Origin of the sequence: Kitasatospora sp. NPDC004799 (assembly GCF_040609095.1) — a bacterium.
Lineage (GTDB): Bacteria > Actinomycetota > Actinomycetes > Streptomycetales > Streptomycetaceae > Kitasatospora.
Genome location: NZ_JBEXJK010000004.1, coordinates 1 through 56,452, shown reverse-complemented (window position 1 = coordinate 56,452; position 56,452 = coordinate 1). Strand labels below are relative to the sequence as shown.

At 72.9% G+C, this 56,452-nt stretch carries 49 protein-coding genes (1 of these 49 cut by a window edge); 27 read left to right on the top strand and 22 right to left on the bottom strand.

The annotated features are described in order from the left end of the window. Together ABZW03_RS01295 and ABZW03_RS01290 are read right to left on the bottom strand one after the other, a co-directional pair. Positions 1 to 259, bottom strand: partial view of a MerR family transcriptional regulator gene (locus ABZW03_RS01295; RefSeq protein WP_355250298.1) — the 5' portion only. Its footprint begins 134 nt before the window's first position; 259 of the gene's 393 nt are visible here — the first part of the coding sequence; the start codon lies at positions 257 to 259; its stop codon lies off the left edge, out of view. 16 nt (positions 260 to 275) lie between these two features. Continuing rightward, a complete protein-coding gene (locus ABZW03_RS01290) occupies positions 276 to 1,295 on the bottom strand; it encodes an NADP-dependent oxidoreductase (RefSeq protein ID WP_355250295.1) in 1,020 nt (339 codons plus the stop codon). A 239-nt stretch (positions 1,296 to 1,534) separates the two neighbouring features. Between ABZW03_RS01290 and ABZW03_RS01285 the strand changes: the two genes are divergently transcribed. Beyond that, complete coding sequence (locus ABZW03_RS01285) at positions 1,535 to 2,275, top strand: PIG-L deacetylase family protein (protein ID WP_355250292.1); 741 nt, start codon at positions 1,535 to 1,537, stop codon at positions 2,273 to 2,275. A 24-nt stretch (positions 2,276 to 2,299) separates the two neighbouring features. On the opposite strand, the gene ABZW03_RS01280 is transcribed toward ABZW03_RS01285, so the two are convergent. The 3 genes from ABZW03_RS01280 to ABZW03_RS01270 form a co-directional block, all read right to left on the bottom strand. Next, the gene (locus tag ABZW03_RS01280) at positions 2,300 to 2,962 is read right to left on the bottom strand and encodes a DedA family protein (RefSeq protein ID WP_355250289.1); all 663 of its coding nucleotides are present in this window, start codon (positions 2,960 to 2,962) and stop codon (positions 2,300 to 2,302) included. A gap of 51 nt (positions 2,963 to 3,013) precedes the next feature. Beyond that, positions 3,014 to 3,208 (bottom strand): DUF1918 domain-containing protein, encoded by a 195-nt coding sequence (locus tag ABZW03_RS01275; protein ID WP_355250286.1) that lies wholly within the window; start codon positions 3,206 to 3,208, stop codon positions 3,014 to 3,016. Between the two features lie 127 nt (positions 3,209 to 3,335). Next, positions 3,336 to 4,001, bottom strand: a complete 666-nt coding sequence (locus ABZW03_RS01270; RefSeq protein ID WP_355250283.1) for a TetR/AcrR family transcriptional regulator — start codon at positions 3,999 to 4,001, stop codon at positions 3,336 to 3,338. Between the two features lie 276 nt (positions 4,002 to 4,277). Between ABZW03_RS01270 and ABZW03_RS01265 the strand changes: the two genes are divergently transcribed. Together ABZW03_RS01265 and ABZW03_RS01260 are read left to right on the top strand one after the other, a co-directional pair. After that, the gene (locus ABZW03_RS01265; protein WP_355250280.1) at positions 4,278 to 4,841 is read left to right on the top strand and encodes a DUF6309 family protein; all 564 of its coding nucleotides are present in this window, start codon (positions 4,278 to 4,280) and stop codon (positions 4,839 to 4,841) included. Next, a complete protein-coding gene (locus tag ABZW03_RS01260; RefSeq protein WP_355250277.1) occupies positions 4,829 to 5,692 on the top strand; it encodes a TauD/TfdA family dioxygenase in 864 nt (287 codons plus the stop codon). The genes ABZW03_RS01265 and ABZW03_RS01260 overlap by 13 nt, the downstream gene beginning before the upstream one ends. Positions 5,693 to 5,804: 112 nt before the next feature. On the opposite strand, the gene ABZW03_RS01255 is transcribed toward ABZW03_RS01260, so the two are convergent. Then, positions 5,805 to 6,503 carry a Tat pathway signal sequence domain protein gene (locus ABZW03_RS01255; protein WP_355250275.1) on the bottom strand — a complete coding sequence of 233 codons (699 nt, stop codon included), beginning with the start codon at positions 6,501 to 6,503 and terminating at the stop codon, positions 5,805 to 5,807. A gap of 253 nt (positions 6,504 to 6,756) precedes the next feature. Here ABZW03_RS01255 and ABZW03_RS01250 point away from each other — a divergent pair, with 253 nt between their 5' ends. From ABZW03_RS01250 to ABZW03_RS01235, 4 genes are all read left to right on the top strand, one after another. Further along, on the top strand, positions 6,757 to 8,223 hold the full coding sequence (locus tag ABZW03_RS01250) for a hypothetical protein (protein ID WP_355250272.1): 1,467 nt from the start codon (positions 6,757 to 6,759) through the stop codon (positions 8,221 to 8,223). Positions 8,224 to 8,267: 44 nt separating this feature from the next. Beyond that, a complete protein-coding gene (locus ABZW03_RS01245; protein WP_355250269.1) occupies positions 8,268 to 9,110 on the top strand; it encodes a maleylpyruvate isomerase family mycothiol-dependent enzyme in 843 nt (280 codons plus the stop codon). Between the two features lie 219 nt (positions 9,111 to 9,329). Beyond that, complete coding sequence (locus ABZW03_RS01240; protein ID WP_355250266.1) at positions 9,330 to 9,602, top strand: hypothetical protein; 273 nt, start codon at positions 9,330 to 9,332, stop codon at positions 9,600 to 9,602. Between the two features lie 10 nt (positions 9,603 to 9,612). Then, complete coding sequence (locus ABZW03_RS01235; RefSeq protein WP_355250263.1) at positions 9,613 to 10,482, top strand: NAD-dependent protein deacetylase; 870 nt, start codon at positions 9,613 to 9,615, stop codon at positions 10,480 to 10,482. 77 nt (positions 10,483 to 10,559) lie between these two features. On the opposite strand, the gene ABZW03_RS01230 is transcribed toward ABZW03_RS01235, so the two are convergent. Continuing rightward, positions 10,560 to 11,216: a hypothetical protein gene (locus tag ABZW03_RS01230; protein ID WP_355250260.1), complete on the bottom strand. Its 657-nt coding sequence runs from the start codon at positions 11,214 to 11,216 to the stop codon at positions 10,560 to 10,562. Positions 11,217 to 11,968: 752 nt separating this feature from the next. Here ABZW03_RS01230 and ABZW03_RS01225 point away from each other — a divergent pair. Both ABZW03_RS01225 and ABZW03_RS01220 read left to right on the top strand, forming a co-directional pair. Beyond that, a complete protein-coding gene (locus ABZW03_RS01225) occupies positions 11,969 to 13,279 on the top strand; it encodes an MFS transporter (protein ID WP_355250257.1) in 1,311 nt (436 codons plus the stop codon). A 61-nt stretch (positions 13,280 to 13,340) separates the two neighbouring features. After that, positions 13,341 to 13,751: a PPOX class F420-dependent oxidoreductase gene (locus ABZW03_RS01220; RefSeq protein ID WP_355250254.1), complete on the top strand. Its 411-nt coding sequence runs from the start codon at positions 13,341 to 13,343 to the stop codon at positions 13,749 to 13,751. An 83-nt stretch (positions 13,752 to 13,834) separates the two neighbouring features. Here ABZW03_RS01220 and ABZW03_RS01215 read toward each other — a convergent pair whose 3' ends face one another. The 4 genes from ABZW03_RS01215 to ABZW03_RS01200 all read right to left on the bottom strand — a co-directional run bounded on the left by ABZW03_RS01215 (position 13,835) and on the right by ABZW03_RS01200 (position 17,508). Continuing rightward, positions 13,835 to 14,473, bottom strand: coding sequence for a response regulator transcription factor (locus ABZW03_RS01215; protein WP_355250251.1), 639 nt, complete (start codon positions 14,471 to 14,473; stop codon positions 13,835 to 13,837). Continuing rightward, positions 14,470 to 15,717: a sensor histidine kinase gene (locus ABZW03_RS01210; RefSeq protein WP_355250248.1), complete on the bottom strand. Its 1,248-nt coding sequence runs from the start codon at positions 15,715 to 15,717 to the stop codon at positions 14,470 to 14,472. The genes ABZW03_RS01215 and ABZW03_RS01210 overlap by 4 nt, the downstream gene beginning before the upstream one ends. A gap of 66 nt (positions 15,718 to 15,783) precedes the next feature. Further along, complete coding sequence (locus ABZW03_RS01205; RefSeq protein WP_355250245.1) at positions 15,784 to 16,512, bottom strand: ABC transporter permease; 729 nt, start codon at positions 16,510 to 16,512, stop codon at positions 15,784 to 15,786. An 81-nt stretch (positions 16,513 to 16,593) separates the two neighbouring features. Then, on the bottom strand, positions 16,594 to 17,508 hold the full coding sequence (locus tag ABZW03_RS01200) for an ABC transporter ATP-binding protein (RefSeq protein ID WP_355250242.1): 915 nt from the start codon (positions 17,506 to 17,508) through the stop codon (positions 16,594 to 16,596). A gap of 242 nt (positions 17,509 to 17,750) precedes the next feature. Here ABZW03_RS01200 and ABZW03_RS01195 point away from each other — a divergent pair, with 242 nt between their 5' ends. Next, a complete protein-coding gene (locus ABZW03_RS01195; protein ID WP_355250239.1) occupies positions 17,751 to 18,188 on the top strand; it encodes a glutaredoxin domain-containing protein in 438 nt (145 codons plus the stop codon). Positions 18,189 to 18,327: 139 nt separating this feature from the next. Here ABZW03_RS01195 and ABZW03_RS01190 read toward each other — a convergent pair whose 3' ends face one another. Then, entirely contained in the window at positions 18,328 to 18,687 is a 360-nt protein-coding gene (locus tag ABZW03_RS01190; protein WP_355250236.1) for a hypothetical protein, read from the bottom strand. A gap of 46 nt (positions 18,688 to 18,733) precedes the next feature. On the opposite strand from ABZW03_RS01190, the gene ABZW03_RS01185 reads away from it, so the two are divergent. Continuing rightward, entirely contained in the window at positions 18,734 to 19,492 is a 759-nt protein-coding gene (locus ABZW03_RS01185; protein WP_355250233.1) for a hypothetical protein, read from the top strand. Here the strand turns inward: ABZW03_RS01185 and ABZW03_RS01180 are convergent. Continuing rightward, the gene (locus tag ABZW03_RS01180; protein WP_355250230.1) at positions 19,440 to 19,955 is read right to left on the bottom strand and encodes a SigE family RNA polymerase sigma factor; all 516 of its coding nucleotides are present in this window, start codon (positions 19,953 to 19,955) and stop codon (positions 19,440 to 19,442) included. The genes ABZW03_RS01185 and ABZW03_RS01180 overlap by 53 nt on opposite strands. Positions 19,956 to 20,406: 451 nt before the next feature. Here ABZW03_RS01180 and ABZW03_RS01175 point away from each other — a divergent pair, with 451 nt between their 5' ends. Then, entirely contained in the window at positions 20,407 to 21,957 is a 1,551-nt protein-coding gene (locus tag ABZW03_RS01175; protein ID WP_355250227.1) for a sialidase family protein, read from the top strand. A 210-nt stretch (positions 21,958 to 22,167) separates the two neighbouring features. Continuing rightward, positions 22,168 to 22,677 carry a DUF4863 family protein gene (locus ABZW03_RS01170; protein ID WP_355250224.1) on the top strand — a complete coding sequence of 170 codons (510 nt, stop codon included), beginning with the start codon at positions 22,168 to 22,170 and terminating at the stop codon, positions 22,675 to 22,677. Positions 22,678 to 22,694: 17 nt separating this feature from the next. Here the strand turns inward: ABZW03_RS01170 and ABZW03_RS01165 are convergent, their stop codons facing one another. Beyond that, positions 22,695 to 23,378 carry a TetR/AcrR family transcriptional regulator gene (locus ABZW03_RS01165; protein WP_355250221.1) on the bottom strand — a complete coding sequence of 228 codons (684 nt, stop codon included), beginning with the start codon at positions 23,376 to 23,378 and terminating at the stop codon, positions 22,695 to 22,697. 222 nt (positions 23,379 to 23,600) lie between these two features. After that, a complete protein-coding gene (locus ABZW03_RS01160; RefSeq protein WP_355250218.1) occupies positions 23,601 to 25,067 on the bottom strand; it encodes an aldehyde dehydrogenase family protein in 1,467 nt (488 codons plus the stop codon). Positions 25,068 to 25,126: 59 nt separating this feature from the next. Here ABZW03_RS01160 and ABZW03_RS01155 point away from each other — a divergent pair, with 59 nt between their 5' ends. Next, the gene (locus ABZW03_RS01155) at positions 25,127 to 25,771 is read left to right on the top strand and encodes a TetR/AcrR family transcriptional regulator (protein WP_355250215.1); all 645 of its coding nucleotides are present in this window, start codon (positions 25,127 to 25,129) and stop codon (positions 25,769 to 25,771) included. Positions 25,772 to 25,836: 65 nt separating this feature from the next. Here the strand turns inward: ABZW03_RS01155 and ABZW03_RS01150 are convergent, their stop codons facing one another. Then, entirely contained in the window at positions 25,837 to 26,169 is a 333-nt protein-coding gene (locus ABZW03_RS01150; protein WP_355250212.1) for an NHLP-related RiPP peptide, read from the bottom strand. A gap of 104 nt (positions 26,170 to 26,273) precedes the next feature. Between ABZW03_RS01150 and ABZW03_RS01145 the strand changes: the two genes are divergently transcribed. Continuing rightward, positions 26,274 to 27,464 carry a putative peptide maturation dehydrogenase gene (locus ABZW03_RS01145; RefSeq protein WP_355250209.1) on the top strand — a complete coding sequence of 397 codons (1,191 nt, stop codon included), beginning with the start codon at positions 26,274 to 26,276 and terminating at the stop codon, positions 27,462 to 27,464. 229 nt (positions 27,465 to 27,693) lie between these two features. Here the strand turns inward: ABZW03_RS01145 and ABZW03_RS01140 are convergent, their stop codons facing one another. Continuing rightward, entirely contained in the window at positions 27,694 to 28,707 is a 1,014-nt protein-coding gene (locus ABZW03_RS01140) for a helix-turn-helix domain-containing protein (protein WP_355250207.1), read from the bottom strand. A 144-nt stretch (positions 28,708 to 28,851) separates the two neighbouring features. On the opposite strand from ABZW03_RS01140, the gene ABZW03_RS01135 reads away from it, so the two are divergent. After that, entirely contained in the window at positions 28,852 to 29,745 is an 894-nt protein-coding gene (locus ABZW03_RS01135) for an NAD(P)-binding domain-containing protein (RefSeq protein WP_355250205.1), read from the top strand. Between the two features lie 214 nt (positions 29,746 to 29,959). Continuing rightward, complete coding sequence (locus tag ABZW03_RS01130; protein ID WP_355250203.1) at positions 29,960 to 31,303, top strand: GH1 family beta-glucosidase; 1,344 nt, start codon at positions 29,960 to 29,962, stop codon at positions 31,301 to 31,303. Between the two features lie 204 nt (positions 31,304 to 31,507). Here the strand turns inward: ABZW03_RS01130 and ABZW03_RS01125 are convergent, their stop codons facing one another. Continuing rightward, the gene (locus ABZW03_RS01125; protein WP_355250201.1) at positions 31,508 to 37,003 is read right to left on the bottom strand and encodes a DUF4011 domain-containing protein; all 5,496 of its coding nucleotides are present in this window, start codon (positions 37,001 to 37,003) and stop codon (positions 31,508 to 31,510) included. A gap of 885 nt (positions 37,004 to 37,888) precedes the next feature. Here ABZW03_RS01125 and ABZW03_RS01120 point away from each other — a divergent pair. The 9 genes from ABZW03_RS01120 (at position 37,889) to ABZW03_RS01080 (ending at position 51,151) form a co-directional block, all read left to right on the top strand. Next, positions 37,889 to 38,746: a hypothetical protein gene (locus ABZW03_RS01120; protein WP_355250198.1), complete on the top strand. Its 858-nt coding sequence runs from the start codon at positions 37,889 to 37,891 to the stop codon at positions 38,744 to 38,746. A gap of 50 nt (positions 38,747 to 38,796) precedes the next feature. Continuing rightward, a complete protein-coding gene (locus ABZW03_RS01115) occupies positions 38,797 to 39,915 on the top strand; it encodes a hypothetical protein (protein ID WP_355250195.1) in 1,119 nt (372 codons plus the stop codon). Continuing rightward, positions 39,912 to 41,411, top strand: coding sequence for a hypothetical protein (locus ABZW03_RS01110; RefSeq protein WP_355250192.1), 1,500 nt, complete (start codon positions 39,912 to 39,914; stop codon positions 41,409 to 41,411). Before ABZW03_RS01115 ends, ABZW03_RS01110 begins: the two co-directional genes overlap by 4 nt. 11 nt (positions 41,412 to 41,422) lie before the next feature. Further along, positions 41,423 to 42,793 carry an AAA family ATPase gene (locus ABZW03_RS01105; RefSeq protein WP_355250312.1) on the top strand — a complete coding sequence of 457 codons (1,371 nt, stop codon included), beginning with the start codon at positions 41,423 to 41,425 and terminating at the stop codon, positions 42,791 to 42,793. Between the two features lie 91 nt (positions 42,794 to 42,884). Then, positions 42,885 to 44,387 carry a TIGR02677 family protein gene (locus ABZW03_RS01100; RefSeq protein ID WP_355250189.1) on the top strand — a complete coding sequence of 501 codons (1,503 nt, stop codon included), beginning with the start codon at positions 42,885 to 42,887 and terminating at the stop codon, positions 44,385 to 44,387. Then, the gene (locus ABZW03_RS01095; RefSeq protein ID WP_355250186.1) at positions 44,384 to 45,598 is read left to right on the top strand and encodes a TIGR02678 family protein; all 1,215 of its coding nucleotides are present in this window, start codon (positions 44,384 to 44,386) and stop codon (positions 45,596 to 45,598) included. The genes ABZW03_RS01100 and ABZW03_RS01095 overlap by 4 nt, the downstream gene beginning before the upstream one ends. A gap of 44 nt (positions 45,599 to 45,642) precedes the next feature. Further along, positions 45,643 to 49,779 (top strand): TIGR02680 family protein, encoded by a 4,137-nt coding sequence (locus tag ABZW03_RS01090; protein WP_355250183.1) that lies wholly within the window; start codon positions 45,643 to 45,645, stop codon positions 49,777 to 49,779. Continuing rightward, on the top strand, positions 49,776 to 51,002 hold the full coding sequence (locus ABZW03_RS01085; protein ID WP_355250181.1) for a TIGR02679 family protein: 1,227 nt from the start codon (positions 49,776 to 49,778) through the stop codon (positions 51,000 to 51,002). The genes ABZW03_RS01090 and ABZW03_RS01085 overlap by 4 nt, the downstream gene beginning before the upstream one ends. A 47-nt stretch (positions 51,003 to 51,049) precedes the next feature. Further along, positions 51,050 to 51,151, top strand: coding sequence for a hypothetical protein (locus ABZW03_RS01080; RefSeq protein WP_355250309.1), 102 nt, complete (start codon positions 51,050 to 51,052; stop codon positions 51,149 to 51,151). A 136-nt stretch (positions 51,152 to 51,287) separates the two neighbouring features. On the opposite strand, the gene ABZW03_RS01075 is transcribed toward ABZW03_RS01080, so the two are convergent. Continuing rightward, positions 51,288 to 51,896, bottom strand: coding sequence for an XRE family transcriptional regulator (locus ABZW03_RS01075; protein WP_355250178.1), 609 nt, complete (start codon positions 51,894 to 51,896; stop codon positions 51,288 to 51,290). 114 nt (positions 51,897 to 52,010) lie between these two features. Here ABZW03_RS01075 and ABZW03_RS01070 point away from each other — a divergent pair, with 114 nt between their 5' ends. Further along, positions 52,011 to 52,829 (top strand): MBL fold metallo-hydrolase, encoded by an 819-nt coding sequence (locus ABZW03_RS01070; protein ID WP_355250175.1) that lies wholly within the window; start codon positions 52,011 to 52,013, stop codon positions 52,827 to 52,829. A 34-nt stretch (positions 52,830 to 52,863) separates the two neighbouring features. On the opposite strand, the gene ABZW03_RS01065 is transcribed toward ABZW03_RS01070, so the two are convergent. From ABZW03_RS01065 to ABZW03_RS01055, 3 genes are all read right to left on the bottom strand, one after another. Beyond that, entirely contained in the window at positions 52,864 to 53,931 is a 1,068-nt protein-coding gene (locus ABZW03_RS01065) for a polyprenyl synthetase family protein (protein WP_355250307.1), read from the bottom strand. A gap of 164 nt (positions 53,932 to 54,095) precedes the next feature. Then, entirely contained in the window at positions 54,096 to 54,800 is a 705-nt protein-coding gene (locus tag ABZW03_RS01060; RefSeq protein WP_355250173.1) for an alpha/beta hydrolase, read from the bottom strand. 223 nt (positions 54,801 to 55,023) lie between these two features. Next, positions 55,024 to 56,214, bottom strand: coding sequence for a CapA family protein (locus ABZW03_RS01055; RefSeq protein ID WP_355250170.1), 1,191 nt, complete (start codon positions 56,212 to 56,214; stop codon positions 55,024 to 55,026). Positions 56,215 to 56,452 lie beyond the last annotated feature (238 nt).

Below are 56,452 nucleotides of genomic sequence, written 5' to 3'. Positions count from 1 at the left end.
GCCCGGGGGACTCGGAGCAGCGGTGCGGCGGCTCCTCGCCGAGCAGGTCGAGGCGGTGCGCCCGGCTGGCCAGGTCGTCCACCGTCAGCCCCACGGCCAGGAGTTGGCGGATCACCCGGACCCGGGCGACCTCGGCCGGGCCGTACTCGCGCTGACCGGAGGCGGAGCGGGCCGGCGGGTGCAGGAGCCCGCGCTGCTCGTAGAAGCGCAGCGCCCTGGGTGTGGTGCCCGCCGCCGCTGCCGCGTCCCCGATCCGCATGCCCGCTCCCTGGTCGTCAGAGTTCCACGATGGTGGTCCCGAAGGTGTCCCCGGTGAACAGTTCCGTCAACGCCGCGGGGGCCCGGTCGATGCCCGGAACCGACGTCAGCGGAAGGGTGATCTCGCCGGCGCGCAGCCAGCCGGCCAGGCGCTCGCGCCACTCGGCCTCCAGGTCCGGGTGGTCGAACCCGGAGAAGCCGCGCAGGGTCAGGCCGTGGGTGATCACCCGGAAGCCGTCGATCACGGCCGGGGCGTCGCCGCCCGGGCGCTCCGGATCGAGCTGGCCGGCCAGCGCGCCGACCAGGGCGAACCGGGCACCGCGCCGGGCCGTGTCCACGGCGGCGGTCAGCTGCTCGCCGCCGACCAGGTCCAGCACGACGTCCAGCCCGTCCGGCGCGGCCTCGGCCAGCTGCTCGGCGAACGGCCGCCCACCGGGCACCAGCACGGTGTCGTAGCCGAGTTCGGCGGTCAGCCGCTTCGCCTTGGCGGGCGAGCGGGTGGTGCCGATCACCCGGGAGGCGCCGAGCAGCCGGGCGACCTGCCCGGCCACCGTGCCGACCGAGGCCGACGCGCCCGTCACCAGCACCACGTCGCCCGGGCGCAGCCCGGCGGTGCGGGTCAGGGCGCCGTAGGCGGAGGAGGCGGAGGAGACCAGCACGACCGGATCGGGGAAGTCCGCCGGGACGGCGGTGAACCGGGCGGCCTCGGCGACCGCGTGGTCCCGCCAGCCGGCGAGGTGGGTGACCAGGTCGCCGGGGCGCAGCGGCCCGTCCGCGGGGGCGGCCAGCACCTCGCCGAGGGCCGGCCCGAACATCGCGTCCCCCGGCCGGATGTGCGGCAACTGCGGGCCGGAGGCGCCACCGCCGATCAGGGTGCGCAGCGCGGCGAAGACCAGGAAGGCCCGGTTGCGGACGAGCACCTCCCCGGGGCCGGGCGCCGGCAGCGGCTCCTCGGCCACGGTGAAGTCACCGGGGGTGGGCAGCCCGGACGGTGCGGCGGTCAGCCGGACGACGCGGGCGGTGGTGGGCAGGGCCATGGCGGCGCTCCTCGGAGAAGAGGGGGAGGGCGGCGGCCGGTGCCGCCGCGCGGTGCCCGGACGCTAACCCCTGACCCGTGCGTCAGGGGCAAGCGGCTCTGGTGCGAGGGTGTCTGACGGGGCGTGCGGGAAGCGGGTCTTCTAGAGTCACGCGTGGTACGGATGTGCGAGTGCGGTGCGTCCGTACGACCATGAGCCGCAGTGAGCGCAGTGATCCGCAGTGAGAGGAAACGAGCAGGATGACCGAGCAGGCCCCCGAGCCCTTCGAGCCCGTCGACGAGGACTGGCAGACCGCGCTGGCGATCGTCGCCCACCCCGACGACATGGAGTACGGCGGGGCCGCGGCCGTCGCCCGCTGGACCTCGCAGGGCAAGAAGGTCGTCTACGTGATGGTCACCAGCGGCGAGGCCGGCATCGACTCGCTCGACCCGGCCGAGTGCGGGCCGCTGCGCGAGGCCGAGCAGCTCGCCTCGGCACGCGTGGTCGGCGTCGACACCGTGGAGTTCCTCGGCCACCCGGACGGCGTGGTGGAGTACGGGCTGCCGCTGCGCCGGGACATCGCCAGAGCGGTGCGCCGGCACCGGCCGGACATCGTGATCACCAGCAACTTCCGGGAGACCTACGGCGGGGTGTTCCTCAACCAGGCCGACCACATCGCGGTCGGCCGGGCCACCCTGGACGGGGTCAGGGACGCCGGGAACCGCTGGGTGTTCCGCGAGCTGCTGGCCGAGGGCCACGAGCCGTGGAACGGCGTGCGGCAGATCTGGGCGGCGGCCTCGCCGGAGGCGAAGCACGCGGTGGACACCACCGAGCACTTCGACCGGGGCGTCGCCTCGCTGGAGGAGCACAGGGCGTACCTGGCGGGGTTGGGCGGGGCGATGGCGGAGCCGCGGGAGTTCCTGGAGGGCTTCGGCCGGGGCGCGGGCAGCCGGCTGGGGACGCGCTTCGCGGTGCCGTTCGAGGTGTTCCCGCTGAGCTGATCCGCTTCGGGCTGCCCCCTTGGGCTACTCGGGCCCGGCGCCGCCGTCCTCGCCCGCGCGGCGCCGGCGCCGGTACCGCAGCACCTGCCGGAGCAGGAGGGCGGCGACCAGCAGGCCCAGCCCGACCGCGAACCAGACCTGGTAGCGCAGCGCCGTGCGGTAGACGGTCCCGATGTTGGCGCCGGCGAGGTAGCCGAAGGTGCCCCAGACCGCCGTCCACAGCACCGCGCCCAGCAGGTTGTACGGCAGGAACCGGCGCCAGGGCATCCCGGTCGTCCCGGCGATGATCCCGTTGTACTGCCGCAGCCCGTCCACGAAGCGGGCGACCGTGACCACCTTGCCGCCGTGCCGGGCGAAGAAGCCGTCCGCGCGCTCCATCCGGGCCGGGGTGAGCAGCACGTAGCGGCCCCAGCGGTGGACGAAGGCGCGCCCGCCGGTGCGGCCGATCAGGTAGCCCAGCGCGTTGCCGAGCGCGGCGGCGCCGGCCGCGATCAGCAGCACGGCGGCGAAGTCCAGGTGCCCGGCACCGGCGTACACCGAGGCCAGCACCAGGACGGTCTGCCCGGGCACCGGGATGCCGCAGTTGTCCAGCAGCACGAGCAGCGCCACCGCGAGGTACCCGTAGTGGTCCAGCAGTGGCGCGAGCCCGGCGAGTGCCCCGGGCAGCGGGGGTGTGGGGGCGGACACCGCTCCTCACCACCTCGCGCGGGGGGGTGCGCGGGGCGGTGGGGGTGTGGGTCAGCGCTCCACCTGGCGCCTGTCGATGTTGCAGTCTGGGCCGGGGTAGACCAGACCCTCGTGGCCGTCCTCGAAGCGGACCACGTACGGCGGTTCGCCGTCGATGCCGCGCACCTCGATGATCTCGCCCTTCTGGTCCACCATGCCCACCGACCTGCTGTGGATGTGGAGCTGGTCACCTACCGCTGCGTGCATGGTCTGCTCCTCGGGTCGTGCGTGCCGGCCGCTGCCACGACCGTTCCGCTATCCACTGTGCTGCGGGCGCGGCGGGCTCGCAACGCCTCGGGCGGGCGGGCCGCCCGGGCTCCGCGGGGGCCGGGGGTCAGCGGGCGGAGGGCTGTTGCGCGAGGTAGCCGCGGACCAACCGCTTGCACTCGGCGATCAGGGCAGGGTCGCCGTCCGGGGCCTCCCGGAAGGCGAGTTTGAGCACCGCGTCGGCGGCCTCCAGGGCCACCCGCAGGGTCACGATGGCGGTCGGGCCGCCGGCCCGGAACAGTTCGCCGCCGAGCGCCTGGAGCCGCAGCGCGACGGCGGTGTTGTTGTCCACGCCGGCGTCCAGCAGGTGCCGGTCGTCCCGGACGCCGGTGGGGACGGCCGGGCCGGCCAGCCCGAAGTCCAGCTGGCCGAAGCCCGGCACCGCGCGCTTCATCGCCACGAACTCCTCCACCGCGAGGTCGGTGAAGACGGCGGGGTCGAGCGGTGCGGCGGCGGCCAGCCGGGCGTCCAGGCGCTGGAGGTAGTGGTCGAGGTTGCGGGTGGCGAGCGCGGCCAGCAGGTCCTCCTTGCCGGCGAAGAACTGGTAGAGGGTGCCGATCGGCACCCGGGCGCGCTGGGCGACCTCCTTGGTGGTGAGCGCGGTCGCCCCGACCTCGTCCAGCAGCCCGGCGCAGGCGTCCAGGATGCGGCCGTACCGCTCCAGGCTGCGCTGCTGGACCGGGCGGCGCCTGACCGGTCCGGCCGACTGCTGACTCCTGGCTCCCGCGTTCATGACCTCACTGTGCCGCATCCGCAGTTGCGGCGGCGAATCCCCGGGGCGCTCGCGGCCCGGCGTTCCCCCGTGGGGCGGGAGTCGCGCGGAGGCCGGAGCTGAACGGCACGGTGGCGGGAAGGCGTCCACGGGTCGGCATCGGCCTTGTCGTGGACGCGAGGACGGGTTCATACTCCTGGGGCGTACTACCTTGCGTGATCGTCGCGTGCCTCTTCGTGGTGATCGCGGTCCAGCCGGGGCGCCCGGACCCACCGGAACCGTCTGAGGAGCACTGCCGTGGAGATCGTCACCGCCGTCGGCCACCCCGAGGTGCGCGAGGCCTACCTGCGGGACCACCCGCTGGGGCGGACCCACGAGGCGAACAGCAACGGGTACGCCGTGGAGAACCTCGGGCGGGCCGGGCGGATCCCCGGCGGCTGGTGGCGGGTCCGGCTCTCCCGGGCGGACGTGCTGGGCGTCGTGCTGCCCTGGCACCTCAGCGAGGGCGGGGAGCTCGAACTGGTACCGCGCTCCGGCTCGACGGTGGCCGAGGCGGCGGACCGGATCCGGGCCGGCGGGGCGGCCTGGGGCGCCGCCAACCCGGTCTGCGCGGCGAAGCTGCGGCTGCTGCGGTGGGCCCCGTTCACGCCGCTGTTCCTCAGTACCGCCCCGGTCGACCATCCCGACTACGAGGAGCTGAAGGAGCGGTCGGGGCTGATCCACCTCGACGGCCTGCACCGCATGCTGGCCTGGGAGTTGGCCGGACGGCTGCCCGAGCGGGCGCTGCTGGACGGCTACCTGGTGGGTGACCCGGGGGCGGTCGGCGGGCCGACAGGGAGGAGAGGGCCATGGGTGCGGTGACCGAGATCGGCTGGAGCAGCCTGGAGTTGGACGCCCGGCGGGAGCTCTGGTCGCTCCCGCTGGGGGAGCGGGACCGGCGGCTGCTACGGGCCGACGCCCGGGCCGGGCGGTGGGAATCCGGCGTGGAAGTGCGGGACCGGCTGGGGGAGTTCGCCCGGAACGCCGTCGACTCGGTCGGCGTCACCCAGGTGCGCGGCCTGGTGGACCCGGCCCGCCCGGAGCGGGAGGCCACGGAGGTGCTCTCGTTCCTGCTGCGGGACTTCGGCCGGATCGTCCCGCAGAACGGGCGCGGCGACCTCGTCGCGGTGCTGCGCGACCAGGGCGGCGACGGCGGCACCGAACTCGGCCTCCACTGCGACACCTGCGACCTGCTCGTCCTGCTCTGCCTCCGGCCCGCCTTCGACGGCGGCGGACTGACCAGGCTGGCGAGCGCCCGGCACGTGCACGACCTGATCCAGCGGGAGCGGCCGGACGCGCTGGCCACGCTCCGCGAGGACTGGACCTTCGACCGCAGCGGACGGCCCGGCCCGCAGGTGGTCGTCACCCCGATCCTGTACGACCGCAAGGACGGGACGGTCGGCTGCTACTACCAGACCCGTACCGTCCGCTCGTCCCCCGACCGTGGCGGACCGGAGTTGACGGACCGTCAGTGGGAGGCGCTCGGGGTGCTGGACGAGGTGCTTTACCGCCCGGAGACCGCCTTCGGGCTGTCGATGGCCGCCGGTGACCTGCTGATCGTCCGCAACAGCCGGGTGCTGCACGGGCGTTCGCCGTTCGTCGACGAGCCCGGGCCGTACGCCCGGCGGATGCTGCGGGTCTGGGTGAACGAGGGGGAGGAGTGGGCGCGGTGAGGACGCCGGGCGGTGGGTGCGGCGGCGCTGCCGCACCCACCCCGGTGGTGCCACGGGGGCGGTCGGCCGACTCGGCGATTCAGCGATTCAGCGACTCGGCGACTTGGTCGACTCAGTTGACGAAGACCGCCGGGCTGCCCGCCTGGCTGGTGTCGGCGAGCGGTCCGAACGTCGCGGAGAAGTAGCCGTCGGCCGGGCAGAGCGACGAGCCGCCGCTCTTGGCGAAGTGCTCGGTGCGGAAGGCCAGGCTGTGGGCGGCGTTGTCGGCGCTGCCCGTGAACGCGCCGCTCAGCTGGTAGGAACAGGTGAGGGTGCCGAACCAGCTGTCCAGCACGGCGGTGGCCTGGATCGTCCCGGCGGAGCCGCCGGTGAGGGCGACCGGCAGGCCGGGCGCGTCGGAGACGGTGAGGCCGTACGGCAGGTTGCCGACCGTCAGGCTGCGCACCGAGGTGACCCCGGTGACGTTGGCGGTGCACGAGCCGAAGGTCAGCCCGGTCAGGGAGGCGGTCGCGCTGCCCGGCGCCGCCGGGTTGCTCAGCACCGAGGCCGAGAGCTTCGACGTCGCGCAGGTGACGCCGGTGGTGCTGGTCGCGGTCGAGTAGAAGGTCGCCTTGGTGCCTGCGGCGAGCGGCGCGGCGAGCGCGTCGCCCACGGCGACGGCGGCACCGCCCGCGCTCCCGGCGGTGAGCACCGGGCCGGCGGCGAGCGGTGCGGGCGACGCGGAGGCGGGGGCGGCGGCGAAGGCGAGCGCGCCGGCCGCGCAGACGGCGGCGACGGTGGTGGTGGCGGAGGGGCGGCGGCTGAAGCGCATGGGGAAAACCTCTTCCTCGGTGAGGGGGCGAGAAGGCGTCCTCTCGCGGGCTCCCGGGCGGTGGGGACCGGGGAGCGCGCGGCGTTTCCGGGTCCACAGGGTCCAGCCGTGACCGTGCGTCGTCAAGGCGCTGGGCGGAACTTGCTGACTTTTCGTCAACAAGCCGAGCGACGCGACCGGCCGTCGGGGTCTTCCCTTCGTCCGCCCGGAACTGCAGGGTGGGGGACGCGGACTGTCGGACGGGGTGGGTGGATTGGGCGATCAGCACGAGACGCACAACAGGATCAGCCAGAGCACCATCCACGGCAACGTGTTCATGGGCGGCGTGCTCTCGCTGATGGGGGGCCGGAGGCCGCGACCGCGCCTGCTGGTCGCCGTGCTGTGCGCCCTGGCGCTGCTGGGCGCCGGTACGACGTACTGGGCGCTGACCGCGACGGACGGCGGCAAGGGGCCGGAGCTCGGCGCCCGCTACGACCCCGAGCACGGTGACGCCGCCACGACCGCGGTCGTCCCCCGGGTGGTGAAGCCGACCGAGCTGCCCGCCGTCACCGGCTGCGGCGCCGCGCGGACCTGGTCGCACGCGCAGGGCGGGACGGACGTGGGCGCGTCGCCGCTCTCGGTCTCGATGGTCGGCAACGGCCACACCGTGGCGATCGAGCAGGTGCGGGCGACCGTCGTGGGCGAGCCCCGCGACCCGCTGCCCGGCACGGTCGTGAACTGCACCGGGCAGGGCGAGGGCAAGAAGATCGACATGGGCGTCGACCTGGACTCCCCGAACCCGGTCGCGCTGATCGGGGCCGCCGGGCCGGTCTCGTTCGCGCCGTACTTCACCGACAAGTACCTCTACCTGGAGGCGGGGAAGCCCGAGGTCGTCAGCCTCACCGTGCTCGCCGCCCGGCACAGCTACGACTACGTGCTCACCGTCGAGGGCACGCTCGACGGCAAGCACCACACCTGGACGCTGAAGGACGGCGACCGCCCGTTCCGGATCTCCGGGGTGCGGACCGAACGGGGCACCGAGCTGTCGACCTACGGCAGGGGCTGGGAGACCGACTACGGGACGGGCTCCGGCGAGCGCATCCGGTGCAACCCCTGCTACGACCAGGACCAGGAGGAGATCCCGGGCACCGCGGTCGCGGTCGCCCCGGCCGGCTACACCTTCGCCTCCGCGTCGGGGGCCGAACAGACCTGGCCGCCGGCCCCGCCGAAGGACCGGCCGGCCGTGCCGACGCCGCCGCCGGCGGTCGACGAGCACGACGCGGAGTCCGTGGCGACCGGCTGGGCGGTCACCTCGGGCAGCTTCGACACCGCTCGGGGAGACACCGCTCCGGCGGCCGTCCTGGGCCGGGTCCGCCGGTATCTGACGCCCCAACTGGCAGCCGCCGGGGGTGGGTTGAACGCCTGCGCGGTGGACGCCCCGGCCTGGCCCGCCGAGGTGACGGCGCGCCGGGGCTGGTCGGTGGTCATGCGGACGACGGCGCGGCCGGTGGAGGGCGAGGGCCACCGCGATTCGGGCTACCTCACCGGTGAGGTGGTCGAGTTGGAGGTCCCGGTCGACTGCGTCTACGTCGCGGAGGGCGGCTGGTACCAGTGGCCCCGGCCGTTCACCGCGCGCCTGCGGCTCCAGCGCCAGGCGGACGGCGGCTACCTGATCGCGGACATCGGCAAGGTGACGTACAACATCCCGGCGCTCAACGACCCCACGCTGCAGCATCCTTGAGGGGCGGGGCGGCCGGGTGGTTCGCCGTCTGCGAGAATCCCGGGATGGCTGAGCAGAGTGACTCCGGTGGTCTCCCGGGCGACCGCGGGCCGGAGGCGGGGGTCCGCGCCGGTGGCCTCCGCCCGGGGGTGCCGCCCGTGACGCCGCCCGCGGATCTCGGCGAGGGCGAGGTGGCCGTGCTGCTCGCCGAGGTGCGCGCCTCCGCCGGTCGGGTCCTCGCCGCCGTCGGCGCCCTGACCGACCGGCAGGCCCGCGAACCGTCCACGCTGCCCGGCTGGAGCCGCGCCCACGTCCTCACCCACCTCGCCCGCAGCGCCGACGCGTACCGCCGGCTGCTGACCGTGGCCCGCACCGGCGCCGCGCCGGAGCCGCGCCCGGACGCCGCCGCGCTGGACCGCGCGCTGCACGAGGGCGCCGGACGGGGAGCCGCGGAGCTGGTCGCGGACCTGCGCGGCAGCCTGGACGGGATGGCCGCGGCGGCCGGGGCGATGCCCGCCGAGCGGTGGTCCGTCCTGGTGTCCGCCCTCGCGGGCTGGCGGCACCCGGCGTGGTTCACCCTGCACCGGGCGTGGCGGGAGCTCGAAACCCACCACGTCGACCTCGGGCTCGGCCGCTCGACCGCCGACTGGCCCGCCGGGTACGTCGCCTGGGCGCTCGACGCGACGGCGGCCACGCTGGCCGCCCGCGGATTCCCGGTCGCCCGGCTGAGGGCCACCGACCTCGGCCGCGAGTGGCCCGTGGCCCCGGCCGGCCCCACCGTCAGCGGCTCCGGCCACGCCCTGCTCGCCTGGCTGTCGGGCCGCGGCCCGGCAGCGGGCCTGCGGGCGGACGGGCCGCTGCCCGCGCCGCCGGGGTGGCCGCTGCCGCCGGTGCCGGGCTGGGGTTGAGCCGGTCGGGCCGCGGCGTGCGGGGAAACCGGCTCCGGAGCGATCCCCGACCCCCGACCGTGAACCGACCCCCGACCGCGCACCGACCCCCGACCGCGCACCGACGCCCGGGCCTGCTCGTCGTGAGCGGGGGCGGAGGCGGCCTACCGGGACCGACTGTGGCGGCCCGGACCGGCCCCGCTCGCCCACCTCGCAGAGCTGCGCATCGTGCGCTGCACCGTGGACCCCGAGGTCGCCCGGGCGCGGATCGTCCGCCGGGCCGCCGAGGTGCCCGGCCGGGCCGTCCACGTGGACGGCGAGCCGCTGCGCCGCATCGCGCGCGGCGAGCGGCCGATCGAGTCCTGGAGGCCGATCGCGCTGGACGCCCCGTGCCTGGCGGTGGACACCACCCGGGGCTGGAACCCGACTCTGGGGCGGATCACGGCCTTCGCTGCCGGGGCCGCCGAGGAGCCCACCGGCCGGGCGGCGGAGCACGGGCCGCCGTCGGTCTAACCTCGACGGTATGGACGCGTTCGAACACCCCGGCGGGCAGGCCGCCGTTCCGCCGGGGGAGGGGCTGGAGGCCCTGGTGCGGCTGCTCGACCGGCGCGGTGTCGTGGTGCTCAGCGGCGCGGGCCTGTCCACCGAGTCCGGCATCCCCGACTACCGCGGTGCCACCGGCCGGCGCCGCAGCGGCACCCCGATGACGTACCAGGAGTTCACCGGCAGCGCCGACGCCCGGCGCCGCTACTGGGCCCGCAGCCACACCGGCTGGCCCGCGATCGCCGGTGCCCGGCCCAACGCCGGGCACCACGCGGTGGAACGGCTGCACCGGGCCGGGCACGTCGCGGCGGTGATCACCCAGAACGTGGACGGCCTGCACCACGCGGCGGGCACCCGGGAGGCCGTCGAACTGCACGGCGGGCTCCGCCGGGTGGTCTGCCTCGGCTGCCGCCGCACCAGCACCCGGGCCGAGCTGGACCGGCGGCTGGAGGAACTCAACCGGGGCTTCCGCCGAACCGATGCGGAGCTGCGCCCCGACGGCGACGCGCAGCTGCCGCAGCCGCTGGTGGACGGCTTCCGGGTCGCCGACTGCCCGCAGTGCGGTGGAGTGCTCAAGCCCGACGTGGTCTTCTTCGGCGAGAACGTCCCCGTGAACCGGGTCGAGCACTGCTACGAACTGGTCGACGCGGCAAGCTCGTTGGTGGTCCTCGGCTCCTCCCTGGCGGTGCTGTCCGGGCTGCGCTTCGTCCGCCGCGCCGCCCGGGCACGGCTGCCGGTCGCCATCGTCAACCAGGGGCCGACGCGCGGCGACGAGCTCGCCGCGCTCCGGCTCGACCTGCCGCTGGGACCGGCCATGACGGAGGTCGCCCGACAGCTCGGCGCGGTGTGAGCGGCCCCGCCTGAGCGGTGCGGCCCGAGCGGCGCAGTGAGCGGCACGGCCCGAGCGGCACAGCTTGAGCGGTGCGGTCAGCCGGTCTGCTGGGCCGGTCGGCCCGGTACCCACAGGGGTGCCCGGCCGCCGCGTGGCATGGAGCGTGCGGCGTCCTGTTCCAGCCAGCCGGCCACCCGTTGCGGATCGCCCTCGCACAGCTCGACCAGTGCGGCGGCGGCGATCCGGGTGCAGCAGAGCACCAGCGCCAGGGTGTCCTGGCGGCAGTGCCGCTCCCGCACGTACGCCTCGCCGCGCTCCTCGATCCGGCGGGCGTGGCTCGGCCCGTCCTCGGCGGTCAGCGCCTGGACCCCGTGCCACACCATGGTCAGCGCGCAGGGCTCGGCGGGATGCGAGGCGCCCTCCCGCTGGGCCTGCTCGCGGGCCTCCGCCGAGCGCTGCCCCAGCCACTCCAGCGCCGTCGGCCCGTCCTCCCCGCAGGAGCGCAACACCAGCTCCGCGGCCCGGGCCACCACGGCCCGCAGCACCGCCGGCGTGGGCGCCCGCAGCCCGGACGCGGGCCCGTCGCCGAACGCCAGCCAGGCGTCGGCGAACGAGGCGGCCCGCAGCCCACCCACCCAGGCGGGCGCCCCGCCCTCCGTGCTCAACCGGTCCTGCGCCCCCAGCCGCACCAGCCCCACGGCCGTCAGGCTCGCCGCGTCCCCGTCCAGCTCCCGCAGCCATTCACTCCGCACAGCACACACCCCCGTCAGCGGTTCATCCCCGTGAGGCCTCATCCCACCACACCAGGACGGGAACGAACTAGACAGGGTCACGTCACAATCTGGAAGCGGGCCCTCCGGACAGCTCCCGGAGGCTTCCGGCGGGAGCGCCGAGGTGGCCGAAGGGAGCGTCCGGCGGATGGCCCGGCGGGATTCGCCAGGTGCCCGAGGCGCCGCCTCGTACGGCCGTGGCAGGCCCGGCCGGGGTGACCGGTCGTGCGCGGGGTCCCGGCGACGGCCTCCGGAGGCGTGGCGGGAGCCGGCCAGGGCGGGAGCCGACACGCCCGGCGGTGGAGCGGCCCGTGGGGCGGCGGTGGCGGGTTTGGTGGCCGGGGTGTGGGCGGCTGGTGTTTTGGGCAGGGACGCGTCAGGACCCGGGCGACTGTGCGGACGCCCGGTGCGTCGGAGGCGGGGCCCGGTCGCGGCCCGCCGTCAGTGTGCCGTGAGCCCGTCGACCAGTGCGAGGACGTCCTCCACCGGTCCCGCGGGGTCGACCACCGAACAGCGGACCCCACGCACGGTGCGGGTGGCGTCCAGCGCGCGTGTGGGCGGGCGCAGTGCGGCGGCAGCCAGGTGGAGCTCCGCGTCGGAGAGCAGCGGTGAAGGGGATACGGGCGTGCTCGGCGAACACGGCGAGCCCGACCGGGCGTTGAGTGCTGCCGGTTGCGACAGAAGGGGTGGGGCCGAGGGTGGATGCGACCGCGCGAGACGTGACCACGCGAGACGTGACCGCGCGAGACGTGACCGCGCGCGAGGTGATACCGCGACAGCCGACCGCGCGAACGGCGACCGTGGAGGGCCGCGGGACCGGGCACGGGCCACGGAGCCGCACCTCGGCGGGCGTCTTCTGGCGCTACTGGGCCGGGTCGCTGGTCAGCCGGCTCGGGGACCAGGTGACCGCCGTCGCCCTCCCGCTGATCGCCGTGCTCACCCTGCACGCGACCGCCTGGCAGGTCGGCCTGGTCACCGGCGCCGGGTACCTGGCCTGGCTGCTGGTCGGACTGCCGGCCGGCGTCCTGGTCCACCGGTTCCCGCTGCGCGGCACCCAGGTGGTGATGGACCTGGTGCGCGGGCTGGCCGTGGCCTCGGTGCCGGTGGCGGCCGCCCTGGGGGTGCTCGGCCTGCCGCAGCTGGTGGCGGTCGCCCTGCTGGTCGGGCTGGCGGGCGTGGTCTTCGACGTCGGCAACTCCACCCTCCTGCCCTCGATCGTCCCCAGGGAGGAGCTGACCGCCCGCAACAGCCTGCTCTCCGGCACCAGCGCCGCGACCGAGCTGGCCGGTCCCTCGCTCGGCGGGGTGCTGGTCCAACTCGTCGGCGGCGCCGCCGCGATGGTGCTGGACGCGGTCAGCTACCTGGTCTCGGCGGCCCTGCTGCGCAGCCTGCCGCGCGCGGAGCGGCCCGTAGGCCGGCCGGCCGGCGCGGGGATGCGGGCGCAGATCCGCGAGGGCTGGCACTTCGTCACCCGGCACCCGGTGATCGGGCCGTGCGCCGCCGACGCCACCGCGGTCCACTTCGTCGTCGGCGGGCTGATGACGCTCACCCCGGTGTTCCTGGTCGACGCCCTCGGCGCGCCGGCCGCCGCCGTCGGCGCCCTGATGGCCACCGGCGGCCTCGGCAGCCTGATCGGCGCCGCCCTCACGCCCCGGGTGGTCTCCCGGGTGGGCAGTGCCGGAGCCCTGCGGTGGGCGGCGCTGGTCGCCGCGCTGTTCACCTTCCTGCTCCCGGCGGCCGGCTCCGGCTGGGCGGTGCTGGTCTTCGCCGTCGGCAACGCTGGCTTCTCGGCGGGCGTCGTGGTCACCAGCATCGTCAGCCGCACCCACCGCCAGGCCCACACCCCGGCGGAGCTGCTGCCCAGGGTGATGGCCACCGTCCGGTTCGTCTCCTGGGGCGCCATCCCGGTCGGCGCGCTGCTGGCGGGCGCCGCCTCCACCGCCTGGGGGCCGCGGACGGCCCTGCTCCTGCTGGCGGTGTGCAGCCTGGCCGGCCCGGCGATCCTGGCGGCGAGTCCGATCCGCCGCCGGCGCGACCTCGCCTGATCCGCGGCGTCACACGGCCGACCGGCTGCGCCGCGGCGGATCGGCCGTTAGGGTCTGCCGGATGACAGCCACTCTGAACGACTCCGTCCGCGCGCTGCTCGACGCGCCCGTCCCCGCCGTCCTCGCCACCCTCAACCCGGACGGGAGCCCGCAGACCTCGGTGGTCTGGGTCGGGCGCGACGGTGACGACCTGCTGGTCTCCACCGCCGCCGGGCGCCGCAAGGAGCGCAACCTGCACCGCGACCCGCGCGCCAGCCTCACCGTCTACGACCCGGCCGACCCGCTGCGCTACGTGGAGGTCCGGGGCCTGGCCACCGTCTCCGAGGACACCGGGCGCGCCCTCGCGGTCGCCCTCGCCGAGCAGTACGAGGGGCCCGGCGCCGGCCAGGAGTACCTCGAACTCCCGCCGGAGGTGCGGCGCGTGGTCGTCCGGATCAGCCCGACCAGGGTGGTCGGCACCGCGACGGCCTGACCGGCTCGACGGTCCTGACCCGGCCCGGCCGTCCCGGTCGGCCCGGTCGGCTCGGTGCGGCCCGGTCGGCGGCGCGCTCCGGCTCAGGTCACCAGACCGCGCCGGAACGCCTCGCCGACCGCGCCCGCCCGGTCGCGCACCCCGAGCTTGTCGTAGATCCGCAGCAGGTGCGTCTTGACGCTGGCCTCGGTGATGTAGAGCCGGCCGGCGACCTCCTTGTTGGAGGAACCGTGGGCGACCAGCCGCATCACCTCCAGCTCACGCGCGCTCAGCACGCCCGGGCCGGGCCGCCGTACCCGCTCCATCAGCCGCTTGGTGATGGCGGGGGAGAGCATCGCCTCGCCCCGCGCCGCCACCCGGGCCGCGCGCAGCAGGTCCTCGGTGGGCGCGTCCTTCAGCAGGTAGCCGGTGGCGCCCGCCTCGATCGCGGGCAGCACGTCGTTGTCGGTGTCGAAGGTGGTGAGCACCAGCACCCGGACCCCGGGCGCCGTCTCGCCGAGCCGGCGGATCGCGGTGACGCCGTCCATCACCGGCATGCGCAGGTCCATCAGCACCAGGTCGGGCCGCGCGCCGGCGACCAGGTCGAGCGCCTCGGCGCCGTTTCCGGCCTCGCCGACCACCTCGAACTCGGGGCTGCCGGCGAACGCGCCGCGCAGGCCGTCCCGGACGATCGGGTGGTCGTCCACGATCAGCAGCCGTACGGGGAAGGGCGGTTCGCTCATCCGGCGGCGCCCCGGCGGATCGCGGGCACGCTCGCGTTGACCGCGGTGCCCGCCCCCGGCGCGCTCTCCACGGTCAGCGTCCCGAGCACCCGGTGGAGCCGCCGCCGCAGGCCGTCCAGCCCGTAGCCGCTCGCGCCGTCGGCGGGCGGCGGCCCGTCGAGGTCGGCCACGGCGAAGCCCGCCCCGTCGTCGTGCACGTCCAGCATGACCGTGTCCTCCAGGTAGGAAATGGTCAGCCTGACCCTACTGGCAGCGGCGTGCTTGGCGATGTTCGCGAGCGTCTCCTGGGCCACCCGGAACAGGGCGATCTCGGTCTCCGTCAGCAGCGGCACCGGATCGCCGGTGGTCTCCACCGAGGTCGGGACGCCCTCGCGGGCCGACCAGCGCTGGGCGAGGTCCTGGACGGCGGTCGGCAGCTGGGCCTCCTCCAACTCGACCGGCCGCAGCGCCGCGACCGAACGCCGGGCCGCGGTGAGGCTCTCCCGGGCCAGCACCCGGGCCTGTTCGAGGTGCCACTCGCGCCGCTCGGGCCGCGGCCGCGCGCGGTCGGCGGCCTGGAGCTGGGTGACGATGCCGGCCAGCCCCTGGGCGATGGTGTCGTGGATCTCCCGGGCCATCCGCTGCCGCTCGTCCTGGATGCCCGCCTCCCGGGCCTGGACCAGGAGTTGGGCGTGCAGGCCGTTGTTCTCCGCGATCACCGCCTTCAACTCGGCCACCAGCCGCCGCCGTTCCTCGCTGCGCTCGTTGAAGCGGTACGACAGGTTCCCGAACAGGCCGATCAGACAGGTCTGGAGGCAGACCGAGACGGCCGCCACCGCTATCCGCGCCGAGCTGTCCGGCACCCCGCCGGGGATCAGGTTGATCAGCAGCGAGGTGGCGCCGACGTCGACGAAGGCCCACAGCGGCGGGAGCAGGTCGTAGGCCTGCACGAACCCGATCACGGCGAACACGAAGAAGATCGGGTGCTGGGTCATCAGCAGTGCGGCCAGCACCTGTTGGCCCGCCACGTAGGCCAGCATCGGGCCGGTGCGGCCCCTCCACCGCGGCGACCGCAGGGTGTACATCGCCAGCGTCCACGCGGCGGTCGCCGCGACCAGCGGGAGGACGGTGACGGGTGCGGTGGACGCGCCCTCCTGCGGCCGCACGAGGCAGAGCACGGTGGCCACGCCGAGCAGGGCGAGGGGGAGGGGCACGAGGAAGCGGCGGAGGTCGATCGGTTCGGCGCTCTTCAGGATGCTGCTCATCGGCTTCCCTCCACTGGTCACGGACCCCCCAACCTATGCGCCGCTCTGCTCCCGGGTCCGAACGCCCTACTCCCAGCGGAAGAGCCGCGCCGCCGCGACACCGCAGACCACCGTGTAGCCGAGGAGGACCAGCAGCGCCGCCGCGCCCGGCGGACGGCCCTGGGCCACGTCGCCGAACGCCTGGACGGAGGCGCCGAGCGGGGTGAAGTCGCCGATCCGGTTGACGGCGGCGGGCATCGCGTCACGCGGCACGTAGAGGCCCGCGAAGAACATCAGCGGGAAGAACAGCATGCTGCCGGCGCCGGTGGCGGCCCTGGTGGTCCTGAGCACCGAGGCGAGGAGCAGCCCGATGGACAGCACCGCGGTGGCGGAGAGCAGGAAGGTCGGTACGAAACCGGCCGGGTTGCCCGGCAGCCCGACGTTCCACAGCAGACGGGCGGTGGCGAGCACCAGGACGGTGGTGGTGGCCGCCACGGTGGTCTGGACGACCAGTTGGGCGACCAGCACCCGGGCCGGGCCGACCGGCGTGGTCGACAGCCGGCGCAGCACGCCCTTCTCCCGGTAGCCCACCAGGTAGGTCGGGGTGATGAACAGGCCGGTCATCGCGAAGGCCAGCACCACCGTGACGGGCGTGTAGGAGTCGATGACGCGCCGGCCGAGTCCGGGCTCGACCGCGCGGGAGGACGGGATGCTGCCGATGATCACCACCAGGGCGACCGGGAACAGCAGCGTCCAGAAGTACGCGGCCGGGTCCCGCAGGAAGAGCTTGAACTCCACGGCCGTGAGCCGGCTCATCGCCCGCACGGGGTCTCCTTCCAAGGGGGATGGGGGTCTGCTTCGAGGCCGGGACGGTTACGGGGACGACTACGGGGACGGCTACGAGGGCTGGTCGAAGCGGCGGCCGGTCAGCGCGAGGAACGCGTCCTCCAGGCTCGCCGGCTCGGCGCGCAGGTCGGCGGCGACGATCCGGCTGCGGGCCAGCGCGGAGGCGACGGCGTACACCAGGTTGCCGGTGCCGGTGACCTCCACCTGCGGGCCGCGCCGCTCGACCGAGGTGACCTCGGGCAGCGCGGTCAGCACGCGGTCGTCGAGCGGGGAGGTCGGCCGGAACCGCACCCGCTGCTCGGCGCCCACCCCGGCCACCAGACCGGCCGGGGTGTCCAGTGCGACGATCCTGCCGCCGTCGACCAGGGCCAGCCGGTCGCAGAGCCGCTCGGCCTCCGCCATGAAGTGGGTGACCAGGACGACGGTGACGCCCCGGGCGCGGATCTGCTCGACCAGCTCCCAGGTGTCGCGCCGGGCGGCCGGGTCCAGGCCGGTGGTCAGCTCGTCCAGCACGGCGACCCTCGGGTTGCCGACCAGCGCCAGCGCGATCGACAGCCGCTGCCTCTGCCCGCCGGAGAGGGCGGCGAACGGGCTGTCCAGCTCGTCCAGCAGGTCCAACTCGGCCAGCAGCTCCCGCCAGTCGGCGGAGTCGTCGTAGAACGAGGCGTACAGCCGCATCGCCTCGGCGACCCGGAGCCTGTCCGGGAGCTCGCTCCGCTGCAGCTGCATGCCCAGGATGCGGCGCAGTTCGGCGGCGTCTCGGCGAGGGTCCAGACCGTACACCGAGATGCTGCCGCCGACCGGCTCGCGCAGCCCGGCGATGCACTCGACCGTCGTGGTCTTCCCCGCCCCGTTGGGGCCGAGGATCCCGAAGATCTCCCCCTCCCGCACGTCGAAGGAGATGTCGTCCACGACGACCTTCCGGCCGTACCGCATCCGCAGGTTCGAAACGACGATCGCCGGCACTGTGCAGGTCTCCGTTCTCCGAGGTCTCCCACCAGTGTTCGGCGCGCGCCGCTCCGCCCGGATCGACCGGGCGATAGCCGTTCGGTGGAACCTCCCGCGACCGAACGGTTGACACCGGGTGATGTACGGGAGCGCTTCGCATACGTCCTGTACGTCCTGTACGTCCTGTACGTCGTGGCCGTTGGGCGACGTTGTGGGCCGGTGCGCGGTCGGCGGCGCGCCTGCGGATAGCCTGGGCCGCCATGACGCGTGTGTGGATGCTGCCGCTGTTGCTGGTGCTCGGGGGTGCGGCCGTCGCGGGCGGGCTCGCCTTCAACGGGAGTCGCGGAGCGGCCGTCCTGTACCTGCTGCTGTTCACGGGGCTGGCGCTCGTGAGCTCGCCCCTGGTCTTCCCGCGGTCGCTGGGGGCGGCGGAGGCGCAGCTCCGCAGCTCGGCCGACGGCCGGCCGGTGGTGTACTGGCGGCCGGGCTGCAAGTACTGCCTGCGGCTGCGCCTGAAGCTCGGCCGCTCGGCCCGGCAGGTGTACTGGGTCGACATCTGGCGCGACCCGGAGGCGGCGGCGGTGGTGCGGGCGGCCAACGACGGCAACGAGACCGTGCCGACGGTCGTGGTGGACGGCCGGGCGTACACCAACCCCGACCCCGCGTGGGTGCGCGGGCAGCTCTCCTCCGCGAGCTGAGCGGGGGAGTGACGCGCCGGTAGGCGGTACCACCGGGCCGACCGGTGGTACCGCCTGTTGTCTGCCGCCTGTTGTCTGCCGTCTGCCGTTTGTCGCCGGTGTGCGGCGGCGGTGCTGTCGGGCGCCAAGTCCCGTGCGGCTAGCGGACCTCGGCCACCAGGGGCCCGTACGTCGCCTTGATCTCCGCCTCGGCGGACTGCCACTGCGGGGTGTCGACCACCACGCCGGCGCCGTCGATCGCGAGCGTCACCGACTCGATCACCACACCCTTGGCCCGCCAGGTCTCGGTGTCCGCGCGGATCCGGGAGGCGAACGCCAGGAGCTGGGCCCGGGAGCCCGCCGCGTCGGCGAACTGCACCTTCACCGCGAGCTGGTCGGCCGCCATGGCGGTGACGTCGGCGTCCAGGGCGCTGCCGGGCACCCGCATCACGAAGAGCGTGTCGGTGGTCGTGTCGCGGCAGGTGCCGAAGTAGTGGTCGGGGTACCGCGCCAGCGCCATGTCCTCAAGGGCCTGACCCGCCCGTGCCAGGCGGAGCCACTCCGGGGTGCCCGACACCTGCGCCGACGGCGAGCCCGAGGACGTGGGCCAGGCGGTGGGGGAGCCCGAGGCGGGAACCGAGGCGGAACCCGGGACCGTGGGCCGGTCCGACGGCGAGCCGGTGGCCGAACCGGTCGCCGAGCCGGTCGCCGAGCCGGTGGCCGAGCCGGACGGTGAGCCGGTCGGTGAGGCGGCGCCGGAGGGCGGTGCACCCGTCGACGGGAAGCCGGACGAGGGTGCCCCCGAGGTCGGCTGGCCGGAGCTCGGTTGGCCCGACGAGGACGGTTGGCCCGACGAGGGCGGTGCCGACGACGGGAAGCCGGTCGACGGCTGCCCCGAGGACGGAGGCCCGCTCGGGAACTGGCTCGGGTGCTGGTGCCACCCCGGCGTCCGCATCGCCGACGGCCCCTTCGTGCAGCTCAGGGTCACGAGCTGCTGCGCCGGGAACGAACCGCTCGGCGACGGACTCGACACGCCGACGCCGACCCCGGCCACCCCCGCACGACCGTTCCCGCCCCCGCCGCCGAGCTGCGTCAGCACCACCGCGCCGACGACCAGGACCGCCGCCGCCGTCACCGCCCGTACGGCCGTCCGTCGCCGCGCCCGCCGTCGCCCGGCCTCGTGCAGCTCGGCCAGCGGCGGACTGCCGGTGACCCCGGCCGCATGCGCGCCGAGCCGGACGACCAGCTCCTCCTCGAACCTGTCTTCAGCGCTCACGGCCCCACCAACTCCCTCGCGTTCTCCATGTCCTGTCGAAGCGCCTTGATCCCGCGCGCCAGATGCGTCTTCGCCGTGGGCACCGAGCACCCCAGCTCCTCCGCCACCTGTGCGACCGGCAGGTCCAGGTAGTAGCGCAGCACCACGGCCGCCCGCTGCCGCCTCGGCAGCCCGGCGAGTGCCGCCGCCAACCGGTCGTCCCGCTCGCCCTCCTGGGCCGCCGGCCCGTCCGGAAGCGCGGAGGTGAGCACCTCGCGCCTGGTCCGCCGCCAGCGCGACACGTGGGTGCGGACCATCGTTCTGCGGACGTACCCCTCGGTCGCCGCGGCGTCCCGGATCGCGGAGCGCCGCGGGTACACCTGCGCCAACGCGTCGTGCAGCAGGTCCCGGGCGTCGTGGACGTTCCCCGTGATCAAGTACGCCCCCCGCAGCAGGGCCTGGTACCGCGCTGCGACGAACTCGTCGAACGGGTCGGATCCGGAGCCCCCCGGGCGGATCGATTCGCGCTTCATACCCCCAGGACGCCCCGGGCCCCGGAAACGGATGACAAGCCACCGACACCACTTCCCGCGCGGCACCACTTCCGCATGGCACCGCTCCCGCGCGGCACCACCCGCACCACCGGGCGGCCGGTTCCGCACCCGCACCCGGCTGCGCCGGTCCGTTCGCGAGTTCTGGTCGCACATCTTGTGCTATGTCATGACCAAGCTCACACTTCCGATTTACGAACACGCGTGTCCTCCCGCGTGAACGTCCATCACCTCCTCATCCGTCGGGCTGCCCCCCTCTGACCGGGGCGGCGCCTCGTTGGCCTCCCGCACAGGACGTCGGTCCGGCCGACTTCCCGTGCGTGGTGGCGCGTTGTCCTGACCCCCGCGCACCGACCGGAGCGGGCCGCCGTGCCCCCGGACCGCGGTCCGCCCGCGTCGTTCGTCCTTCCACCTCCACGCAAAGGAGCTTCGGATGAAGCACCCGCGCACCCCTGCCCCCTGGCGGCGGACGTTCGCCGCCGTCGCGGCGGCCGCCCTCGCCCTGGCCGGCGCCGCCTGGAACACCGGCCCGGCGGCCACCCCTGCCGCTGCCGCCGTCGCAACTCCGGCCTCCCACAAGGCCGTTCCCGCCCAGAGCGTCAACGGCGGCGGGCCGAACCTGGTCCGGGCGAGCGCCGACCCGCTCATCGACGCAGGCAGCCAGCACGCCACCGAGGTGGAGCCCGACACCTTCGCCTACGGCGGCACGATCGTCGCGGCCGCCCAGGTCGGGCGGTTCACCGACGGCGGCGCGGCCGGCCTCGGCTGGAGCACCTCCCGGGACGGCGGCGCCAGTTGGCGGAGCGGCATGCTGCCCGGCCTCACCGCCCAGTACGGAAACGGCAGTTGGGCCCGCGCCTCCGACCCGGTCGTCGCCTACGACGCCAAGCACGCCACCTGGATGGTCGCCGGCCTGGTCATCGACGCGGGGCGCAACCCGATGGGTGTGACCGTCAGCCGCTCCGCCGACGGCCTGGGCTGGCGGGAGCCGGTGCGGGCGGTCGGCTTCGACGGCCAGGCCTTCGACAAGGAGTGGATCGTCTGCGACAACACTCCCACCAGCCCGTACTTCGGCACCTGCTACATCGAGGTGGACATCCCCTCCTCCGACAACCTGATGGTCATGTCCGTCTCCCGGGACGGCGGCACCACCTGGTCCGCCCCGACGGGCCCGTCCGGCGTCAACCTGGGCCTCGGCGGCCAGCCGCTGGTGCGGCCCGACGGAACGGTCGTGGTCCCGTTCTCGACCGACACCACCTCGATCCGCTCCTTCACCTCCACCGACGGAGGCGGCTCCTGGAGCCCCACGGTCCTGGTCGCCGACGTCTTCGCGCACGGTGCCGCGGGCGGCCTGCGCGACGGGCTCGGCCTGCCCTCCGCCGAGATCGACGCCGACGGCAGGGTCTACGTCGCCTGGCAGGACTGCCGCTTCCGCGCCGGCTGCCCGGCCAACGACATCGTCTACGCGACCTCGGTCGACGGCACCACCTGGTCCGCCGTGTCCCGGGTGCCGATCGACCCCACCACCAGTGGCGTCGACCACTTCCTCCCCGGCCTCGGCGTCGACCCCGACACCGCCGGCCCCGGCGCCAAGCTCGGGCTGTACTACTACTTCTACCCGAACACCGACTGCACGGCCGCCACCTGCGAGTTGGCGGTCGGCTTCATCTCCTCCGCCAACGGCGGCGCCACCTGGAGCAGGCCGCAGACCGTCGCCGGTCCGATGCCGCTGACCCGGATCGCCGCCACGTCGGGGGGCCGCATGGTCGGCGACTACCTCTCCACCTCCGTCCTCAACGGCAGGGCGGTGGCGGTCTTCGCGGTCGGCAGGGCGCCGACCGACGGCCGGGCCTTCGACGAGGCCATGTACGCCGTCGCGGGCGGCCTGCCCGTCCGCGCCGGGACCACCCCGTCCAGCACCGGGCCGGTCGCGTTCGCCGGGCCCGCCCGGGAACGGCCGGGTGGGCCGGTGATCCGCCAGTGATCTGCCGGTGATCCCACTGGTGAGTCGCCGCTGACCGCTCCGGCCTGTCCCGGCCCGCTCCGGCCCGCCCCGTCCTCCCACTCGGCCCGTCCTCCCGCCCCGGTGGGAGGACGGGCTCCGCCGTGCCCCGGGGCCCTCGACGGTCTTCCCAGGCAAGGCGAAGAAGCGTTACAGTCAACAGCTGTAACGAATCTTCGAAAGGCGGACGGCATGGACAGCAGGCAGGCACTCGTCGAGCGCAGCATCCCGTTCCTGCGGGAGGTCGGGAACCGCACCGCCGGCCGGGAGCTGGAGGCCTGGCTCAACAGCACCTACGGCCCCGAGTCCGAACTGCACGCGGAGCTGTCGGCGCTGGTCAGGCAGGGGCTGGAGGAGGGGTGGGCCGCGAACGTCGAGATCGACGGCCCGAACTACCGCCGCAGCGTGATCGAGCCGCCCTCGGAGCGGACGGGGTACGTCAGCATCACCGCCGTGTACATGAACAGTGTGCCGGTCTACCGGGGCCAGTTCCACCAGCACCCGTACGGCGAGATCAACCTGGTCGTCCCGATCGACACGGGCGCCGAGCTGCTCGGGCCGCTCGGCTGGCAGGGGGCGGGCTGGACGGCTCCGGCGCCGGGCAGCAAGCACTACCCCGAGGTGCGCGGCGGCGCGCTGGTCGCGCTGTTCTACCTGTCGGCCGGCCGCATCTCGTACGACGTCCGGCCGGGCGCGACGTAGGTGCCCGCTGCCGGGGGCTATCCCTGCTCGACCGCGCGGATCGTGGGCCAGAGCATGGCGACGATCCGGTCGGCGTGGTCGGTGGGCGTGGCGGCTCCGGTCTGGAGGTAGTCGCCGAAGTAGCTGCCGAAGCAGAGGGTGACGACGGTGTCGAGGTCGGCGTCCGGGCGGACGGCGCCGGTGGACTGGAGGTGGCGCAGGGTCTGTTCGAGTTCGGCGCAGCGGGGTTTGTTGCCCTGTTCGCGCATCAGCTCGAACAGGGCCGGTTCGCGGTCGGCCTCGCCCATGAAGTTGCCGTGCAGGGCCATCGCGCGTTCGTTGCTGTGGCGGGGGTCGAGGCGCCGGACGGCCTCGGTGAAGGCCTCCAGCGGCGTCATCGCGTCGACGTCCAGGGGCCGGTAGGCCTCGCGCTGCTGCTGCAGGCCGTACCGGAGGGCGTCCACGACCAGCTCGTACTTGTTCGGCCAGCGCCGGTACAGGGTCGGGCGGGTGACGCCGGCGTCGGCGACCACGTCCCCGATCGTCATCCGGGTGTAGCCGTCGGTTGCGAGACGCGCGCGGGCGGCCCGCAGGATCGCCTCCTCGATCGCCGGGTCCCGCGGCCGGCCGCCGGCGTGCGGGGCCTGCCCCGCCTCGGGCGCGACCGCCTTCGCCTTCGCCCTGCCCGCCGCCCGACGGGCGCTCTCGTCCTTGCTGCTCACGGGGTGTGCCTCCTTCGGGTGTCCACCCTAACCAGTTCCGGGCGTCGGGCCGCGCGGCCGGTCGCCGTCGACGAGGCCGGGACCGGACCTCCACCGGGCCGGCGTCTCCGTGCCGGTCCGGTGGAGGTCGACTTCCCTGTGCAGTGCGTCCGGTGAGAACGTGCGGTCGCGTGGAAGGGTGGGCCGCCCAGTCGTGCGACGCCTGGCCGAAGGACGCTGCGGTCAGAGCAGGCGGCGCAGGAGGCGGTTCTTGAGCGGGGTGAAGGGCGGGTAGGCGAGGCGGAGGGGGTCAGCGGCCAGGGGCTTGTCGAGGACGGCCTTGGTGTGGCTGAAGGTGTCGAGGGAGTAGGCGCCGTGGTAGCGGCCGAGGCCGCTCTCGCCGACGCCGCCGAAGGGCAGGGTCGGGACGGTGAGGTGGACGTTGGGGGCGCCGAAGGAGAGGGCGCCGGAGGAGGTCTCGGCGGTGAGGCGGCGCTTGGTGGCGGGGGAGGGGGTGAAGGCGTAGAGGGCGAGGGGCTTGTCGCGGGCGGTGATGAAGGCGATCGCGGCGTCGAGGTCGGGGACGCGGATGATCGGCAGGACGGGGCCGAAGACCTCCTCGCGCATCACCGGGGCGTCCGGGTCGACGTCGGCGAGGACGGTGGGGGCGAGGTAGCGGGTGGCGCGGTCGTGGTCGCCGCCGGTGACGAGACGGCCGTCGGCGAGCAGGGCGGTCAGCCGGTCGAAGTGGCGCTCGTTGACGATGCGGCCGTAGTCCGGGCTCTTCGCCGGGTCGGTGCCGTACATCGCGCGGATCGCGGCGGTCAGGTGCGGTTCGAGCGCGGTCGCGGTGCCGCCGATGGCGAGGACGTAGTCGGGGGCGGTGCAGCTCTGGCCGGCGTTCATGAACTTGCCCCAGGCGATCCGGCGGGCCGCGGTGGCGAGGTCGGTGCCGGGCTCGACCACGACCGGGCTCTTGCCGCCCAACTCCAGGGTCACCGGGGTGAGATGGCGCGCGGCCGCGGCCATCACGATGCGGCCGACGGTGCCGTTGCCGGTGTAGAAGACGTGGTCGAAACGCTGCTCCAGCAGGGCGGTGGTCTCCGGCACGGCACCCTCGACCACGGCGACGGCCTGCGGGTCGAGCGCGCGGGGCAGCCAGTGGGCGAGCAGCGCCGAGGTGGCCGGGGCGAGTTCGCTGGGCTTGACCACCGCGCAGTTCCCGGCGGCGAGCGCGCCGACCAGCGGGGCGAGGGCGAGCTGCAGCGGGTAGTTCCACGGGCTGATGATCAGCACGGTGCCGAGCGGCTCGCGGACGGTACGGGCCCGGGCGGGCCGCAGCGCCAGCGGGACCGGTACCCGGCTCGGCCGCAGCCAGCGGTCGAGATGGCGCAGGGTGTGGTCGATCTCGTTGACCACGAGGCCGATCTCGCCGGTGTACGCCTCGGTGGCGCTCTTGCCGAGGTCGGCGTGCAGGGCGGCCGTGAAGGCCGCCTCCTGCTCGGTCAACAGCCTTCGCAGAGCGCGGAGTTGGGTCTTGCGCCAGGCGATGGAGCGGGTGCGGCCGGTGGCGAAGGCGGCATTCAGCCGGGCGACGGTGGCGGCGGCGTCGGTGCCGCTCGCGTCGGTGCCGCTCGCGTCGGTGCCGCTCGCGTCGGTGCCGGCCGCGTCGGTGGGCAGGGTGGCGGGGCCCGCGGTGTCCGTGGTCATGCCGCCGAGCATAAACGAAACGAAACACTTTCGTTTCTTGTTTCGGTAGACTCGTCGGCATGACCCCCAGCACGCCCCCGTCCCAGCCCGTCGAGCCCACGGCGCGTCGGGGCCGCCCCCGCGACGCCGCCCGGGACCGGGCGCTGCTGGACGCCACGCTGGCCGTCCTGGCGGAGAGCGGCTACGGCGGGCTGACCACCGCCGCCGTGGCGGCCCGGGCGGGGGTGTCCACCGCGACCCTCTACCGCCGCTGGTCGTCCAAGGAGGACCTGGTGATCGCCGCCGCCGCGCTGTACGGCGAGGGCTCGTACGCGCAGCCGGACACCGGCAGCCTCGAAGGCGACCTACGGGTGGTCCTCCACGACAAGGCGGCCACGATGACCGGCGAGGGCGGCCGGCTGATCCGCGCCCTGATCGGTGAGGCCGCCCACAACACCGCCCTGGCCGGCGCGCTGGTGGGCGCCTTCCTCCAGCCGGTGTACCGCCGGGTGACGGAGGTCGTGCGACGGGCCGTCGAACGCGGCGAGATCCCGCCGGTCGCGGACGCGGACCTGGTCGGCGAGGTCGTGCTCGGCCCGGTGATGAGCCACTTCCTGCTCACCCCCCAACCGCCGGACGACGTCGACCCGGCCACCGCCCGCCTGGCCGCCGACCGCCTGCTGCCCTTCGCCCTGCGCGCCGTGGGCGGCCGGCCCGCGGCCTGAGCGGTCAGCGCAGGCCATCGCCCAACGGCGCGGACCCGCAAAGGTGTTGACCAGGTGGGGGCGGGTCAGCTCCGGCGCAGTACCGCGTGCATCTCCCCGGATTCGAGCGCGTGCGGGTTGCTGTACGCCGCGTCGGTCAGGAGATGCGCGCGCAGCTCCTCGCGGGCGTCGGCGATGGCCTCCTTGGCGGCCAGCCGACCCACCGTCAAACAGGTGAGCGGCGAGGCCGCGCGCAGCTGCTCCGCGGACAGCGCGCAACCGGCCCGGACCAGGGCCGCGTGGCGGTCCTGCGTGAACAGCCGGCGGAAGTGGTCGTCGGTGCTCAGCAGTTCGAGCAGTCGATCGACGACGGCGGCCGGAAGGTGCAGCTTCTCGTTCCCCAGTACCTGAGTCCGCATGGTAGAAAACCATAGCTGACCGCCGTGCGGCACGGGAGCCTTCCCGCGGCGCCGTCGATACCGGATCCCGCGCTCCGGATCCGCCATCCACCGAACGGATCCCCATGCGCATTCGTCGTTGTGCCGTGCTGTTCCTGGAGCCCCGCGAAGACGTGGTCTTCGACCTGGACTCGCTGCTGACCGGCGGTGCCGGGCTCGGCCGTACCCGGCGCTGGCTGGCCCTGGCCGCGCACCTCGACGGGGAGGTCGAAGTCACCGCGCCGCAGCGCGAGTTGCTCGGCCGGCTGAGCCCCGGCGGATGGCAGGAGGCCGACGCACTGGACGCCGAGGAATCGGCCCTGGTGGCCGAGCTGATCGACAGCGGCCTGGTGATCGCCGACGACGAACGCCAGGCCGCTCACCGTGAACGCGACGACGTCCTGCGGGCCGGCCATTGGTGGCCGCCCGCGGCGATGATGCACCGGCTCGCGCGGTGGGAGGGCCTGGACAGCGTCAGCAGCATGGAAGCCAACGAGCTGACCACCGCCGCCGACCTGCGGCGCAAGCTCGGCCCGCCACCCACCCACGCGCTCGGGCGCGGGGACGCGGCGGATCGGGTGCCGTTGCCGCGCATCGACGGCAACGAGTTCGACGCGATGCTGGCGCGGCGCGCGACCTGCCGCAACTTCGACGGCGAGCGGGCGCTGCCGCTGGCGACGTGCGCGCACATGCTGCAGCGCGTGTTCGCCGCGCAGTCGCAGGTGCGCATCGACGACGACACCGTGTTCCTCAAGAAGCACACGCCGTCCGGAGGCGGCCTGCACCCGACCGAGGCCTACCTGATCGTGCAGAACGTCGACGGTCTCGCACCCGGGCTGTACCACTACCACGCGGTCGATCACGTGCTGGAGCGGCTGCCCGCCCCGGACGAACCACTGGAGCGGTTCGCGCGCCGCGCCCTGGCCGGTCAGCACTGGTTCTCCGACGCCCCCGTGCTGGCGGTCCTGGTGCCGCGCTACGCGCGCAGCTTCTGGAAGTACCGTCAGCATGCCAAGGCCTACCGCGCCCTGGTGCTCGACAGCGGGCACCTGTCCCAGACCTTGTACCTGAGCGCGACCGAACTCGGCCTCGGCGCCTTCGTGACCTCGGCGATCAACGAGATCGACATCGAGCGCGGCTTCGGCCTGGATCCGCTCACCGAAGGCCCGCTGGCGGTCTGCGGCTTCGGCTGGCGCGCGCCCGCGATGACCACCAGCGAATTCGACCCGGCCGAGGAGATCTGGCAGCGAACGGCGGACCCGGCCGACGGGAGCTGAACCCGTCCGGCCACCCGGATGCGAGGCGCTCACGGAGGCGCCGGACCGATCGGCATCCGGCGGTTCGGCGGCGCGGTACCGGTCCCACCGAGCACCGTGAGAGGCCGATCCGAGCGAATCGTCGGAGGAGCGGCGGTGCCCCGGCCCCGCCCCCGTGGGCCGGGGCCCCGCCCCCGGCCGGGCGGCCTGCCCTCAGCCGACCGCCCCCCCCCGGCCGGGCGGACCGCCCTCAGCCGACCGCCCGGCCGCTGCGCCGCCCGCCCGGGTCGGCGCTGAAGGCCTGTCGGTAGTCGGTGGGCGTGACCCCGACGTGCAGGGTGAAGTGGCGGCGGAGGTTGGCCGCCGTGCCCAGGCCGCTGGCCTCGCTGACCCGGCCGATCGGCAGGTCGGTGGTCTCCAGCAGGGTCTGCGCACGGACCAGCCGCTGGTTGAGCAGCCACTTCAGCGGCGTCATGCCGGTGGCGGCCTGGAGGCGCCGGAAGAAGGTCCGGGTGCTCATCCCCGCCCGCCGGGCCATGCCGTCCACGGTGAGCGGCCGGTCGAGGTTGCGGCTCGCCCAGTCCATCACCGGGCCGAGCCCGTCGCCGTCGGTGACCGGGACGGAGAGGTCCACGAACTGGGCCTGTCCGCCCGGGCGGTGGCCGGAGACGACCATCCGGCGGGCCACCTGGTTGGCCACGTACGCGCCCAGGTCGCGTCGCACGAGGTGCAGGCACAGGTCCAGCCCGGCGGACATGCCGGCGCTGGTGAGCACCTGCCCCTCGTCGACGTAGAGCGCCGAGTCGTCGACGGTCGCCTCGGGGTAGCGCTTGGCGAGCTCCGCCGTGTGCAGCCAGTGCGCGGTGGCCCGGCGGCCGTCGAGCAGGCCCGCCTCGCCGAGCGCGAACGCCCCGGTGCACAGCGAGACCATCCGGGCCCCGGCGGCGGCCGCCGCGCGCAGGGCCGCGATGAAGTCGGAGGGCAGCGGCTCGCCGTGGGAGACCACCGCGTCCGGGACCGAGGGGACGATCACGGTGTCCGCTCCGACCAGGCCGTCCAGGCCGTGGGGCGTGCGCACCGAGAACCCCCGGGCGCCGTCCGCGGAGGGGCCGCCGACCGAGCAGAGGCGCAGGTCGTACCAGGGATCGACGAGATCGGGCTGAGGGTCGCCGAACACCGCGTTCGCGATCGCGGTCTCGTACACCTCGCACACCTGCATATCCGTGTCGTTGATCAACGCGATGGCCACAGATCCAGGAACCATGCCGTGAGTCTATGGCAGGAATTTTGCGATGCCGGTCACTTCTGCCACTGTTCGCGCCCCGTTCCCGGTGCGATCGTGCTGGAAACGGGTCGGCCGCCGGAAGCCGTTCCGACCCCTGTGGAGAAATGAACGGAGTCATCACTCATGTCGAACACCGACGCGTCCCAGGCACCGGTCACGGTCATCGGCCTCGGACTGATGGGCCAGGCCCTGGCGGCGTCCTTCGTGAAGGCCGGGCACCCGACCACGGTGTGGAACCGCACGGCGCGGAAGGCGGACGACCTCGTCGCCCGGGGCGCGACCCTGGCGGGATCGGTGCGGGAGGCCGTCGAGTCGAGCCCGCTGGTCATCGTCTGCGTCTCCGACTACGACGCCGTCGACGCTCTGCTGGACCCGCTGGAGGACTCCCTCAGGGGCCGGGTCCTGGTGAACCTCACCACGGGCACCTCGGCCCAGGGCCGGCAGAAGGCCGAGTGGGCGGCACAGCGTGAACTCGTGTACGTCGAGGGCGTCATCATGGCCATGCCGCCGGACATCGCCACCGAGAAGGCGGTGCTGCTGTACAGCGGCCCGAAGGAGGCCTACGAGCAGCACGAGGCGACGCTGAAGGTGCTCGGCCCGGTCGGGTCCGTCTACCTCGACACCGACCACGGGCTGTCCGCGCTCTACGACATGTCGCTGCTCGGCATCATGTGGAGCATCCTCAACAGCTTCCTGCACGGGGCCGCTCTGCTCGGGACGGCGAACATCAAGGCCACGACCTTCGCCCCGCTGGCCAACACCATGATCAACGTGATCACGGGCTACGTCAGCGCCTACGCCCCGCAGATGGACGAGGGCGAGTACCCGGCGGGGGACGCCACCAACCTCGTCCACCAGGCGGCGATCGGTCTCCTCGTCGAGGAGAGCGAGACCCTCGGCGTCAACGCCGAACTGCCCAAGTTCTACCAGGCGATCATCGACCGCGCGGTCGCGGCAGGCCACGGGGAGAGCGGCTACGCGGCGCTGATCGAGCAGTTCCGCAAGCCCTCCGCCTGACACACCACCCCTCACGGCGCGCAGGCGCCGTCGTCACCGCCGGCCTCCGGGCCACGGCTGTCCCAGCGTGGTCGGCGCCGGCCAGGTCGGCGCCGACCCGCAGACGCGAGTTCGAAGACGGACCCCAGGGGTGCCCACGTGGCCGACGGCCCTCTGGTGTTCGGGTGCGACGTCGATAACATGAGGACTCCTCACATATTGTCAGGAGGCTGTCATGCCGGACCGTTTCGACCTGCCGGCGGGGTTCCGCTGGGGCGTCGCCACCGCCGCCTACCAGATCGAGGGGGCGGTGGCCGAGGACGGCCGCGGCCCGTCCGTCTGGGACACCTTCGTCGCCCGCCCCGGCGCCGTCCGCGACGGCCACACGGGGGCGGTGGCCTGCGACCACTACCACCGGTACCCCGAGGACATCGCCCTGATGAAGGGCCTCGGGCTGGACGGCTACCGCTTCTCCATCTCCTGGCCCCGCGTCCTGCCCACCGGCGCCGGCGCCGTCAACCCGGCCGGACTCGCCTTCTACGACCGCCTGGTGGACGCCCTGCTCGACGCGGGCATCACCCCGCTCCCCACCCTCTTCCACTGGGACCTCCCGCAGGCCCTGGAGGACCGCGGCGGCTGGCTCGACCGCGACACCGCGTACCGCTTCGCCGACTACACCGCCGTCGTGGCCGACCGGCTCGGCGACCGCGTCCCCGCCTGGATCACCCTCAACGAGCCCTTCGTCCACACCGTCTTCGGCTACGCCCTGGGCACCCACGCCCCCGGCCGCGCCCTGATGTTCGAGGCCCTCCCGGCCGCCCACCACCAGCTCCTCGCCCACGGCCTGGCCGCCGCCGTCCTCCACGAGCGCGGCCTCGACGTCATGCTCTCCAACAACCTCACCCCCGTCGAGCCGGCCACCCCCGCCCCCGCCGACCTCGCCGCCGCCGCGGCCTACGACGCCCTCCACAACCGCCTGTTCACCGACCCCGTCCTCCTCGGCCGCTACCCCGACCTCTCCGCCCTCGGCGTCCCCGACGACATCTACGGCGCCGTCCGCCCCGGCGACCTCGACCTCGTCCACACCCCCGGTCTCGACGGCCTCGGCGTCAACTTCTACAACCCCACCCGCATCGCCGCCCCCACCGACCCGGGCCTCCTCCCCTTCGACCTCGTCGACATCCCCGACGTCCCCCACACCGCTTTCGGCTGGCCCGTCGTCCCCGATGCCCTCCGCCAACTCCTCGTCCACTTGCACGAGTTGTACGGCAAGTCCCTCCCACCCCTCACCATCACCGAGAACGGCTGCTCGGTCGAGGAGTCCACCGACCCCGACCACCCCCGCATCGACTACCTGTCCGCCCACCTCGACGCCCTCGCCCGAGCCGCCGCCGAGGGCGTCGACATCCGCGGCTACTACACCTGGTCCCTCCTCGACAACTTCGAATGGGCCGAGGGCTACCACCAGCGCTTCGGCCTGGTCCACGTCGACTTCGACACGCAAAGGCGTACGCCGAGGGCTTCGTATGCCTGGTACCGCGACCTGATCACCGCCTATCGAGGGCGAAACGAGCGGTAGTTGAAGTGTGGTGCGGCGATAGTGACCCGTTCGGCTCGGTGCAGGTCTGGTGGCGCTTCGCGCCGCGAATCCTCAGCCTCGTACCGCGCCGAGAGGCAAATGGCAGGACGTCCGACTGTCCGACGGCCCTCCGCCAGTGGTTCGGCCAGTCACGTGCGGATTGAGTACTGAGCGGGCGGTGGCAAGCCACCGCCCGCTCAGTACTCAATCGCGGATTTTGCGGATGTGGACGGCGATCCGTCGCCCGTTCTCGTCGCAAGTGACAGTGATTCCGGCTGGGCGGCCGGTGAGCGCCTTGCCCAAGGCCGTGAAGGGGCTCAGTTGGGTGCTCCCTTCGTCGAAGGGCTTTCCTGACGTGATCTCGTACTCCTGCTCCTCGTCCTCGCCGTCGAAACACAGGGTCACCACGCGGCCAGGGCTGACGACGTCAGCCGGAGCAGTGCGGTCGCCGGCGAGGTAGGCCTTGAGGACAGCCGCACGGGCTTCCAGGTCGGCCTGCTGGTCCCGCTCGCGCCGGAGATGATCTGCTCGTGTTCGCGGCCCATCCCGGTGGTCGGACGAGGACTCCTGTTCCAGTCTTTTACGGATCTGCCCCAGCTCGTGGTCGATACGCTGCCCCACTGGCCCTGACAGGAACTCCTGTCGGGCCGTAACCCGAGAGGCAGGGGCGGGAATCTCGGGTGGGGACGCCAGGCCCGCCATCGCGGGCGGCGGTACGAAGCCCGGCCGGTCCGAGGTCTGTTGGGCGGGAATGCGGAACATCTCATGCAGTTGCCCCGGAGGGCCGACCTCGCGTTCGACGGCTTCCTTGAGCCGAGCCTCGGCGCCTGCCCGGTTCCGGTACCAGTCCGTGCCCCAGATCCGGTGCAGCTTCCACCCCAAGCCGGATAGCACGGACTCACGGAGACGATCCCGGTCACGGGCCGCCTTCGACGAGTGGTACATGGCACCGTCGCACTCGATCCCAAGCGCGTACCGTCCCGGCCGCCGAGGGTCGCGGATGCCCAGGTCGATCCGGTAGCCGGCTACGCCGACCTGGGGCCGCACGGTGTAGCCCCAGCCTTGCAGTACCTCCAGCACCGACTCCTCGAATGGACTCTCAGGAGGTAGTTCCGCCTCCTCCAGTTGCTGGGCCAGAACGGAGGGACCGTGCTTGGCGTACTTCAGGTAGCGGGCGAAGTAGCGGAAGCTCTCCCCTCCGGTTTCGGCGAGTTCGTCGGGGTCGAAGGAGGCGACGACCTCGACCCGGAACCGTGCCCGGGTCACCGCGACGTTGAGACGGCGCCAGCCACCCGCCCGGTTCATCGGACCGAAGTTGCGGGAGAACTTGCCGAACGGATCAGGGCCGTAGCCCACCGACATGATGATGACGTCGCGTTCGTCGCCCTGGACGGTCTCAAGGTTCTTGATGAAGAAGCCGTCCAGACGGTCCTCGGAGAAGTGGTCGTCCAGGTCGGGTCGGTCATGCCTGGCATCGTCGACGGCTTCCCGGATGGCGTCCGCTTGGGCCTGCGAGAGGGCCACCACGCCGAGTGAGAGGCCGGAACGGGTGTCGAAATGGTGGATCACCCGGCGGGCTACCTCCCTGGCCTCCAGCGGGTTGTTACGAGCGCCGACTCCGGGCTGATAGCAGCCGTCCGCCGCTCGCAGGAAGGCCACGCCCACGTCGGGGCTGTCGGCCAGCGCACCTGGGAATGTGGTCATCGATCGGTCGTAGAACTCGTGATTGCTGAAGGCGATCAGGTGCTCGTGGCGGCTGCGGTAGTGCCAGCGCAGTGAGAGGTTTTTGATCATCCCACTGCCCTTGGCCAGGGTGAGCAGGGACTCATAGCTGGTCGGTTTGTCCTCCGCCTCACCGGGGACCGCGTCATCCTCGTCCTCGTCCTCGCCCGCGGTGAAGAAGGCGGTCGGCGGGAGCTGGTTCTCGTCGCCCGCGACGATCAAGGCACGGCCGCGGTAGACGCAGTTGATGGCATCCTGCGGCAGTACCTGGGACGCCTCGTCGAAGATGACCACGTCGAACGTGAAGTCCGGCGGGAGCAGCCTACTGACCATCAACGGGCTCATCATGAAACAGGGTTTGACCAGTCGTACGGCCTTGTCCGCCTCGCTGAGCAGCGTGCGGACCGGCCTGTGACGAGTCTTCTTGCGGCCCTCGGTGTTCAGCAGTCTGGTGCCCGCGTCACGCAGGACACCAGGGCGACGGGCGTCGCAGGCTCGTGCCACCCGGATCCGTGCCTGCTCGAGCAGGACCTGGTCGACCTTCCGGAACTCCGTCACCCGGTCGTCCCGGTCCTGGGACCGGGTCCAGAGCAGTCGGCCGTCGTTCTCGATGACGCGGTCCGCCCATGAGCGGAGGACGGCCTTCTCGACGACGGCGCGGAAATCGTCCCGTTCCACGCCCGCCTTGACGGCCCGCGCCACCAGATCGTCGAGGTGCCGCGCATCGAGTACCCGTCGGCCGCGCAGATACGCCGCCCACTCGTCCGGCCCACCACGGTCGCCGTCCAATTGGGCCAGCAGCGCCTCGGCGGACACGAGGTCCCGCGTCAGGGCGAGTTGCAGCTGTTGCTCCCGCTCGGCGATGAACAACCCGGTCAGCTGGGCGCTCGCGCGGGACCACCCGGCCACGGCGTCCTCCAGCTCCGCATCTCGCCTGGCGCTGTGAAGCGCCTTCGTGCTCTCGACCGGGAAAACCTGGCCGGTGACGAGAGCACAGGCCGTCCGCAGCTCGGAGACCCAGGCGACGGCCGCGCGGAGAGCCGACGGATCGGTGGCGCGTCCACGGTAGAGAACCTCAAGGAACTGCCGGTCCTGTGTGGCGGGAGCTTCGAACTGCTCATTCGCCGCGACGGCGTCTGACACCAGCCTCAGGGCATCCAGCGCGCCGCGCAGGGTCCAGTCGGTGCAGCCCGACACCGAGCCCACGGTCTGCAGTACATCCCTCGCCGATCGGAGCGGCGGCAGCTGGTCCCGGCTCCACCGGGCGGCCGAGGCGATCGGTTCGTCCTCCAGTGTATAGGGGGCGCCGACGGCCGGTGGGGGGACCAGCGAGTCCCGCCACCGGGTGAGGATCTCCGCGGCCTGTGCCGCGGCGGTCCGCGCCGCGGCACGAGGACTTCCGCCGTGCGCGAGTTCTCCTCGCAGGGCCTCTGGGTTCGTCACCCGTGGCGCGAGATCCAGGATCTCCTCGGCGCGGGCGAGCAGGTCGGCGGCGGCGTCGAAATCGGTGCCCTCACCCTTCCAGAGGTGTGCCAGTGCAGGGCTCTCCAGCCGGGCCTCCTGCGTCAGTGCCTGCTGGGCTTTCTGCCATGCGACTGCGCTGGGCAGCGCGGCGATGACGCTCTTGGTGCACTTGCCCTGATCGGGAAGGAGCGTGCGGACGAGTCGGCGGTCGGTTCGGCGTCCGGCTGAGAACCGGCCGACGAAGGTCTGGTGAACGGTGGCGAAGCGCTGTGCGACCTCCTCCAGCGCCTCCTCCTCCAACACACGGTCGGTGAAGACCTGCTGGGCCTTACCGCGTGCCGCTCGTAGGTTGTCGATCGCCTCGGACAAGCGGGACAGGGCCGTCCGGGCAGCGCTGAGCCCTTCCGGGGTCAGCCAGCGGGCAGGCGGCTTCTGCGCGGGCGGGGCAGCCGAGAACGCGGCCAGCCGAGCCAGTCGGAGGGCGTCCTCGCAGGTGACCGGCTCCGGAACGCCGTACATCCGGGCGGCGCCGGCGGAGAGTTGGCAGGCCTGGTTCAGCGCATCGGCGTCGGTCGCCAGCTGAGCGATCAGGGCCTCGGCCTGGTCGGCTGTGAGGACCGTCAGGTCCAGTGTGGAGGATGGGAGGTTCGACGGTGCGGACCACTCGGTTGTTCCGGCACGCGATCCGGTCGATGTGAGATCCATCCAGCTGGCACCGAGCGCGTGCACTGCGCGTCGCTCTGACTCCACGGCGTGGGTGTGCCGTCCGATGAACGACTCGACTGCGGAAGTGAGGTGGGCGAAGTCCAGGCCCAGCCAGGAGACGGGAAGCACGGGGCGTTTCTCGCCCATGCGCAGTGCCTCGACCAGACGGGCTGCGTCGTGGAGGCCCTCCCACCCCATGGCGTCGAGCAGCACCGCGTGCGGGGCGAGAGTGCGGCGGATGCCGTCGAGCTCTTCCAAAGCCCGGTCCAGGGCCTCCAGCTCGCCACGAACGCCGGCCAGGTCCCGCCAAACGAAGGCTTCGCCCTCAACGGCGGGACGCCAGGATCGGGCGATCCAGCCAGCGGCCTCGGTGATCTGGTGCAGGACCTCCTCTGTCATCCCACCGGCGTCGAAGGACGGTTCCGGGCGCAGCGGATAGACCTTCTCCAGGAGGGCGATGCGGCCCAGAATCGTGTGGAGGGACGCACCGAGGCCAGCGCGGTGCTCGTTCATCGCCGCGGCGTAGCCGGAGAGTTCTTCGCGGAGATCCTTCGCCGCGGAGCGTTCGCCGTTTCTGGCTCCGGGAAACGAGCGTGAAGGGGCTTCGAGTGCCCTGCCGAGTTCCTGGGCGACCTGCTTTCGGCCCATGGTGTTGCTGTGCAGGGCCAGCACGTAGTCGTCGAGACCTACGTCCTTGAGCCTGTTGCGTACGACGTCGAGAGCTGCGGCCTTCTCGCTGACGAAGAGGACGGTTCGCCCCTGGTCGAGGAGCCCAGCGATGATGTTGGTGATCGTTTGGCTCTTGCCGGTGCCGGGCGGCCCGTCCATGACGAAGCTCCGGCCTTCGACGGCGGCGGCCACACACTGGCGTTGCGACGAATCGGAGTCCAGGACCAGCGGAGTCTGCTCGGGAGGCTGGAGCTGGTCGATCCGGTCGAGCGGAACCGGGTCGAAGTCGAAGGTGGCGGTGGGAAGGTTCGAGTTTCCGCCCAGGCCGATCGCGCGAACCAGGTGGCTCTTCAGGATTCGAGCCCGGTTGTCCTTGAGGTCGCGGTACATGGCCTCCTTGCTGGAGTTGAAGGCATCGAGCACGATCCGGTCACGGACCGACCAGCCCTCGCGCTTCGAGGCAATCCGCCGAACCTGGTCCAGCAGCGCCGGGACATCAGGGAGGTCGACCTGTTCCGGACCCGGCCAGTCGATCCCGAGCTCCTCCATCTTGATCGCCAAGGCCGGGTTGAAGGTGACTTCCTCGTCGCCGTTGATCTCCAGCAGGTACGAGTCGCCCTTCCACTTGCGGAGCGTCACGGGAACCAGCACCAGTGGTGAGACGACGTTCTCCGCCGACGGTGCCGGCCGCCACTCCAGGAAACCGACGCCCAGGTGGAGCACCCACAGGCCGTAGTCGTTGAACTTCTCCTTTGCGACGGTCACCAGCCGTCGCAAATGGCGGTCCTGCTCGGCCTGCGTCGCCTTGGAGGTAGTGAGTTCGATTCGTTGGGTGGGGCGCCTGGCACTGGTGCGGGAAGCCGGTGTGTCGATCGGCCGGCTCCCGGCCAAGGTCGCCGCTTCTCGTGCTGGCTTGTCGAGCTTGACGGGCAGGGCCGACCGTGTCGCTCCGGGGTCCGGTTCGGACTCCTTGACCGGCGCGAAGACACATCCGCCGGACAACCGGTTGAGGATGTCGGCCAACCCCGGAGCGGTGATGTCCATGCCGGCCTGGTTTCTGGTGCGGCGGTAGCTCACGAGCCGGTTTCGGAAGCCGAGATCGATGAGGGCTTTCTGCCAGTGGTCGAGCAGTCCCTCCAACGGGTCAGTGCCACTCCGGCTTCCGGGGCGTCGGTATTCCAAGCCGGACAACTCCGTTCTGTCATAAGGGGATGCGCAGGTGAGCGCGTTGGATGAGCCTAATGCGTGGTGCCGTGCCGAGGGCGTTCGTGGCTGATCTGAGACCCGGTGCCCGGCAGGTGCCGAGCACCGGACTGTGATCACCGGTTTGCCGTAGCGCCCACCGAGGGCGACCTGGACCGCCGTGCTGACCGTCCTCGCCACCCACCAGTTCTGGCGTCAGCGGTAGTCGGCGTCCCGGGGAGGCGGTCTGTGTCCCGCCTCCCCGGGACGCCTACTGCGGTGCCGGTGTTCTCGCCGGGCTACGGCCGAGGAGGGTGTTCATCACCTTGAGGGCCGCTCGCTGGCGTTGGGGCTTCCTCGACCATACGGCTGGGCAGACCACGCCGAAGAAGAACAGCAAGCCAACTACCAAGGTCGGAGCGGCCGAGATGACGGCGATGGTCGTGTTGCCCTGGAAGCCGGCCACCATCGGGCCTGCGGTCGTGGCTGTCATGGCTGTCGGCGCCAGCCATCGGGCCGAACGCCCGGGCCCGCCGCCACGTGTCGGGTTGGGGCCTTCACCGGACATGGGACCGCGCTTCGGTCACCGGTCCGTGGCCGCTGGTCTCTCGGCCGATCCGCAGGCGCCCGTCGTCGCCGGACCCCCACCGCGCCTTGCGTCGGCGCGCGATGTCGCCCATTCCGTCCCCAATCCGATAGCGGTGGCACCGTGCCCCGCCCTGGGGGTGACCGGTGCCTGGCGATGACGATAGCGCACTTTCTTTGGAAAGAATCTTTGGTGAGCTTTCTTGGAGATGTTTGGTTGATCTTGGAAATTAATGGGTGATGCACTAGGCTTGCCGCATGGCCACACCAGTGGAGGAACTCGAGCAACGCCTCGCCGCTCTGCGCGCCCAGCTGAGGGAGGCACGGCGCGCCGGTGATTCGACGGCGACCTCGCGGATCCGCAAGGAGCTGCGTGAGGTCGAGGCGGACTGGGAAGCCGTGCTGGACGAGGAGGAGTTGCAGTCGCTCCAGGATGCTTCCGCTGTCGCGTCGCCGCCGGCGCAGACCGAGCAGCGGCCGGTCAGCAGGGCGATCCCCGGAGTCATCCCGGTGCGCGAGCAGGTCTACCGGTCGCTGACTGTTCTCGGCGCGCCCGCCTCACCGAAGCTGATCTCTTCGGTGTACGAGGCGTTCTTCTCCGAACCGCTGGTCGCCACCAAGCTCGCCTCACTGCGTCGGGACGAGGAGCGTTCCTTTACCGTGCAGGGCTACTCCCGCCCCTACTACATTTGCGCCGCGATCAACCACGACCGCCTCACCGCGGCCCGTGGCCTGCTGGCGGTGTCGGTCTGGTCGTTGGAGCAGCGCCTGATCACTCCGCTCAGCTCGCGTGCTGACTTCCTCAGGCACGCGATCGGGACGGCCGAGCAGATCCAACGCCTCGGCAACGCGGGCCACCCACCGTCCGAGGCGGCGTGGCGGCTGCTGCGCCGCTTCGCGCTCACGATTCCGGGCGCGTACAGCGAGTCCTTGCGGCCCGACCCCGACCGGGTGCTCTCCGCCGCACGGGCCGAGGCGGCGGTCCACCAGGACGAGGGAAACCGGGAGCGGGTTGATGCCGCTCGCCGCGCACGCGAGCAACTCAGCGACGTGCAACAGCTCTTCGGTGCCAGGGGACTGCACGATGCCCTTCGTAGTGGGGGCGCGGCCCTGTAGTCGCATCGGCATCTCAGGAGATCGGCGCCACCCCGGAACGAAGAGAGACCATGCCTTCTCACTCACCCGAGCCGCCCGACCGGTTTTCCCAACTGCGCGGTGAGCGCCCGCCGGCGCCGTTCACCGCCCGTAAGATCACCGCGCTGACGGCGAATCCGGCCTGTTCCCGACGGTCCGTCCTGGACGCCTCAGGGGTCGACAAGGCCGTCCTGGCCCGGCGGTTGGGCTATGAGCCGCGCTTCGGTCAGTCGCCGTTCGCCATAGCGCGGGAGGAGGCGTTCAAGGCCACCGTGCGATGGGGTGCGTACGCTGAACTGATCAGGCTGCTGCGGGAGGACCTCGGCGTACCGGTCGAGGAAGCGAAGCTGCAGGACCTCGGCGAGGTCGGTGGGATCACCTCGCTCGATGCGAGGGAGCGCGAGACCCGCAGCGTCATCGAGCGCATTGCCGCGGGCGACGAGGAACGGTTGATTCTTCAGAGCCCGGTGCTCACCCTGGACGTGGCCGGCCGGTTGGCCTACCTGGAACCCGATGTCCTGACACACCGGATCGACGGGAAGTTCCACGTGGTGGCGATCAGGTCGTTTCCCGTGATCGACGGTCAGGCCAATCCGGCCGCGGTCGCCCAGACCGCGAAGCAGGCTGCCGTGCACGTGCTGGCCCTTCGACGTGCGTTCGCGGCCGCGGGCCTGGACGTCGAGCAGATCGCCGGCACCTTTCTGCTGGTCTGCCCAAAGGACTTCTCCAACCGGCCCTACCTTCGGCAGGTCGACCTGCGACAGGAACTCGACGTACTCGCCTTCCAGTTGAACCGGCTCCAGCGGGCCGAGGACCTCGCTCGGGACCTTCCAGTGACGGCCACCCTGGACACTGCCCGGGCCCCGGGCGAACTCCACGAGTCGGTGGGGCGGCTGATGGCTTCCTATGTTCCCGACTGCCTCTCCTTCTGCGAGTTGGCCCACTACTGCCGTGACGAAGCCGATACTCATGCGTACCCGGCGCGGCTCGGCAGCGCAGTCCGGAACAGCCTTGCCGGTATCGACTCCACCAGCACGGCCCTGGCCTACCTCGACGGGGGCCTCCTGGCCGGCGAAGAGAATGCCGAGACCGTTGAACTGCTTCTCGCCGCCGATCGCCTGCACCGGCTGCGTAGGGGGGAGACCGCATGAGCATGCTGTCCACGGTTGCGACGCTCCGTGCGATTCAGACCGGTAGGGCCCAGCCGCTGACCACGGTCCGCCACCAGCATGTGGACGCCCGGCCCTTCGTCCTGGTGCCGCTGACTCTTGCCGGGGAGGCCTGCGCACCACTCGCCGCGCTGGTGGGCACCGACCCGGAACGTCCGATCCTGTTGACGGTCCGCCAACCACGGGATCGAGTCCTGCGCTTCAGGTTCGTGGAGGAGCTGGCAGCTCTGCTTCTGCCGTACATCGCGGGATGCCTGGACGAGACCGAGACCTACACGACAGGCAAGGGAAAGGGCGCGCAGGAACGTGAGTGCGCCCTGCGTGCGCCGCAGCTCCTCGTCCCCAACGGTGAGGGCATCGCTTACGTTCGCCGGCTCGGCCGACTCACCCGGCTGCGCACCACCGAGGGGCCGCACGCTGTCCACCCGGACGTGCCGACACTCGGCAAGTGGCTGACGTGGCTCGCCAACCAGGCGGAGTTTCCGGGATCGAGCACGCTACTTGCCGTCAGCCGGATGCTCACTGCGCACTGGGCGACCGGCCAGAGTTCCACCGAGGATTCCCATCTGGCGGCCGTGGTGGCCTGGATCGATCCACCCGAAGGAAGCAGTGGGGCGGTCGCCGCTCGGGAGACCGAGAACCCGTTGGTGTGTCCACCGGCCGGACCCGCCACGGACGCAGGGTTCGACGTCGTTCTCGACGACCTGCTCACTCGTTACGCGGAGGCCGACGGCCGGGTGAGGGAACGGCTCGGTGAGCGCATCGACAGTGCCCTGCGGGAGCAGTTGCGACCGACCTGGGACCTGGTCTGGCGAGGGGCCGGCCTGGTACGTGCCCTGCCCGAGGGGAACCACGTCGAGGAGCGGTGGACCTACGACCGCCGTTGGTTCTCCGACTATGCCGTCTACCTGGAGGAACACGGTCATCCGCAGGGCAAGCGCGATCGTGCGGTAGGCGCGGCACGTCGGCTGGCCCGTCTGGAGGACGCCGTCTCGCGCTACCAGACCGAGCGGGCCTTCGACGACCCACTGGTGATGGCGGAGTACGAGCTGACCGGTGAGGCCTTCACCGGGACCGTCGTCGCCCGGGACGGGGACCGGTTCGTGCCCGGTGGGAAGTCGCCGCGGTGGCGTCCGGTGATCACCGTGCGCAGCGAGCACCCGGTGAGACTCACGGTCGGAGCCGAGGTGAGGTCGCCGGCCCGCCCTCTGCAGAAGGCCGAGATCATCGACGTCACTCCGTACGACGGGACGCATCTGGTGGCGCTCCAGCTCGCCGGAGGCTTCGCGAGCAAGCGAAAGCCGCCCGCACCGCCCGGCACCCTCGCGGAGGTGGGCGAGAAGGTGACCTACACGGTGCTCGGCGTCGGCTCAGTACTGGCGAAGCTGCCAGCCGAGGAGGACACTCCGTGGACTCACGGAGGACCGCCCCCGCCCTATGAACCGACAGGCGAGGATGCCGAGGAGGAATGGGCATGAACGGCACCACGATGGCGGCACCGATCCCGGCCGCGCGCACCGCTGCCGACGAAGCACAGGGGCCAGGCGTTCGAGCCGATCGTGCGGTTGCCGGCATCCTGGCCGACCTCGACCGGTCCACCGGGCGGGGCGTGGTCGTGGACTCCCCTCCCGGCGCCGGCAAGTCCACCCTGGTGAAGCGCGCCACCGGTCACCTGACGGGGGCCGGTCACCAGGTGATGATCGTCGCTCAGACCAACGAGCAAGTCGATGACCTGGTGGACAGCATCGCACGTGAGTACCCGGACCTGCGAGTGGGCCGCCTGCACAAGGCCGGCTTCGTCCTGCCACCGCGTGTGGCCCGGCACGCCAATGTCTCCGGCAACGACAAGATCGATACCCTGCGTGACCTGCCGGTCGTTGTCTCGACGGCCTCCAAGTGGGCGTACGTGGACGTGGAGAAATCCGGAACGTGGCGATGGGCGATCATCGACGAGGCCTACCAGATGCGCTCGGACCGTCTGCTCGCGGCGGGGCCACTGTTCGATGCCCCAGAGTCCCAGGTGTTGTTCGTGGGCGATCCCGGCCAGCTCGACCCGTTCGCAGCCGTGGACACCGACCGCTGGCACGGCCTCAGCTGGGATCCGCTGCGCAACGCCGTCGACGTCACCCTCGCCCATGAGCCCAACCTGCTCCGGCACCAACTGCCGATCTCCTGGCGGTTGCCGGCGATGGCCGCCCCCTTGGTGGCGGAGGCCTTCTACCCCTACTACCCCTTCGAATCGGGCACCACGGCGACCGACCGCGTACTGACCTACGGGAGCCTGCCGCACCGGCTGACCCCGCAGGACACGGTGCTCGCCCAGGCCGCTGACTCCGGCTGGGGTTACCTCGAACTCCCGGGACGTCACACCCTTGACCACGATCCTCAGATCGCCGAGGCACTCGCCGTGACGGCATCCCGACTGCTGGAACGGGGCGCGCTGGTCAACGGTGAACCGTTGGAGCAGACGCGGATCGCGATCGGCGCGGCGCGGACCATCCAGGTGGACGCGGTACAGGCCAAACTGGCGGAACTGGGCCTCAGTGAGATCACCGTCGACACGGCCAACCGGCTTCAGGGACGAGAGTTCGACGTGACCCTGGTCTGGCACCCACTGTCCGGCCGCCCGGACGCCTCCGCGTTCCACATGGAGACCGGCCGACTGTGCGTGCTGCTCTCCCGGCACCGGTTCGCTTGTATCGTGGTGGCGCGCGCCGGCATCACCGACCTCCTCGACCGGCACCCTCGAAGCAGCCCGATCCACCTGGACGTCCAGCCCAAGTTCCCGGACGGTTGGCGCGCTCACCAGGTGGTCATGACGCACCTGGAGCGCCCCGAGCATCGGACCAGGCTGCATTAGGAACTGGTCGACGTCGAGCGTCGGTGCGTCCGCGTACTGTGGTGCCACCAGGGTGAGGGGAGGGGAGCCGTTGCGCAGGGTGCCGCCGGAGATGTTCCGGTTCACGACGGGGGAGAAGGCTGATCTCTACGGCGCGATCCTCCAGGCCTTCGGTGCGGCCAACGAGCGGTTGGAGACGGCGCTCGGGCTGGATGACGTGCGTGCCCGGTTGCGGACGGTCGGCTGGCTCGACGCCGTCCACGACGACGATCTGCAGGATGCGCTGCTCAAGCTCAGGGAGTGGCAACTGCTGGACGTCGTCCAGAACCACGCGGAGAACTACCGCACCGCCGAGGAGTACGAGCGCCGAAACCTCCAGTACTCGCTGACCCGGCGCGGTGAGGCGGCGTTCGCCGGGGTCGAGCATGCCCTGTCCGTGCTCGCCTCGACGGGGGCGCTGCAGACGGCGGTGCTGGAGGCGATCACGGACCGGCTCGACGAGCTGTACGTCCTGCTGGGGGATGCCGCCTCCTCGGACCGTCGGGTCTTCACCACGCTGCAGGAACTGGAGGGCCACCTGGAGGCGCTGCTGGCCAACACCAAGGTGTTCAACGGCGAGTTGCAGCGTCTGCTGCGCGCCGAAGGTGCGGACCTGGCGACCTTCCGCGAGGTGAAGGCCGCGACGGTGGCCTACCTCCAGGAGTTCCTCGTCAACCTCGACCAGCGAGGCCGGACGGTGGCCACCGCCGTGGAGCGGGTCGAGGAGCGAGGGCTCGGCCTGCTGCACGAGCGGGCGCTGCGGGGCGCCGAGCTGCCGCCGGTCGCCGACGGCGATCCGGCGCCGGCCTGGCTGGAGCGGCGACGGGCCCGCTGGGAGGGCCTTCGGGCCTGGTTCCGGCCGGCCGACGGGTCACGACCCCGGGCGGAACAGCTGCACGACGTGGCGAGGAGGGCGATCGTGACGCTCCTCCAGGTCCTCGACCGGATCACCGAGTCACGGCGCCGCTCGTCCAGCGCCGTCCAGGACTTCCGGGAGCTGGCCCGCTGGTTCGCCGCGGCGCCCGGCGAGGACCACCTGCACCGCCTGTGGTCGGCCGCGTTCGGTCTCGGGCCGGCCCGCCACGCACATCTCGCCCACCCGGACCCGGAGTTGGTGCCCTCGTCGGCGACCTGGGCCGAGGCCCCGCCGGTGGAGGTCTCGACCCTTCTGCGCACCAGCGGCCGCACCGAGCGGTTCACGCGCACCGGGAAGGTGCGCGACATCGGTGGCATCAAGGCGGCCCGGGTCGAGAACGCCCGCAAGGAGCGCGCCGAACTCGAAGCGGCATGGGACGTCCTGGGCACCGGAGGTCCGGTGCGGCTCTCCGGCTTCGGGACGCTGGACCACACCGTCTTCGAGCGACTGCTCGACCTCCTCGGCCGGGCACTGGCCGTACGACCGGACGTCGACGGAGCGCGTCGGGCGGTCACCTCCGACGGCCGCGTCGAGATCGTGCTCCGGGCGCTGCCCGACGGCGGGCGGGCCGTGCTGCAGACGCCGCGGGGGGCGCTGGAGGGGCCCGACTACCTGGTGGAGATCCGCAACCCCTCGACCATCGTGGAGCCGGCGGGATGAGCACCCTCGCCAACCAACTGGTGCTGGCCGAGCGGCAGGACGTCGCCCGGGGCATCAGACTGCTACTCGGCCGACCGCTGATCACCGAACGCGGCGACCCGCCCGCCTTCGAGCTGATCCGCCGCCGCCAGGACCCGTTGACGAAGTGGTTCGACTACCACTGCGGCTGGCAGCTGGTGGTGGAGCCGCGCCTGGGGTACGCGCGGTTGTCCAAGGTCCGGGCAGTCCCGGACGGCTCGCGCCCAGCCCGCCGGCTGCGGTCCGGCAGGGCGCCGTTCGACCGCCGCCGCTACGTGCTGCTGTGCGTGGTCGCCGCCGAACTGCTCCCGGTCCCGGTCACGACGGTCGGCCTGCTCGCCGACCGCGTCGTCCAGGCCTGCGCCACCGACGAGGCACTGCCGCCCTTCGACACGGCGAGCAAGCCCGAGCGGATGGCCTTCGTGGACGTCCTCAAACTGCTGGAGTCCTACGGCGCGCTCCTCACCGTGGACGGCGTCACCGAGAGCTTCGTCGACTCCGCGCAGGCCAAAGTGCTGTACCGCGTGGACGCCACCGTGCTGATGCGGCTGCTCGCAGCGCCCGTAGGGCCGTCCCGGCTGGCCTTGCCGGCGGAGGAGGTGCCGCTGCGGTACGAGGAACTGCTGCGCGGCATCGTGCGCGAGAACCGCTACGGCGGTGCCGACGCCTCCGACGCCCAGCGCAACCTCCGGCTGCGGCACTCGCTACTGCGCCGGCTCATCGACGATCCCGTCCTCCACCACGACGAGCTCTCCGCCGACGAACTGGCCTACCTCACCTCACCGACCGGGCGTCAGATCGTCTGGCGCGCCGCCGAGCAAGCCGGTTTCGTCCTGGAGGAACGGGCCGACGGGCTGCTTCTCGTCGACCCGGACGGGATCGCCACCGACAGCCGCTTCCCGGACGACTCCGCGACGGCCAGGGTGGCCGCCCTGCTCCTGCTGGAACCGCTGACGGCCGCCCCGGGCGGGCTGACACCGGAACAGCTCACGACCGAGGCGAACACACTGCTGCGGCGCTTCCCGCAGTGGGCGAAGAGCTACCAGTCGGAGGACGGGGCCCAGCGCCTCGCGGCCGATGCGGTGCGCGTCCTCGGCGACTTCGGCCTGGCCCGTCGGATCGGCGACCGCACCGTCCCCCGCCCCGCGGCGTTCCGCTACCGGACCACCGTCGGCGACGACCCCGCAAGCTGACCGCCGTCGCCGACCGCCCGCAACCTGAGCAGAGAGTAACTCCGATGACCGTCACGGAAGTTCAGCCGTTCCCCGCCTCCCGAGTGGCGGCAGGGGCGCGCTGGCAGCCTGCCAGGGCGGGCATCCTCAACGTCTGGCGCTACTACGACGAGACCTTCACCTTCCACGAGGGCCGGCTGCTCCTGCGGGGACAGAACGGCACCGGCAAGTCCAAGGCGCTGGAGGTGCTCCTGCCGTTCCTGCTCGACGCCAGCCTGCGCCCCAACCGGCTGTCGACCTTCGGCGGCTCCGAGCGCACCATGCACTGGAACCTGATGGGCGAGGGCGCCTCGGGCAAGACACGCGTCGGATACGTGTGGCTGGAGTTCGTCCGCGACAACGGAGACGACGGCGGCCCCGGTCACTTCACCTGCGGCGCCAGGCTCCAGGCCAGCGTGCACACCACCGGTGTCACCGTCGACTACTTCACCACCGACGCGCGGATCGACCGCCCCGGCGGTCTCTCCCTGGTCAACGACGCGGGCCAGCCGCTCACCCGCGCAGCCCTCGCCGAAGCCCTGCAAGGTCGGGGCGAGCTGCACGGATCACCGGCCGACTACCGCAACACGGTCCGCAGCACGCTGTTCCCCGGGCTGAGCGAGCAACGCTACGACGCCCTGATCACCGCCCTGCTCCAGCTCCGCACCCCCAAGCTCTCCGAGCGCCTGGACCCGTCGCTGCTGTCCTCCCTGCTCTCGCGGGCTCTGCCCCCGCTGGACCGGGGCGAGATCACCGAACTCGCCGAGGGCTTCGAACGCCTCGACCGCCAGCGCGAACACCTGAAGACCCTGGACGACGAGGTGGCTGCGGCCACCGCCGTCGCGAACCAGCAACGCGGCTACGCCCAGCGCGTCCTGCGCGCCGGGGCAGCGGCGCTCATCTCCGCGACGACCGAGATGGACAACCTCGCCCGCGTCGCGAGGGACAGCGAGGAGGCGCACGACGAAGCCCTCCGTCGACGCGACGAGAGTCAGGAGGCGAGGGAGGAGCTCGAACACCGGCGACAGGAGATCGACGGCGCCATCGAGGGGCTGCTGGACTCCGAGGTCTACCGGCAGGGACAGGAGCTCGACCAGCTCCGCCGCAGGTCCGACCAGGCCGCAGGGACGGCCGACCGGCTCCGCGCCGCCGCCGACCGGAAGGCCCGCACGGCCGCCGAGGACGCCGAGCGCGCGGACGACGCGCGGCTGCGCTCCGAGCAGGGGGCCGAGCATACCCGCGCCGCCCGGGAAGACGCCCGGGGCGCGGCGCGGCGAGCAGCCATGGAGTCCCTCTGCACGGAGGTGCAGACGGTGCTCGACGCCCCACCGGGCACGTCCGGCGATACGGGGTCCGGCGACACGGGGGAGCAAGGGCGCACGGCTCGCCGCCTGCTGCGCGGTGCCGTCGCCTCGCGGCACGGCCAGGTCACCCGGGTGCGCGCCGCCCTCGAACAGCACGAGCGGACCGTCGAGGATCGGACGATGGCGGAGCAGCACCTCGACACGGTGCGCGAGCGCCTGGCCGAGGCGATCGCGCGGCGCGACGGGAACGCCCGCGCCTACGAGAGCGCCGTCGACGCACACGCCGGAGTACTGCGCCGGTGGGCGACGGCGGACTGCACCGAGTTGCACGTCGACGATGCCGAGGAACTCGCCTCCCGCGCCGCCGTCGAGACCGAGGTCCTCGTGCTGGTCGAGGCTGCCGCCCGCGCGGCGGAACGCGCCATCACCGCCGAGGAGACGACCGCCCGGGCCGGCCGGGACGGCGCCCGCGCCCGGCGCGACCGGCTCGCCGAGGAGCTGGAACGCACCGCGGCCGCGGCCGATCTGCCGCCGGTGCCACCCCGCACCCGCACCGCTGACCGGTCGGTTCTGCCCGGCGCGCCGCTGTGGCGCCTGCTGGCGTTCCGGCCGGAGGTGCCGCCCGCCGACCAGGCGGGCATCGAGGCGGCCCTCGAGGCGGCCGGCCTGCTGGACGCCTGGCTGACCCCCGACGACGGCATTGCCGTCGTCGGCCACGACACCCTGGCCGATCCGGCATCGGCCGTGCCCGTACCGGGCCCCTCGCTGCTCGACGTCCTGGCCCCCGAACCAGACGGTCCGGTGCCGGCCGGTCAGGTGCAGCGACTGCTTGCGGGCATCGCCTACGGCCCCACACTCCCGGCTGGCCACCCGGCCGCCGTCGCCGCCGACGGGAGCTGGCGGCTGGCGACGGCGGTCGGCTCCTGGGCCAAGGAGGAGTCCAGCCACATCGGAGCCTCGGCCCGGGAACGCGCCAGGCAGCGGCGCATCGCCGACCTCACCGCCGAACTGGGCGAGGCCGACACGACCGTCCAGGGTTTCGAAGCGCAGCTGCGCACCCTCGCCGACCGGAGGACGCGCCTCGGTACCGACCTCCGGTCCCGGCCGCACCACCGGGAGGTGGACCGGGCCAAGCGTGACTGGGAGCGGTCCGAGTCCGAGGTCGGCGCCCGCGAGGACACCGTACGCGAGGCCGTCGAACGGCTCGCGCGGCAGGAGGGCGCGGTCGCGATCGCACTGCGCGCCCTCGCCGTCGCGTCGGCCGAGCACGCCCTGCCGACCGAACGCGCCGCCCTGGACGCGACGGCCAAGGCGGTCGACGCGCTGCGCGAACTGGCCGACGTCTGGCTCGACTCCCACCTCGCCTGGGAGGCTGCCCGGCACGCCTGGGACACCGCCCGCAGCCACGCTGAGGTGTCCCGGGGCGCAGCGGCCGAGAGCCTGGGCGAAGCCGAGACCGCCGAGGCCACCGCCCGCGGGCTCCGGGCCACGCTCGAGGCCGCCGAGAGCACCGTCGGCGAGGACTACCGCCAAGTGGCCACCCGGATCAGTGACTTCCGCACGGAGCTCGACCGGACCCGCCAGGCGATCGAAGCCGGCACCCGGGCACTGATCACCCTTGAAGGCCGGATCGGCTCGCTGAGCGCCACCATGGCCCAGGACGCGGCCCGGCACGACGGCGCGGTGGCGGGCCGCAACGAGGCCGCCCGGAGCTTCCGCCGCCTCTGCGTCCTCGGATTCCCCGACGACGCGGGCCTCGGCCTCACCCTCACCTCCCTGGACGGCACGCGTGCCACCCTCGAAGCGGCGCGTGAGACCGCCGCCGCCTGGCCCGCCCTGCCGCACAGCGCCAGGAACCTCGGCGACTCCCTCAACCGCCTCTCCGAGGCCGTCCACCGGGCCCGGCAGAGCCTCAGCAGTCGCGCCGATCTCGAACTCGAAGCCGAGGAGGACATCCACGTCCTCACCGCCACCATCGACGGCATCCGCGTCGGAGCGACCGGTCTCCTCTCGATCCTCACCGGCGACCGAGACCGGAGCCAGGACGACATCACCGCCGCCGAGCGCAGCCTCTTCGACCGGACCCTCACCGGCGACACCCGCCGCCACCTCGCCTCCCGCATCCGCCAGGCCGGGGAACTCGTCGAGCGGATGAACGGCCACCTCGAACGGGTCCGCACCGCCTCACGGGTGGCCGTGCGCCTGGTGTGGCAGATCCACCCCGACCTGCCCGCCGGCACCCGGACGGCCCGCGAACTCCTGCTCAAGGACCCGGCCCGGATCACCGAGGCCGACCGCGAGGCCTTGCACGCCTTCTTCCGGGGCCGCATCGAGGAGGCCAAGACCCGTAACACGGCGTCCACTTGGGAGGAGCAGCTCGCCGACGTCCTCGACTACACGGCCTGGCACCAATTCGTCGTCAAGCTGGACCGCGCCAACGGTTCCGGGTGGCAGCTGCTCACCAAGAAGCTCCACGGCGCGCTCTCGGGCGGCGAGAAGGCGATCGCCCTCCACCTGCCGCTCTTCGCCGCCGTGGCGGCGCACTACGAGGCGGTGCCGCAGTCGCCGCGACTGATCCTGCTCGACGAGGTCTTCGTCGGCGTCGACACCGTCAACCGCGGGCAGGTCTTCGGCCTCCTCGCGGCGCTCGACCTCGACCTGGTGCTCACCTCCGACCACGAGTGGTGCACCTACCGAGAGCTCTCCGGCATCGCCGTCCACCAGTTGATCACCGGCGGTGACGGCGACGACGCCGTCACCAGCGCCCGCTTCACCTGGACGGGCACCGACCTGCTGCCCGGCGGAGACGAAGCGGACGGAGACGAAGCGGACGGGGACAAAGCGGAGGAGGCGGCATGACGGACCGCCACCCCCTGGACCTCCCCGAACTCCGCCCCCTCTGGTCGGCCGTCCACGACCGGCTGTCGAGCGGCCGCCCCGTCAGCCGGGTGCGGTCCGGACCGCTCGACGACGCCGGTCGCGAGGCGTTGGCCGACCTCCTCGGACTCGACCGCCTCCCCGACGCCGAACCGACGATCCCGCTGGCCGGACTCGACCGCGCCGTGCTGGAGGCCTGCGGCCGACCCGTCCGGGACGTGGTGGCCGTGCTCCTCGGCCCGGTCGAGGACCGGGCTGCCGAGCGCGAACGCAAGACCGGTCAGCGCGACGCCTTGTGGGGGTGGCTGGCCGGCCACGACGTGGTCACCGCCCAGCCCGTCCTCCTGGAGTGGGTCGGCCACTTGCGGACCAACGGACTCGTCGACGGCTCACCCGACCGTACCCGGGATCTCCTGACCGCCGCGCTGACCGTCCTCGCTGCACTCCCCGCCCACGGCGAGCCACTGCCGGTCCTCGCCGCACGCCTCCTCGACGGAGACTCCCACGCCCTCGACGACGGGACCCGACTGTCCGGCGTGGTCCTTCGCGCTCTGGTAGTGCTGTACGGCACCGACATGCCCGACGACGCCGAAGGGCGACGCTCGCTCTGGAGCCGAGCGGGCGTGGCCGACGACGAACTGTCCACCAGCGTGCTCGCGGTCGGACTGCGCCCCGACGGCGACGGCCCGGTCGCCGCGATCTCGCGCGTCTGCGCCGACGCCGGCCACCCCGTCAGTCTCACCCTCGCCCAACTCCGTACCCCCGGCCGCTTCACCGGCCCCCCGGGGCCGGTGCACATCGCCGAGAACCCCAGCGTGCTCGCCCTCGCCCTACGCCGCTTCGGTCCTCGCTGCCCGCCCCTGGTCTGCACCTCCGGCTGGCCCAACACCGCGGTGATCCACCTGCTGCGCCGGCTGGCCCGCGACGGCGCATTCCTGCGCTACCACGGCGACCTCGACGGAGAGGGCATCCGCATAGCGGCCCATGTCCTTGCCAAGACAGGAGCCGCTCCCTGGCGGATGTCATCCGACGACTACCGGAGCGCCGTGGCACGGGTTCCGTCGGGCCCCGATCCGGGGCGTCTCACGCCCGCCCCATGGGACCCGGTACTTGTCGACTCCATGGCCGAACTGCGCACCGCAGTCGTCGAGGAGGTAGTCGCCGACCTCCTCCTCGACGACCTGGCGGACCACCGCCACGGATAGGATGACATCCCGTTCGACGGGCCGAGGGCTACCACCAGCGCTTCGGCCTGGTCCACGTCGACTTCGACACGCAAAGGCGTACGCCGAGGGCTTCGTATGCCTGGTACCGCGACCTGATCGCCGGCCAACGTGCTGGTAGCGCACGGTAGTTGGCCTCGCGGTGGAGGTGTCACCTGCGCGGGGTGGCGCCTGTGGTCGGCGTGCGGCCCGGTGGCTCGTGGCGGCGGCGCCGGATCCGTGTCGCCGGGCCGCGGGCCGGGGCCTCCGGCAGTGTCGGGCGGGTGGTCAGGTTCTGCGTGAGATGGCCATGATGTACTCGCAGGGGGTGTCCGTTCGGTTGGCGAAGCCGTGGTCCACGTCGGCCTGGAAGAACAGGGAGTCGCCGGTGTTCAGGGTCTCGCTGATCCCGCCGATCGCGACGGTGAGGGTGCCTTCGAGTACCACGAGTTGCTTCTCCGTGCCCGGCGGATACGCGGGCAGGAGCTCGGTGGAGACCTGCGGGGGGAGGTAGTGGACGACCATCTCGGCTCGGCCCGCGCCCGGGGCCGCTGACGCGATGTGTCGCTCGAAGCCCGTTTCCGGGTCGCGGAAGACGGGGCGATCGCGCTTGCGCAGGACGACGGCCACGCCGGACGCGGCAGCGGCCGGCGCGCCGATCAGGTCCGAGAGCGACACGGCGAGCGCGTGGGCGATCCTGGACGCGACGCCGATCGTCGGGCTCTTCTCGCCGCGTTCGACCTTGGACAGCATCGCCCGGCTGACCGACGACCGTGCGGACAGCTGCTCCAGCGTCAGGCCCGCCGCTTCGCGGCTTCGCCGCACGTTGCCGCCGAACGCGCCGGCCAGGTCGTCGCCGTCCTGCGGTTCGGTCGCGTTTCCGTCTCGCTCGACCACCGTGCTCCTCGATCCCTGGGTGCCGCACTGCCCACAGTGTAGGGTGTCTTCGATAGGAGATTTTGTCTTCTATCGGAGACATGCGGTACGCGTCCGACATGACGGAGGGGTTCCATGCGTTTGATCTCGAGTGGCCGGCACCATGCCACGTTCGCATTCGGCGATCTGCAGGTGATCTCGTTGCGGGACGGGTACATCGACATGCCGCCGACACGGCTCCGCGACGAGGACGGGTGCCCGCTCGACGAGTTGCCGGCCGCTGTCCCGCTGGTCGGCGACAACCTGCGGCTGTCGGTCAACGCCTTCCTCGTCACCGACGGCACGCGGTCGCTCCTCATCGACACCGGCGCGTCCAACGTCTGGCACGACCCCACCATGGGATTGATCTACGACGCGCTCGACGAAGCGGGGATCGACCGCGCGCAGATCACCGATGTGGCCATCACCCACAGGCACGAGGACCACGTGAGCGGCCTGATCGCGCCTGACGGTTCGGAGGCGTTCACCGGACTCGAGCGGGTGTGGGTCGGGGCGGGCGACACCTCGGTGTTCACGGGGCGGCTCGAGCCCATCCGCGACCGGGTCGTGCCCGTGTCGGAGAAGGTCGCGATCAACGACTGGGCCACCGCGATCCCGACACCGGGCCACACGCCCGGTCACACCGTCGTCCACGTCAGGAGCGGCGCCGGTCACCTTCTCGCCTGGGGCGACACCGTTCACGTCCCCACGCTCCAGTTCGACCAGCCGAAGGTGTCCTGGGAGTACGACGGCGACCAGCCCCAGGCCCGCGCCGCGCGAGCGGACCTCCTCGAACAACTCACCCGGCCACACCACTTCGTAGCCGGAGCCCACCTCGACTCACCCGGCATCGCCCGCGTAACCGTCTCCGGCGACGGTTACGCGCTGGAATACCTCGCACCGTCGATCGGCTGATCCCCGCGGGTCCGCTGCTGCCAGGGCCGGCCGTTCAGCCGCCCGGTATCACGTTGGACAGCGGCAGGCCCTCGAAGAAGGCCACCGCTTCCTCGCGCCAGTGGGGGCGCCAGCTCTGGGCCTCGGCGCGGGCCGCGTCGGCGCAGCGGCGCATGTCGGAGCGGAGCTTGGCGTCCACGCCCAGCGAGCGGGTCAGTTCGCGGATGTGGTCGACCGTGTCGGCGGGGCAGTGCGGGTCGCCGAGCGCGGACTCCACCACGGCTCGCTGCGGCTCGTCCGCGGCGGCGAGCAGGGCGGTCACGGCGTAGCTGCGGCGGCCCGCGCGGAGGTCGGCGCCGGTGGACTTGCCGGTGGTGCCCTCGTCGCCGAACAGGTCGAGGTAGTCGTCGCGGAGCTGGCCGCCGATGCCGACCAGGGTTGCGTACCGGCGCAGCCGGGCGTCGTGGCGGGCCACGTCCTCGCCCGCGGCGAGCAGGCCCAGCCGCAGCGGGGCGAGTACGGAGTACCGGGTGGACTTGTACTCGCAGACGGTGTGCAGGAACTCCTCGTCCGGGAGCGGTCGGAGGTCGCGTTCGAGGTCGGCGATCTGGCCGGTGACCGTCTCGGCGGCGGCGTCGAGCTGTACCTCCAGCATCGCCTGGCGCAGCTCGGCGGGGACGTCCGCCTCCAGCAGGACCCGGATCGAGAGGAAGGCGGCGAGGTCCCCGGCCAGGACGGCCAGGCCGAGGGCGGTGCGGTCCGCCTCCGGGAAGTCCTGGCGGTAGGCGTAGTAGGTGGACGGGCCGCCGCGGCGCAGGGGCGAGTCGTCGATGAGGTCGTCGTGGACGAGCCCGTGGGTCTGGAGCAGTTCGATGCTCAGCGCGGCCTCGGCCAGGCCGGGGACCGGGTCGGTGGTCACCAGCCGGGCGGCCTCGTACAGGAGGGCGACCCGCAGCCGCTTGCCGCCGCGCAGTGAGAGGTCCCGGAGCAGTTCCAGGCAGCGGGGGGTGAAGCGGCTGAGCGGCGGGGTGTCGAGGCGTTCCGGCAGGGCGGCGAAGTAGGCCTCGAAGCGGAGGTCGAACCGGTGCCGGTGTCCGGCGGCTCGTTCGCGGGCGGCTGCCATGATCGTCTCGTTCACGCGGTCCACCCTCTCATCCGTACGGGCAGGCCCGCGCCGCCGGGTCGTGGCCGGGTCCGTCGGCGGACGGCCTCCGCCGACCCGATTCCGGAAGATGCTTCAGGAGCCCCGGCCTCCACGGTCCGCCGGCCGGCCGCCCCCACCGGAGGTCAGCGCGGGGCGGCCAGCGCGTGGAGCAGTTCGACGGTCTCCTGCTCGTGCGACGCGAAGGCCCCGTGGTCGCTGTGCCAGGTGAGCGTGCGGGTCGCGCGCGCGGCGAACCGGCGTTGCAGGTCCGGGTGCATGGCGCGGTCCTCGGTGCAGACCACGTAGGTGCTGGGCCGCCGGCGCCAGGCGGCGCTGGTCGTCGGCTGATGGCCGGGGGCCATCAGCTGGGGGACGAGCCCGGCGGTGTGGCGGGCGCGTTCCGCTGCGCCGAGCTGGGCATGGAACAGCCCTCCCGCGGCTTCGGGGTCGATCGTCGTGGTGCCGGCGGGATCGCCGCTCATGCTGGTCCGCAGGTCGGTGGGTGGTGCGCTCGCGAGCAGGCCGAGGGCGGTCTCGCCGTGGTCGGGCATCGTCGCGGCGAGGTAGACGAGGTGGTCGACCTTCTGCGGCGGAAGTCCGGTGATGACGGCACCACCGTAGGAATGACCGCACACGACGGCGGGGCCGCCCACGGGCAGCTGGTCCAGTGCGGTCTCGGCCGCGGCCGTGTCGGCGGCCAGCGAACCACGGTGCAGCTCGGCGACGGCCACGGCGACACCACGGGCCCGCAGCCCGGCCGCGACGCCGTCCCAGGCGTGGCCGGTGTGCCATGCGCCGTGCACCAGCAGCACTCCGCGGGGTGTCCGGGAGGGCGAGGGAAGGATCATGACGGACCTCTCTCGGTGTTCCATTGATCGCGGAACAGCGGGAGGGGAATGCGGACAGCACGCCCTCACAGCCGTTCGACCATAAGAGGCACGGGCCGGGAGAAAGGATTCGGCTCCGCCCGGAACCCTCCGTCAGCTCCGGTCGGCGCGTGCGCCGGCGGTGCTGACCATGTGGGGAACGACCGGACCGGGGCCGGCCTGACGCCGGCCCGGCCCACCCGGGTCAGGAGGCCATGGTCAGCCCCGCCGAGGCGCCGCCGCGGCTGAGGACGACCGACCGGATGTGCTCCAGGGCCTGGGCGTAGTCGCCGCGGCCGGGGTCGTGGCGGACGGCCTCGGCCAGGTCGAGGACCCGGTAGGGCGGGCCGAGGTCGGTCAGCTGGGGGAGGAACTCGGCCTTGGTGACGGTCCATCGCTGTCCGGGCCGGGCCGGCGGCGAGAAGGTGAACCGGGCGATCGAGCTCCAGTTCCCGCGCGGGTCCTCCGCGCCGCTGTGGTTGAACATGTGTCCGGCGAGCTGGTCGCCCAGACCGTAGACCGTCCAGGTGTCGTTGATCTTCTCGTAGGCCTGCGGGATGTGGGCGTGGGTGCCGAGGACCAGGTCGATGTCGGGCCGGCCGGGGCTCTGCCCGGCGGACAGCTCGCGGGCGAGCGTGAGCTGCTGCTCGTCCGGGGCGTCCTGCCACTCGGTGCCCCAGTGGAGGCTGACCACCACGATGTCCGCACCTCGCTCCCGGGCGGTCCGCGCGTCGGTGAGGATCCGCTCCCGGTCGATGAGGTTGACCGCCCAGGGCCGATCCTTCGGCAGCGGGATGCCGTTGGTGCCGTACGTGTAGGCGAGCTGGGCCACCGTGGCGCCGCCGGCCGTGAGCAGCACGGGGCCGCCCGCCTCGTCGGCGCTGCGCGCGGAGCCGGTGTGCTTCAGGCCGACGGCGTCCATGGCGTCGAGCGTGCGTCGGATGCCGTTCGCTCCGTCGTCGAGGGTGTGGTTGGAGGCGGTGTCGCAGGAGCTGTAGCCGGTGTCCCTGAGCGCCCGGGCCACCTGCGGGGGCGACTTGAACGACGGGTAGCCGGTGAAGGGCCCGCCGTCGGGGCCGTACACCGTCTCCATGTGGCAGATGGCCAGGTCGGCGGCGGTGACCACCGGTTTGATCCCGGCGAGCATCCGGGTGAAGTCGTAGCCGTCGCCCCCGGCGTCCTCCCGGGCCTGCCGGATGATCTCGGTGTGCGGCAGCACGTCCCCCGTCGCGACCAGGGTGAACGGCCGGGGACCCGGCGGGGTCGGGGTGGCCGCGGGCTCCGGACTCCGCGTCGGCGACGGAACGGCCTGCCGTTCCTGCGGTGCCCCGCACCCGGTGAGGGCGAGCAGCAGGGCGGTGGCGGCTGTGAGGATCTCTCGGCGCGGAAATCGCATCGTCGGCTCGTCCCATGATCGGGGGATGTGACGGTCCGACTATGCGAGCCATGGATCGGGACGATGCGGAACCCGCGCCCGGAGATCACCCGACGGGGCCAGCCGCCGTCGTGCGACGGCGTGGTGCACGGGGACGACCACAGCGGGGAGGGGGGGGCCCGGCCGGGGCGGGGGCCCCCCCGGGGGGGGGGGGGGGGCGGGCGCCCGGGGGGCGGGGGGGGGGGGAGCCGCCCCCCGG

Coding starts and splice junctions, on each gene's coding strand:
- ABZW03_RS01290 (WP_355250295.1), bottom strand. CDS start 1,295: ATGGCCCTGCCCACCACCGCCCGCGTCGTCCGGCTGACCGCCGCACCG.
- ABZW03_RS01285 (WP_355250292.1), top strand. CDS start 1,535: ATGACCGAGCAGGCCCCCGAGCCCTTCGAGCCCGTCGACGAGGACTGG.
- ABZW03_RS01275 (WP_355250286.1), bottom strand. CDS start 3,208: ATGCACGCAGCGGTAGGTGACCAGCTCCACATCCACAGCAGGTCGGTG.
- ABZW03_RS01270 (WP_355250283.1), bottom strand. CDS start 4,001: ATGAACGCGGGAGCCAGGAGTCAGCAGTCGGCCGGACCGGTCAGGCGC.
- ABZW03_RS01260 (WP_355250277.1), top strand. CDS start 4,829: ATGGGTGCGGTGACCGAGATCGGCTGGAGCAGCCTGGAGTTGGACGCC.
- ABZW03_RS01255 (WP_355250275.1), bottom strand. CDS start 6,503: ATGCGCTTCAGCCGCCGCCCCTCCGCCACCACCACCGTCGCCGCCGTC.
- ABZW03_RS01245 (WP_355250269.1), top strand. CDS start 8,268: ATGGCTGAGCAGAGTGACTCCGGTGGTCTCCCGGGCGACCGCGGGCCG.
- ABZW03_RS01235 (WP_355250263.1), top strand. CDS start 9,613: ATGGACGCGTTCGAACACCCCGGCGGGCAGGCCGCCGTTCCGCCGGGG.
- ABZW03_RS01220 (WP_355250254.1), top strand. CDS start 13,341: ATGACAGCCACTCTGAACGACTCCGTCCGCGCGCTGCTCGACGCGCCC.
- ABZW03_RS01215 (WP_355250251.1), bottom strand. CDS start 14,473: ATGAGCGAACCGCCCTTCCCCGTACGGCTGCTGATCGTGGACGACCAC.
- ABZW03_RS01210 (WP_355250248.1), bottom strand. CDS start 15,717: ATGAGCAGCATCCTGAAGAGCGCCGAACCGATCGACCTCCGCCGCTTC.
- ABZW03_RS01205 (WP_355250245.1), bottom strand. CDS start 16,512: ATGAGCCGGCTCACGGCCGTGGAGTTCAAGCTCTTCCTGCGGGACCCG.
- ABZW03_RS01195 (WP_355250239.1), top strand. CDS start 17,751: ATGACGCGTGTGTGGATGCTGCCGCTGTTGCTGGTGCTCGGGGGTGCG.
- ABZW03_RS01190 (WP_355250236.1), bottom strand. CDS start 18,687: ATGGCGCTGGCGCGGTACCCCGACCACTACTTCGGCACCTGCCGCGAC.
- ABZW03_RS01180 (WP_355250230.1), bottom strand. CDS start 19,955: ATGAAGCGCGAATCGATCCGCCCGGGGGGCTCCGGATCCGACCCGTTC.
- ABZW03_RS01175 (WP_355250227.1), top strand. CDS start 20,407: ATGAAGCACCCGCGCACCCCTGCCCCCTGGCGGCGGACGTTCGCCGCC.
- ABZW03_RS01170 (WP_355250224.1), top strand. CDS start 22,168: ATGGACAGCAGGCAGGCACTCGTCGAGCGCAGCATCCCGTTCCTGCGG.
- ABZW03_RS01160 (WP_355250218.1), bottom strand. CDS start 25,067: ATGACCACGGACACCGCGGGCCCCGCCACCCTGCCCACCGACGCGGCC.
- ABZW03_RS01155 (WP_355250215.1), top strand. CDS start 25,127: ATGACCCCCAGCACGCCCCCGTCCCAGCCCGTCGAGCCCACGGCGCGT.
- ABZW03_RS01150 (WP_355250212.1), bottom strand. CDS start 26,169: ATGCGGACTCAGGTACTGGGGAACGAGAAGCTGCACCTTCCGGCCGCC.
- ABZW03_RS01145 (WP_355250209.1), top strand. CDS start 26,274: ATGCGCATTCGTCGTTGTGCCGTGCTGTTCCTGGAGCCCCGCGAAGAC.
- ABZW03_RS01140 (WP_355250207.1), bottom strand. CDS start 28,707: ATGGTTCCTGGATCTGTGGCCATCGCGTTGATCAACGACACGGATATG.
- ABZW03_RS01135 (WP_355250205.1), top strand. CDS start 28,852: ATGTCGAACACCGACGCGTCCCAGGCACCGGTCACGGTCATCGGCCTC.
- ABZW03_RS01130 (WP_355250203.1), top strand. CDS start 29,960: ATGCCGGACCGTTTCGACCTGCCGGCGGGGTTCCGCTGGGGCGTCGCC.
- ABZW03_RS01120 (WP_355250198.1), top strand. CDS start 37,889: ATGGCCACACCAGTGGAGGAACTCGAGCAACGCCTCGCCGCTCTGCGC.
- ABZW03_RS01115 (WP_355250195.1), top strand. CDS start 38,797: ATGCCTTCTCACTCACCCGAGCCGCCCGACCGGTTTTCCCAACTGCGC.
- ABZW03_RS01110 (WP_355250192.1), top strand. CDS start 39,912: ATGAGCATGCTGTCCACGGTTGCGACGCTCCGTGCGATTCAGACCGGT.
- ABZW03_RS01105 (WP_355250312.1), top strand. CDS start 41,423: ATGGCGGCACCGATCCCGGCCGCGCGCACCGCTGCCGACGAAGCACAG.
- ABZW03_RS01100 (WP_355250189.1), top strand. CDS start 42,885: ATGTTCCGGTTCACGACGGGGGAGAAGGCTGATCTCTACGGCGCGATC.
- ABZW03_RS01095 (WP_355250186.1), top strand. CDS start 44,384: ATGAGCACCCTCGCCAACCAACTGGTGCTGGCCGAGCGGCAGGACGTC.
- ABZW03_RS01090 (WP_355250183.1), top strand. CDS start 45,643: ATGACCGTCACGGAAGTTCAGCCGTTCCCCGCCTCCCGAGTGGCGGCA.
- ABZW03_RS01085 (WP_355250181.1), top strand. CDS start 49,776: ATGACGGACCGCCACCCCCTGGACCTCCCCGAACTCCGCCCCCTCTGG.
- ABZW03_RS01070 (WP_355250175.1), top strand. CDS start 52,011: ATGCGTTTGATCTCGAGTGGCCGGCACCATGCCACGTTCGCATTCGGC.
- ABZW03_RS01065 (WP_355250307.1), bottom strand. CDS start 53,931: ATGGCAGCCGCCCGCGAACGAGCCGCCGGACACCGGCACCGGTTCGAC.
- ABZW03_RS01060 (WP_355250173.1), bottom strand. CDS start 54,800: ATGATCCTTCCCTCGCCCTCCCGGACACCCCGCGGAGTGCTGCTGGTG.
- ABZW03_RS01055 (WP_355250170.1), bottom strand. CDS start 56,214: ATGCGATTTCCGCGCCGAGAGATCCTCACAGCCGCCACCGCCCTGCTG.